The following is a 54803-nucleotide window of genomic DNA, read 5'->3' as shown; positions in this document are numbered from 1 at the left end:
CGGCACAGGGCGTGGACGTGGACCAGGTCCATCCCGAGTACGCGGCCGGGCAGTTCGAGGTCTCGGTGGGCGCACGGGACCCGGTGGCGGCGGCCGACCGCAGCGTGCTGGTGCGGCAGACGATCCGGGCGGTGGCGGGGCGGCACCGGCTGCGGGTCTCCTTCGCGCCCGCGTTCCTTCCCGAGGGCGTCGGCAACGGCGGCCATCTGCACCTGTCCTGCTGGCGCGGCGGGGTGAACCTGCACTCCGGCGGGGAGGGCCGGTACGGCATGACGGCCGAGGCGGAGTCGTTCGCGGCCGGAGTGCTCGCCCACCTGCCGGCGCTGACGGCGGTCACCGCGCCGAGCCCGGCCAGCTATCTGCGGCTCAAACCCTCCCAGTGGGCGGGCGTGTTCACCGCCTGGGGCCGGGAGACCCGCGAGGCCGCGCTGCGGATCGTCACCGGCACGGCGGGCCGCCGGGATCAGGACGCCAACATGGAGATCAAGCCGGTCGACCTGGCCGCCAACCCGTATCTCGCGCTGGGCTGTGTCATCGCCGCCGGCCTCGACGGGATGACGGCGTCCCTGCCGCTGCCCGAGGAGATCACCGGGGACCCGGCCCGGTACGGCCCGGACGAGGCGGCCGCCCTCGGGGTCGAGCGCCTGCCGACCTCGCTGCCGCAGGCCGTCGAGGAGTTCCGTGCCGACCAGGTCCTGCGGGCCGCGCTGGGCCCGGTCCTGGCGGACGCGGTGACCGCCGTACGGCTCGGGGAGGCGGCCGCCGTGGACGGGCTGGACGACGCGCAGGTGGCGGCCGCCTACCGCTGGAAGTACTGACCATGCCCGCCCCTGGCCCCGGCCCCGTCCACGAGGCACTCGCCGCGCTGCCGCTGGTCGACCACCACTGCCACGGCGCCGTCACGGCCGATCTCGCGCCCGGGCAGTTCGAGTCGCTGATCACCGAGGGAGAGGCCTGGCCCGGCAGCTCGACCTTCGACAGCCCGGTCGGCGTGGCCGTACGCCGGCACTGCGCGCCCTTGCTGGACCTGCCCCGGCACGCACCTCCCGCCGACTATCTGGCCCGGCGCGCCGAACTCGGCTGGCGCGAGGTCAACCGCCGGTTCCTGACCGCCGCCGGAGCCGAGGTCTTCTGCGTCGACACCGGCTACGCCCCGCACCCCGTCACCTCCCCCGCCGAACTGGCCGAGGCCGCGGGCGCCGCCGCGCACGAGGTCGTACGGCTCGAACAGGTCGCCGAGGCCGTGGCCGCGCGGGGCGTGGAGGCGGGCGAGTACACGGCCGTGTTCCCGGCGGCGGCCGAGGAGGCCGTACGGCGGCCCGGAGTGGTCGCGGTGAAGTCGGTCGCCGCCTACCGCACCGGGTTCGCGCTCGCCCCCGAGCGCCCCACACAGGCGGAGGTGACGCAGGCCGCCCGGCGCTGGCTCGCGGGCGGCGGGCGGCTGACCGACCCGGTCCTCGTACGGCACCTGCTGTGGACGGCCGTCGACCTCGGCCTGCCCCTCCAGCTGCACACCGGCTTCGGCGACGCCGACCTGCGGCTGCACCGCGCCGACCCCGCCCTGCTCACCGACTGGCTGCACCTGACGGCCGGCACGATCCCGGTCCTGCTGCTGCACTGCTGGCCGTACCACCGCCAGGCGGCCTACCTGGCCACGGTGTTCGAGCAGGTGTACCTGGACGTCGGCCTGGCCCTGCACTACACCGGCCCGGCCCGCTCCCGGGCGGTGCTGGAGGAGGCGCTGGAGATCACCCCGTTCCGCAAACTGCTGTACAGCTCGGACGCCTACGGTGTGGCCGAGTTCCACCACCTGGGCGCGCTGTCCTTCCGGCGGGGACTGGCCGGAATACTCCAGTCCCGGGTGGACGCCGACGAGTTGAGCCTGCCCGATGCCCTGCGCATCGCGACCTGGACGGGCCGTGACAACGCCCGCCGACTGTACGGACTCCCCGCAAACGATCCGGCCCGTGACTGAGCGCGCGCCCCACCCGGAAAGTATGATCAAGCAATGTCTGACATGACCGAAACCACGCCCGGCTGGCTGACCACGGACGAGCTGGAAATGGCCAGGGCCCGGATGCCGATCCTGTACGTCGAGGCCGTGCCCGTGCGCGTGGACGACAGCGGCGAAGTCACGAGCATCGGACTGCTGCTGCGCATCGGCCCGGACGGAACGGTCAGCCGGACCCTGGTCTCCGGCCGCGTCCTGCACCACGAGCGGGTCCGTGACGCGCTGCTGCGCCATCTGGAGAAGGACCTCGGCCCGGTCGCTCTGCCCCGGGTGCCGGCCTCCCTGCAGCCGTTCACGGTCGCCGAGTACTTCCCGACGGCCGGCATCACGCCGTACCACGACCCGCGCCAGCACGCGGTGTCCCTCGCCTACGTCGTCCCGGTGACCGGCGACTGCCGGCCGCGGCAGGACGCGCTGGACCTGGTGTGGTTCAGCCCGCAGGAGGCCCTCTCGCCGGTCGTGCAGAGCGAGATGCCGGGCGGGCACGGGGTGCTGCTGAAGCAGGCCCTCGCCCACGTGGGTGTCGTGTCCTGACGCAGGTCGCCTGGGTGACTGGCCTGCCTATCAGGCCAGTCAGGTCTCTGACCAGGGCCTTCCCGGATGCGTTCAGGTTGTGTTCAGGCCTGTGGCGGCCCGTGGCAACACCTGCACCAGAAGCCCCAAAACTATGGCAAAGGGGTCTGGGGAAGGGGTAGTTGACCATGCGAGGGTGCGGCCATGAGCACAGAGCACGTCCTCGACCAGCGGCCCCACAACCATGCCGGCGCCCGCGCCCGCATCCGTGGGGGCGCGAACAAGGTGCCCGAGGTCACCGTCTACTTCTGGATCATCAAGGTCCTCACCACCGGTATGGGCGAGACCGCGTCCGACCTGCTGGCGCACCTGCTCGGCCCCGTCCCGGCGGTCGGCCTCGGCGGTCTGGCCCTGGCGGCGTCGCTCGCGGTGCAGTTCGCCGTCCGCCGGTACGTGGCCTGGGTCTACTGGACGGCGATCGTCATGGTCAGCGTGTTCGGCACGATGGCGGCCGACGTGCTCCACGTGGGCCTCGGCGTGCCCTACACCCTCTCGACGCCCCTCTTCATGGGCGCCCTGGCCGCCGTCTTCGCCCTCTGGTACGCGAGCGAGCGGACCCTGTCGATCCACAGCATCCGCACCCGCCGCCGCGAGACGTTCTACTGGGCCGCCGTCCTCGCCACGTTCGCGCTCGGCACGGCCGCGGGTGACCTCACCGCGTCCATCGGCTTCGGCTACCTCGGCTCGGCGGTCCTGTTCGCCGTGGCGATCTGCGTCCCGGCCCTAGCCCACGGGGCGGGCATCCTCGGCGCGGTGCCCGCGTTCTGGACGGCGTACGTCATCACCCGCCCCCTCGGCGCCTCGCTCGCCGACTGGATGGCCCTGGAGCCGCACCGGGGCGGCCTCGGGCTGGGCCTCGGCCCGGTGACGCTGTCCTGGACGGTGGCCATCCTCGGGCTGGTCGGGTACCTCGCGCTCTCCCGGCGGGACGTCCGGACCGCCTGATTCCGCTCGCCGATGCCACAATCGAAAGGCAACGCAGCCGCTTGATCGGATCGTGTCAGGAGGCCGGAACGCAATGGCGAGGGAGTGGGAGGGGAGACTGCCGAGGCAGCCGCGCCTGCCCGACCTGCGCGTGCGCCTGCGTTCCGAGCTGGGCCGGATCGACGAGATCCTGCGCGACCTGATGTCCTCCATGGACCGGCTGCAGGGTCTGCTGGAGTCGGTGGTGGCCATCAGCCGGGAGGTGGAACTGCCCGCGGTACTGGACCGTATCGTCACCACCGCCATGGACCTGGTCGGCGCCCGCTACGGAGCACTGGGTGTGCTCAACGAGTCCGGGGAGCGTCTGGAACAGTTCATCACGGCCGGACTGTCCGATCAGGAACGCAACGATCTGGCCGACGTCGGCCTGCCACGGGGGCGGGGTGTCCTCGGCCATCTGATCCGGCACCCCGAACCCCTGCGGGTCGAGAACATCCCGGCCCATCCGTCCTCCGCCGGCTTCCCGCCCGGCCATCCGTGCATGCGCACCCTGCTCGGCGTCGCCATCAGCGTGCGCGGCGAGATCTACGGCGACCTCTACCTCGCCGAGCGGCGCGACGGACAGCCTTTCGACGTGCACGACGAGAACGTCGTCCTCGCCCTGGCGAGCGCCGCCGGAATCGCGATCGAGAACGTCCGCCTGTTCGAACGGGTACGCGTCCGGGAAGAGCAGTTCCAGCGGCTGCTGCTGCCCACCCTGCCCGACCTGCGGCCCTTCACCGCCGCCGCCATCTACCGGCCCGCCGCCGAGCCCAGTCAGCTCGGCGGGGACTGGTACGACGCCATCCCCCTGCCCGACGACGTCGTGGCGGTCGTCATCGGCGACGTCGTCGGGCACGACCTGCATGCCGCGGCCGCCATGGCCTCCACCCGCAACATGCTGCGCGCTCTGCTGTTCGACCAGAGCAATCCGCCCGGCACGGTCCTCGCCCAGCTCGACCGGGCCCTGCAGGCCACCACGGACAATCCCGTCACGACCACCACCCTGGCCCGGATCGAACCCGAGGGATCGGGCTGGCGGCTGCGCTGGAGCACCGCGGGCCACGTCCCGCCCCTGCTGATCACCCCCGAGCATCACGTGGAGTTCCTGTTCGCCGAGCCCGGGCTGCCGCTCGGGGTCGACACCGAGCAGACGCGCCCCGACCACTCCCGCTTCCTGCCTCCGGCCGCCACCGTGGTCTTCTTCACCGACGGACTGGTCGAACATCCCGGCCACGCCATCGACGAGAGCCTGGCCGAGCTGGCGAAGCTCGCCACGGAACATGCCGACCTGCCCCTGCCGGAGTTCGTCCAGGCGCTGGCCGAGCACCATCCCAGCGACGGTCACGACGACATGGCCATCCTCGCCGTGCGCACTCCGGACGCCTGAGCGACGGCGTGGAGGATCCGCGGGATCCGGCGGATGATGGGCTTCGGGGCGATGGACGCGGAGGTCGCCCGATGGCTGTCGTACCGCATGAACGGCTCGGGCGCGCCGGGCTGGCCGTCCTGGAGATCTGTGTCATCGCCGGGCTGTATTTCGGCGCGGCCAAGGTGGGACTGCTCCAGCAGCTGGTGCGCGGCCAGGTCACGCCGCTGTGGCCGCCCAGCGGTATCGCGGTGGCGAGCCTGCTCCTGCGCGGCCCGCGGGTCTGGCCCGGGATCGCGCTCGGCGCGTTCCTGGTCAACTTCCCGCTGGGGCCGTCGCTCCCGGCCGTGCTGGCGATCGTGGCGGGAAACACCCTCGCGCCCCTGTGTTCCTACGGGCTGCTGTACCGTTCCGGGTTCCGCAAAGAGCTGGACAGCTTCCGGGACGCGCTGGCCCTGATCTTTCTCGGCGCGTTCACCGGGATGCTGGTCAGCGCGACGGTGGGCACCGGGACCCTGGTCCTCTCCGGGGTACTGACCTCCGGCGACTTCTGGCCCACCTGGTCGGTCTGGTGGACCGGCGACGCGATGGGTGTCCTGGTGGTCACGCCGGTCCTGCTCGTCCTGAGTTCGGCACGCCGGCCGAGGGAGGCCACATCGTCCCGGTGGGTGGAAGGGCTGCTGCTGGTAGCCGCCACTGCCCTCATCGGTTTCATCGATGCCGGCCCCACGCCGCTGCTGTTCCTCGGCTTCCCGCTGCTGGTCTGGGCGGCCTTCCGCTTCCAGCTGGCCGGGGCCGCGCCCTGCGCACTGGCCGTGTCGACCTTCGCGATCATCGCCGCCGGCCGACACAGCGGCCCGTTCGCCGGTCACGACCTGCTCACCAACATGATCACCTTGCAGGCGTTCAACGGCTCCGCCGCGCTGACCGCGCTGCTGCTCTCGGCGGTCGTCAGCGAGCGGAACACGACCCAGCGGGAGATCGCGCTTGCCTGCCATCAGCTGGCCGGGATGGCGGCCAGGATCGCCACCGGCGGCCACGGCCCGATGCGCCCCGACGGGGAGAGCGAGAGTCCCACGGAAGCGGACACGGAAAAGGCCATCTCCTCACCTCTGAGAAGATGGCCTCCGACCGGCAACAAAGCTGGTCGGGACGACAGGATTTGAACCTGCGACCCCTTGACCCCCAGTCAAGTGCGCTACCAAGCTGCGCCACGTCCCGGTGCCCGTTTGACCTGGGGTTTCCCCGGTCGAAACGTGCAGGGAAACAATACCGCACTCGGGTCGGTGGTCGCGCACTCTTTCCTGTTGACCTCAAGCTTGGTTGAGGTTGCACGATCTTCGACGTGAAGATCGCAGCGGACGACACCCGCACCTACGGCTACGACGACCTGCCCCGGCTCATGGCGCTCATGACGGGCGACGAGAAGCACGGCCCGGCGGCCACCTCCACGCTCGACGCGCTGTGGGTGCTGTACGACCGGGTGCTCCGGGTCACGCCGGAGCGGCGCGAGGATCCGACCCGGGACCGGTTCCTGCTGAGCAAGGGGCACGGGCCGATGGCGTACTACGCGGTGCTGGCGGCGAAGGGCTTCGTGCCCGTCGAGTGGCTGCCGGGGTTCGGGTCGTACGACTCCCCGCTCGGGCACCACCCCGACCGGGTGCTGGTGCCGGGGGCCGAGATCGGCAGCGGGTCGCTGGGGCACGGGTTGCCGATCGCCGTGGGCAGCGCACTGGGGCTGCGCGCGCAGGGGCTGCACGAGCCGGGCGTCTGGGTGCTGATCGGGGACGCCGAGCTGGACGAGGGCAGCAACCACGAGGCGATCGCCTTCGCGGGGCCCGCCGGGCTCGAACGGCTGCACACCATCGTGATCGACAACTCCTCCGCCAGCCATGCCCGGCCCGGCGGGATCGCCGCCCGGTTCGAGGCAGCGGGCTGGTCCGCGGTGACCGTCGACGGGCGGGACCACGAGGCCCTGTACGCCGCGTTCACCACGCCGCACCCGGGGCGCCCGCATGTGGTCGTGGCCCGCGTCGAGCCGAAGAACGCCTGATTCTCCCAGCTCCTCCCGTCCCCCTCCCGTCAGAACTCAGTGGAAAGGGTCCAGCCCTCATGGACACCATGCGTGACCGTTTCGCCCCCGTCGTCTCCCGGCTGCTGGACGAGGATCCGCGGGTCGCGGTCGTCCTCGCCGAGATCGGCAAGGACGGCTTCGCCGAGGCCCTGCGCCGGCATCCGGACCGGGTGATCAACGTCGGCATCCGCGAGCAGCTGCTGGTCGGGGCCGCCGCCGGTCTCGCGCTCACCGGGCTCAGGCCGGTCGTGCACACCTTCGCCAGCTTTCTCGTGGAGCGGCCCTTCGAGCAGGTCAAGCTGGATCTCGGGCACCAGGACGCCGGAGCGGTGCTGGTGAGCGCGGCCGCCTCCTTCGACTGGCCGGCCGGGGGCTACACCCACATGGCGCCCGCCGACGTGGCGCTGCTCGACACCCTGGACGGCTGGACCGTGCACGTGCCCGGACATCCCGACGAGGCCGAGACGCTGCTGCGGCGCGCGGTCGCTGCGGGGGACGACAAGGTCTACGTCCGGCTCTCCGTGCAGGCCAACCGGCAGGGGCTGGCGGTCGACGGGGAGCACTTCGTGACGGTCCGCGAGGGGCGCGCCGGGGTGGTCGTCGCGGTCGGGCCCATGCTGGACGCGGTACTCGCCGCCACGGAGGGCCTGGACATGACCGTGCTGTACGCGACGACGGTACGACCCTTCGACGCGGCCGGGCTGCGCCGGGCCACGGAGTCCGCGGGCACGGACGTCGTCCTCGTCGAGCCGTACCTCGCGGGAACGTCGACGGCAGCGGTGAGCGAGGCGCTGGCGGATGCGCCGCACCGGGTGCTCGGCCTCGGCGTGGGACGCCGTGAGCTGCGGCGGTACGGCACGATCGCGGAGCACGTCACCGCGCACGGGCTCGACGCACGGAGTCTGCGGGAGCGGATCGGGGCGTTCGTGGGGGTGGGACGGCCATCCGTGCGCGCGTGAGACCGACGGCGGCTCGGGGCACAGGCGGGAGGCCATGCGGACCGACCGGGGCGCGGGCGGGAGGTGACGCGGACCCGACCGGGGCGCCTGCTCAGCGCGCGGACGGCAGCCCCGCGAACCCGCCCATCGCACCCCGCTCCCGCACACCCGCGGGAACCCACACCCGCCTGGGCGCGGCGCCTGCTCAGACGCGGACGACAGCCATGCCAACCCGCCATCGCACCCCAGTCCCGAACACCCGCGGGAACCCACACCAGCCCGGCCGCGGCGCCTGCTCAGTGCGTCGGTGTCTGCGTCTCCGCTCGCACCAGGCCCCGTATCGCCGGGACCGAGAGCAGGGCCGCGGCCACCAGCACGCTCATGACGGCGGAGACCAGCAGGACGTGGTCGGTGCCGAGGGCTGCGGCCGCCGGGCCCGCGAGGGCCTGGCCCACGGGCATCATCGCCAGGGAGCCGGCCACGTCGTAGGCGTGGATGCGGTTGAGGACGTCGGACGGGACCTGGGTCTGCACGCTGGTCGCCCACATCACCCCCCAGAACGACATCCCGGCCCCGGCCACCGCCGCCCCGGCCGCCATGGCCGGCACGCCGAGGCCGGCGCCGACGGTCGCCGGGAAGCCGAAGAAGGCGAACAGGGCGAGCGCACCGGCCCGCAGCATGCGGCGGGGCCGCAGTCTGAGGGCGAGCAGGCCGCCGATCACAGTGCCGGCGCCGAGGGCCGAGTTGACCAGGCCGTAGGCGCGGGGACCGTGGTGCTGGACGACCTCGGTGGCGACGAGCGGGACCGTCGGCCCCCATACGGCGATCATGTACACGCACCACACGGCGATCACGCCCCACAGCCAGGTCCGCGACCGGAACTCCCGCCAGCCCTCGACCAGGTCGGCCCGGAAGGCGCGCAGGCCGGGACCGGCGGTGCGGGCGGCCGCGGGGAGCGGAGGCAGCCGGAGGAGGAGCAGGCACAGGGCGCTGGTGGCGTAGGTGGTGGCGTGCACGGCGAACAGGCCACCGGGCGAGACGAAGCCGACCAGGAGGCCGGCGACGGCCGGTCCGGCAAGCTGCGCCGACGACTCGGCGATCCGGATCGCGCCGTTCGCCCCCTGGATGTCGGGGGCGAGACGGGGCACGGTGCTGGCCACCCCCGGCTGGAAGACGGCCGCGGCCACGCCGTTGACGACACCGATGACGCAGATCTGCCACAGGACCACGTGCCCGGTGAAGAAGAGACCGGCGGCGAAGGACTGGGTGACGAGCCGGACCAGGTCGGCGCCGATCATCAGCCTGCGGGTGCTGAACCGGTCGGCGATGACCCCGCCGAGGACGACGAGTCCGGCGAAGGCGGCGACGGAGGAGGCCATGGCGAGACCGACCGCGCCCGCGCCGTACCCGTGCTCCAGCAGACCGGCGGCGAGCGCCACGGGCAGCATGGTGTCGCCGAGGCGGGCGACGGCACGGGCGACGAAGAACAGCGCGAAGTCCCGCGACCAGACGGCCGGTGGCTCGGCACCGGCCTTGCGCCGAACCCCGGTGCCGGCGCCGGTACCGACGATGTCACGCCGTGCGTCCGTACCCGTCATTCGTACGCTCCCCTCCCCACCCCGCATCCCCGCCGCGCGGGATCATGCCACGCCGCCCCTGCCTCCGCCGAGGGATTTTCAGCTGCCGCCGGGCAGGCCCAACTCCGGGTAGGCGTCCAGGAGTCGGGGCGGGGCGGCCTGTCGCCAGGAATCGGCGAGGATGTCGCGCAGCTCCTCCTCGCCCTCCAGCGCGGCGAGTCTCGCTCTCACCCAGGCGAACTGGGCCTCGTGGTCGGCGATCCAGAACTTCCCCGGCTCCGCCATGACCAGTTCGTCGCGCTCCTCCTTGGGGCAGCGCACGGCGATGGACGTCTCGTCCTCGGGCAGCGTGGCGAACATCTTCCCGGCCACCCGGAACGTGGGCATGCTCCAGGCGATCTTCTCCGTGGTGTCCGGCAGGGACAGGGCGATACGGCGTACGTCTTCTGCATCCGGCATGCCACGCACGGTAGCCCCTGCCACTGACAGTCACCCGGTCGGCGGACCCACCCGCTTGTAGTAGAGGGTCGTCGGGCGCAGTTCGCCCGCCGGGTTCGCGGCGTAGTCGGGGAGGCTGCCGGCCTCGCTCCAGCCGGCCGAGCGGTAGAGGTGTTCGGCGGGGCTGCCGGTCTCGGTGTCCAGGTGGAGAAGGGTGAGGCCGGTGGCGGCGGCCGCGTCCTCGGCGGTGGCAAGGAGTCTGCGGCCGAGGCCCTGCCCGCGCGCGGAGCGGTGCACCATCAGCTTCACGAGTTCGGCGCGGTGGCGGCCGTTGGGCTTGTCGGGCAGGGCCAGGCTCACCGTGCCCGCGACACGGTCCGTGTCGTCCACGGCCACCCACACCGCCAGCCGCCCGGTCGCCACCGCGTCGGCCCGCTCCCGCCACCAGGCGGCCGCCTCCGCCCGCCCGAGCGGCGCGAGGAAGCCGACCGAGGCGCCCCCGGCCACGGTGTCGGCCAGCAGTCCGGCCAACTCCTCGCTGCCGTCCCGCACTTGGGCCTCGTTCCAGCGCAGCACCCTCACGGCCGCACCACCGCCAGCACATAGCGGGCCTCTCGCGGCCCGGCGCAGCGGAACCTCGTCGGCCCGAAGACCCGCATCCGCAGGCAGTCGCCCGCGTCGAGACGGTGGCCGGTGTCGCCGACGGTCACCTCCAGCGCACCCTCCAGGACCCACAGGTGCTGTTCCAGCCCGGACACGGGCGGGCGGTCGTACGCGATGTCGGCGCCCGGGGCGAGCCGGCCCTCGACCAGTTCGCCGCGCAGGCCGGCGTGCGGCGGGGACACGGACCGGCGGACGAATCCGGAGGCGCGGTCCTGCCACACCTGCTGCTCGGCCGCCCGCACCAGCGGAGCCGGTTCCGCCTCGACCTCGCCGAGCAGCTGGGACATGGTGCGTCCGTAGACGTGGCAGAGGCGGTTGAGGACGGCTGCGGTGGCGCTGATCTCCGCACGCTCGGCTCGGGACAGGGTCGACCTGCTCACTCCGCTGCGCTCGGCCAACTCCCCCAGGGACCAGCCGTGTTGAGCCCGGAGTTCGGCGAGCCGGGCACCGATCCGGGCGTCGATCCGGGCGTCGACAGGGTCGGGACCTTCGCTTCTCATATCCGGGACGCTATCCCGGATATGAGACGTGCGCGTTACGGAAGGCTCACGCCTGAGTCGCCGCCTCCTCCAGGGCCTGGAGCACCTGACGGATCAGCGGGTGCCCCTCGGCTCCTCGCCGTACGGCCGCGAAGACCCGGCGGGTCGGGGCCACGCCGTCCACGGGGCGGACGACCACACCCGTGAGGTCCATCCCGCGCAGGGCCGAGCGCGGCACGAGGGCCACGCCCGCGTCGGCCGAGGCCAGGGCGACGACGGCACGGAAGTCGTCGGAGGAGTGCTCCAGGCGGGGCTGGAACCCGGCGCTCTCGCAGGCGAGGACCACCACGTCGTGGCAGGGGTTGCCGGGGTACGGGCCGATCCAGGCGTCCTTGGCCAGCTCCGCCAGCGGAACCTCCGGGACGTCGGCGAGGCGGTGGCCGACCGGGACGACCGCGTCGAAGGGCTCGGCGTACAGGGGCACGTGGGTGAGCCGGGGGTCGTCGGCGGGCGGGGCCCCGCGGTACTCGACGGCCACCGCGACGTCCACCTGCCGGTCCAGGACCATGGGCAGACTGGCGTCGCCCTCGGCGTCCTGGACGCGGATGCGTATGCCGGGTGCGGCGGCCGCGAGGCGGGCCACCGCGGGCGCCACCACCTGGGCGATGCCGGTCGCGAAGGCGGCCACGGTGACCGTGCCCGCCTCCCCCGAGCCGTAGGCCGCCAGCTCGGCCTCGGCCCGCTCCAGCTGGGCCAGGACCGCGTTGGTGTGGCCGAGCAGGATCTCGCCGGCCGGGGTGAGCCGTACGCCCTTGGCGCTGCGCTCGACCAGGCGGTGCCCGGTCTCCTGCTCCAGGGCCGCCAGCTGCTGGGAGACGGCGGAGGGGGTGAGATAGAGCGCGGCGGCTGCCGCCGTGACCGTGCGGTGGTCGGCCACCGCACGGAGGATGTGGAGCCGCCGGGCTTCGATCATGGGACCAATTATCTCAGGGTGTCCGCACTGGTCAGGCCGCCAGCTCCGCGCGGGCGGCGACGAAGGCGTCCACGGCCCGGTCGACGTCCTCGGTGGAGTGCGCGGCGGACAGCTGCACGCGGATGCGGGCCTGGCCCTGCGGGACGACCGGGTAGGAGAAGCCGATCACGTACACGCCCCGCTCCAGCAGCAGTTCCGCCATGCGGGCCGCCTCGGCCGCGTCGCCGATCATGACGGGGGCAATGGCGTGGTCGCCGGGGAGGATGTCGAAGCCCTCTTCGGTCATCCGGCGGCGGAACAGCGCGGTGTTCTCGGTGAGCCGGACACGCAGGTCGTCGGCCGACTCCAGCAGGTCGAGGACCTTCAGAGACGCGGCCGCGATCACCGGGGCCAGGGTGTTCGAGAACAGGTACGGGCGGGAGCGCTGGCGCAGCAGGGCGACGATCTCGGCGCGGGCGGCGACATAGCCGCCGGAGGCGCCGCCGAGCGCCTTGCCGAGGGTGCCGGTGATGATGTCGACGCGGTCCATGACGCCGTGCAGCTCGGGGGTGCCGCGGCCGCTGGGGCCGACGAAGCCGACGGCGTGCGAGTCGTCGACCATGACCATCGCGTCGTAGCGGTCGGCGAGGTCGCAGATCTCGCCGAGCGGGGCCACGTAGCCGTCCATGGAGAAGACGCCGTCGGTGACGATCAGCTTGCGCCGCGCGCCGCCCTCGGTCGCCTCCTTGAGCTTGGTCTCCAGGTCCGCGAGGTCGCGGTTGGCGTAGCGGAAGCGGCGGGCCTTGGACAGGCGGATGCCGTCGATGATGGAGGCGTGGTTGAGGGCGTCGGAGATCACCGCGTCCTCCTCGCCGAGCAGGGTCTCGAAGACACCGCCGTTGGCGTCGAAGCAGGAGGAGTACAGGATCGTGTCCTCCTGCCCGAGGAACGCCGACAGGCGCGCCTCCAGCTCCTTGTGCACCTCCTGGGTGCCGCAGATGAAGCGCACGGAGGCCATGCCGTAGCCCCAGCGGTCCAGGGCCTGGTGGGCGGCGCCGATCACCTCGGGGTGGTCGGCGAGGCCGAGGTAGTTGTTGGCGCAGAAGTTGAGGACCTCGCCGGGGCGGCCGCCGGCGCTGACGTTGACGGTCGCGGACTGCGGGCTGTCGATGACCCGCTCGGGCTTGTGCAGGCCGGCGGCACGGATCTCGTCGAGGGTGGCGCGCAGGTCGTCACGGACAGAGCTGAACATGAGGGGGCTCCTCTGAAAGTGCTGGCGGAAGAAGGGGGGTTACGCGGTCCAGTCCAGGATGATCTTGCCGCCGGTGCCGCTCGCCGCGTCGGCGAAGGCCGCCTCGAAGTCGCGGTAGCCGTACCGGCCGGTGATCACCGGGGCGAGGTCCAGGCCGCCCTCCAGCAGGACCGACATCGCGTACCAGGTCTCGAACATCTCCCGGCCGTAGATGCCCTTGATGGTGATCATCGAGGTGACGATCCGGGACCAGTCGACCGGGAACTCCTCGGCGGGCAGGCCGAGCATGGCGATCCGGCCGCCGTGCGTCATGTTGGCGATCATGTCCCGCATGGCCTCGGGGCGGCCGGACATCTCCAGGCCGATGTCGAAGCCCTCGCGCAGGCCCAGCTCCCGCTGCCCGTCGGCGATCGAGGTCCGGGAGACGTTCAGGGCGAGGCTCACGCCGATCTTGCGCGCGAGCTCCAGACGCTCCTCGCTGACGTCGGTGATGACGACGTTGCGGGCACCGGCGTGGCGGGCCACCGCCGCCGCCATGAGGCCGATCGGTCCGGCGCCGGTGATCAGGACGTCCTCGCCGACCAGCGGGAAGGACAGCGCGGTGTGCACGGCGTTGCCGAACGGGTCGAAGATCGCGGCGACGTCGAGGTCGACGGGGACGCGGTGCACCCAGACGTTGGACGCGGGCAGCGCGACGTACTCGGCGAACGCGCCGTCGCGGCCGACACCGAGGCCGATGGTGGCCCGGCACAGATGACGGCGGCCGGCCAGGCAGTTACGGCACTTGCCGCACACCAGGTGGCCCTCGCCGCTGACCCGGTCGCCGACCCGGATGTCGGTGACGTCGCGGCCGGTCTCGACGACCTGCCCGACGAACTCGTGTCCGAGCACGAGCGGAGTACTGATGGCCTGCTGCGCCCAGCCGTCCCAGGCCCGGATGTGCAGGTCGGTGCCGCAGATACCGGTCCGCATGACCTTGATCAGTACGTCCCCGGGACCGATTTCGGGCTCGGGTACGTCCGCGAGCCAGAGCCCGGGCTCCGCCTTCTCCTTGACCAGCGCCTTCAACGCTACGACTCCTGTGGGTGAGGTCCCGGTCGAGGGCATGCCGAAGGAGCCCGCACCGGGTCAGAGGGGTGGAATCACCCTGCAATCTGCCGTATGCGAGGGCCGGGGTCCATCGAGCTTTTCTTAACCGCCGCCTCAGCTTTCCTTCATGCCTCCCGGATCCCCAGGGTCGTGTCCGTCCCCGCGGGCACCTCAGATCGTCAGCCCGTCGTCCGCGGACCGTTCGATGCGTACGACGAGTTCGGCGGCCAGCGCCTTGATGGTCTCCAGCCCGGCTTTCCCCCAGGCCCGGGGTGCGATGTCGAAGGCGCACACGGTGCCGAGAGCCATGCCGTAGCTGTCGATGAGCGGGGCACCGAGGTAGGAGCGGATGCCGTACTCGTCGACGACCGGGTTCCCGGCGAAGCGGGGATAGTCGCAGACGTCCTCCAGCACCAGGGCCTTGCGGCGGACCACCACATGGGGGCAGAAGCCATGGTCGCGCGGCAGGACACGGCCGACCTCGGGCCTGCTGCCGTCCTCCCGGACCATCGGCGCGGCGACCGGGGTGCGCAGGCCCGCGAAGTACTGGTGGTTCTCGCCGACGAAGTTGACCATGGCGTACGGCGCGCCGGTGAGCTGGGCGAGATGGTGCGCGAAGGCGTCGAGAGCGGGTTCGGGCCGCTCCCCCAGGCCGAGTCGGCGCAGTCGGGAGATGCGGGCGGGCGCCTCCCTGTCCTCGGGGGTGAGCAGCAGACCCCGGACCGGTCGGGGCGGCTCGTAGCTCATGGCCGGGCTCCGGCGCTGTGGGCGTGTCTCATAGGGCGGCTCCGTGGGCGGTATGGCGGGATCACATGTGGGCGCCGTGGCTCGGCGCGGGCGCCGGGGCGTGGGCGATGAGGTGGCGTACGAGGGTGAGCAGGGTCTGCACGCCGGAGCTGGAGATGCGGGCGTCGCAGCAGACGACCGGGATCTCGGGGTCGAGGTCGAGGGCCACACGCACCTCCTCCGGGTCGTAGCGGTAGCCGCCGTCGAACTCGTTGATGGCGACGATGAAGGCGAGGCCGCGCTCCTCGAAGAAGTCCACGGCCGCGAAGCACTCCTCCAGACGGCGCGTGTCGGCGAGGATGACCGCGCCGAGCGCCCCTTCCGACAGCTCGTCCCACATGAACCAGAACCGCTCCTGCCCCGGCGTGCCGAACAGGTACAGGACGTGCTCCGGATCGAGGGTGATCCGGCCGAAGTCCATGGCGACCGTCGTCTCGACCTTGTTCTCGATGCCGTCGAGGTTGTCCGTGGCGGCGCTGACCGTGGTGAGCAGCTCCTCGGTGCTGAGCGGGGCGATCTCGCTGACCGCTCCCACGAAGGTGGTCTTACCGACCCCGAACCCGCCCGCCACCAGGATCTTGAGGGCGGTCGGAAACGGGTCAGAGCTGTCGTCGTAGTCCATCGAGCACTGCCTCCAGCAGAGACCGGTCAGTGGGGTTGTGGTGGAACGCGGGGGGCTTGGTGGTCAGCGCCCCGCAGTCGACGAGGTCCGAGAGGAGCACCTTGGTGACCACGGCGGGCAGTTTCAGATGCGCGGCCACCTCGGCCACCGAGACGGGCGCGCGGCTCAGGTCGAGCGCCTGGGCGTGCTCGGGGCCGAGATAGCCGAGCGGGGTGACACCGGTGGCCATCACCTGCGACATCAGGTCGAGGGCGATACTGGGCTCGGTGCGGCCGTTGCTGACCGTGAACGGGCGCACCAGCCGTCCGGCCGCGTCGTCGAGCCAGGGCCCGTCGCCGGCTGCGGCCACGTTCAAGGCCTCATCGCCGTGGATTCGACGGCGTGCTGCCGGGGCGCGGTCACCAGGTACGGGCGGACGCTCTTGACCAGCATCGCCATCTCGTAGCCGAGCACGGCGGCGTCGGCCTCGCGGCCTGCGAGCACGGCCAGGCAGGTGCCGGAACCGGCGGTGGTGACGAACAGCAGCGTCGAGTCGAGTTCGACGACGACCTGGCGGACGTCCCCGCCGTCGCCGAACCGGACCCCCGCGCTGCGGCCGAGGGAGTAGAGGCCGGAGGCCAGGGCCGCCATGTGGTCGGCACTGTCCGGGTCCAGGCCGTGGACGGACTTCACCAGTCCGTCGCACGACAGGAGCACCGCGCTGCTGGTGTGCGGTACGCGCTGCACTAGGCCGCTCAGCAGCCAGTCGAGGTCGGATGCCTGGGCGGTGGGCGCGTCGCTCGCCATGGTGGATCGACTCCTTGGGGTACGAAGGTCAGCGGGAGCGCTGGGGGTGGGGGGTGGTGCGGGACTGACGAGGGTGGTCATCCGGCTGGTGCGCTCCCGTCGGACCGGCCGGGGCCCTCGGATACCGGCGCGTGCGTGCGCCTCTGGGTTATGGGCGTCTGGGCCAGGGGGTTGGCCGCGTCCATGGGGTGGGCAGCCATGGAGTTGGCGCCCAGTGGGCTTGCGTCGACGTGTGCGGGGTGCACATGGGGCGACACCGTGGCCGGTGCCCTGTGGGCCGGGCCCGCGTCCAGGTGTCCGGGCACCGCGGGTGCGGTCTCCACACGGGGTGAATCCCCGTGTGCCGACTCCATGTTCTGCTGTGCCTCGGCGAGTCCGATCCCCCGCTGGAAGGCCGCCATCAGGCCGGGGTCGTGGCCCGGGACGACGTCGCCGTCCTGGCGGGGAACCGGGCCGCCGCGCAGTTGGGGAACGATGTGCTCCTGGGCGCGCCGGCGGGGCAGTTGGGGCTTGTCCATGGTGCCGCGGACCGCACCGGTGCGCGGGGTGGGCAGGGTGCCCGCGTGGGTCTCGAGCACCGACCGGTCCTCGGCGTTGATGCCGGGCACGGCTTCGGCGATGTTGGGTCGCTGCTCATGGGCGCCGCGCACGGGCAGCGGGGGCGGTGAGCCGGCAGCCTGTGAACCCCCGTTCTGGGCACCCCCGTTGTGCATGCCCCCGCTTCCGGGGGTGCCGCTGTGCCCGGATCCGTACTGCGCGTGCCGCCGCCGTTCGGCCGCCGGGTCCGATCCGGTCCCGACCTGCCCTCCGGCCCGCGCGCTGCCCGGGTCACTCGTGCCCGGTCCGCCGGCCGGGCCCGCCCCGGCCGCGGCTCCCGGCAGGTGCTCGACGGATGCCGCACGCCCCTGCCGCGGCACCTGGGGGGTCACCACCGGATCCTGGGGCTGCGGTGCGGCCCCCGGTACACCCTGCGTCGTGCCCAACAACGCCTGCGGGACCACGAGTACGGCCTGCACACCGCCGTAGATGTTGGTCTGCAGACGCACGCCGATGCCGTGGCGCCGGGCGAGCTGGGAAACGACGTAGAGGCCGATCCGGCCGTCGGCCAACAGGCTCGCGACATTGACCTGGTCGGGGTCGGCGAGCAGGGCGTTCATCTTGTTCTGTTCGCCGACCGGCATGCCGAGCCCGCGGTCCTCGACCTCCACGGCGAGCCCGGAGGTGACGAGGTTGGCGCGGAGCAGCACCTGGGTGTGCGGGGCGGAGAACACCGTGGCGTTCTCGACGAGTTCGGCGAGCAGGTGGATGACGTCGGCGACGGCGTGGCCGCGCAGTTCGCCGTCGATGGGTGGCACCAGCTTGACCCGGGAGTACTGCTCGACCTCGGCGATGGCGGAGCGCAGCACCTCGGTCATGCTCACCGGGTTGCTCCACTGCCGGCGGGAGACGGCGCCGCCGAGCACGGCGAGGTTCTCGGCGTGCCGCCGGATCCGGGTGGCCAGGTGATCGACGTGGAACAGGCCCTTGAGGAGTGTGGGGTCCTCGATCTCGTGTTCCAGGTCGTCGAGGATCGAGATCTCCCGGTGCACCAGGGACTGGAGCCGCCGCGCGAGGTTGACGAAGACCTCGAGCTTCTGCTCGCTGCCCGCCTGGCTGGAGAGCCGGCTGGCCTGCACGACGGCGGTGACGGCGCCGTCGTACGCGTGGGCCAGGTCGGCGGCGAGCAGCTCGAAGTCGTCGGCGCCCTGCGGCGGGCGGCGGCGCGGCCCCTGCTGCGGCGGGGTCTCGCCGTGGCGCAGTGCCTCGACGAGGGCACGCAGATCGGCCTCGCCACGCGCGGCGCTGCGGCGCAGGGCGATAACACGGTCGCTGACCGAGCGGGCGGCCCGGTCCGCGGCGACGGCGGCGATCATGATGCCCGCGACGGTCACCGCGACCGCTCCGGCGAGCACGACCCACAGGGTGGGCGCGGGGCGTGCGCCGGTGGAGCGGATGCTGAACAGGACCGCCGCGCTGGCGCTGAGCGCGACCGCGACGGGCGGCAGCACGGCGAGCCGCATGAGCTGAGGCCGTATGTGCGTCTCGGGCAGTGCGGGAGCGGGTCGGGCGACCGGTCGTCCGTGGCGACCGCCCTCACGGCGGTCGGCACGGGCGGCCGGTGCACGGAGGTGAGACATCTGCGTCCTCGTACTGGTCCGTCGGGCTGCCATCCGGACACTCACAGTAGTCGCATGAGCATCAAGTGCGGTGGGCAGTTGACAAAGTCACCCGCAGAGGATCCCGCTCTGGTATGAGGCCTCGTACGACAGACCGATAACCGTGACGCGCCCATCGATCCAACTCGAAAGAGACCGAAACAACCTGCTCAAAAGCGGTCATGGGAACGAGGGGAGATCCGCGCTCCGGAACCCCCTCTACATCACCTCGATCCCGGCATGAGGCACGAGACCCCAGCCGCAGCGCTCCGGCCACCCCTCCACCCGCTTCGAGAAATTGTCACGGAGAGTATCAGCGATGGCCTTGGCTCAAGGTCGGACAGACGCCGCACGCGGGCCATCGATCACCCGTGGTCGAGCCCCTTGCGCACGCCGGGCTCGGCGGCCAGCGCCCCGAGCGCCCGCCAGGTGCGGCGGACGGTTCCGGAGACGCCTCGCCACCAGGGCTCGGCGGGGAGCTTGCCGGCGGGCTCGAAGGGCTCGCCGGGTCGGGGCAGCGCCACCGCCTGGCCGGCCTCCTCGGCGGCTTCCTTGGTCCACTCGCCGGGTTCGGCCCACGGGTGCGGGGCCAGGTTGAAGGTGCCCCAGTGGATCGGCAGCAGCACTCCGTGCGGGTCACCGCCCTGGAGGTCGAGGTGGGCGCGCAGGCCCTCCTCGGGGGTCATGTGGATGTCCGGCCAGAACTCGCTGTACGCACCGATCTGGATCATCGTGGCGTCGAACGGGCCGTGGGCCGCGCCGATGTCCTTGAAGCCCTCGAAGTAGCCGGTGTCACCGCTGTGGTAGACCCGGTGCTCCTCGCCCGCCACGGCCCAGGACGCCCACAGGGTGTGCTGGGTGTTGCGCAGGCCGCGGCCGCAGAAGTGGCGGGCCGGGGTGGCGGTGAGGGTGAGTCCGCCGACCTTGGTGGCCTCGTGCCAGTCGAGTTCGCGCAGCCGGTCCGCGGACACGCCCCAGTGTTCGAGATGGGCACCGACGCCCAGCGGCACGGCGAACACGGTGTCCGTGCCGGCCAGCGCCTTGATCGTGGGCATGTCCAGGTGGTCGTAGTGGTCGTGCGAGACGACCACCACGTCGACCGGGCCGAGCGCGGCCAGCGGCAGCGGCACCGGGTGCAGCCGCTTGGGCCCGGCGAAGGGGAACGGGGAGCAGCGCTCGCCCCAGACGGGGTCGAACAGGATCCGGTGGCCGTCGATCTCCACGAGCACACTGGAGTGGCCCATCCACGTCACCCGCAGCCCCGTGGCCGGCGGCTTGGCGAGGTCGGCCAGGGTGGTGGCGTGCACCGGGACGGTGCCGCGGGGGGCGCGCAGCGGCCGGGTGTCCTTGTCCAGGAACACCTTGGCGAAGTCGAGCATGGAACCGGAGGGCCGGGTGCGAGCGGTGCCGCCGGGGTTCTGGAAGACGCCGTCCTTGAAGTGGGGGGAGCGGCGGATGCGGGCCATGCGCTCACCGCTCGGTTCCGCGCCGAAGGCCTCGGGCTGAAGCATGCCGAGCCCGAAGCTCTGGGAACGCAAACCGGTCACGGTACCTCCTGGTGGAGTCGCTGAGGTCCTCCATTATGGTCGGCGCCCCCGACAGGCCGGGGTGGCCGGGGTCACAGTCCGGCGTCCTGCGCGCACAGCTGAGGATCCGTCGCACGTTGACAGGCCGTCCACCGGCTCCGAATACTGACTCGCGATTCAGTAACCCTCATCCGGGAGACCCCCATGACCGCCCCTCTGATGTCGCTCGTCTGGACCGACCACATCACCGGCCGCCGGGGTTTCCTGGTGGTGGACCGGCTGGTGCGGGGCGTGGCCAGCGGCGGGCTGCGGATGCGGCCCGGCTGCACCCTGGAGGAGGTCGCCGGACTCGCCCGCGGCATGACGATGAAGGAGGCCCTGCACTACAACCCCGAGGGCCGTTACGTCCCGCTCGGCGGCGCCAAGGGCGGCATCGACTGCGATCCGCAGGACCCCGGGGCGTACGGGCTGCTCGTGCGCTACCTGCGCGCCATGCGGCCGTACATCGAGAGCTTCTGGACCACCGGCGAGGATCTGGGCCTCACCCAGGACCTGGTGGACCGTGCGGCGGCGGAGGCGGGCCTGGTCTCCTCGGTGCAGGCCGTGTACCCGCTGCTGGACGACGAGGCGGCGGCCCGCAAGCGGCTCGCGGACGCCTTCGCGGTCGAGGTGGACGGCATCGGCCTGGACGAGCTGGCGGGCGGCTGCGGGGTCGCCGAGTCGGTGCTGGCCGCCCTGGACCGGGCGTCGGTGCCGTGCCGGGGCACCCGGGTGGCCGTGCAGGGCCTGGGCACGATGGGCGGGGCCACGGCCCGCTTCCTCGCGCGCGCGGGCCTCGCGGTGGTGGCCGTTGCCGACATCAAGGGGACCGTCGCCAACCCGGACGGTCTCGACGTGGAGGCGCTGCTGGCCGCGCGGGACGCGTACGGCACGGTCGACCGCTCGGTGCTGCGCCCCGGCGACCGTGAACTGCCCGGCGACGCGTGGCTGTCCGCGGACGCGGAGGTGCTGGCGCCGGCCGCGGTGTCGTACGCGATCGGCACCGCCGAACAGGAGCGGATCACCGCCCGCTGGATCGTCGAGGCGGCCAACATGCCCGTCCTGCCCGAGGCGGAGGCTCTGCTGGCCGCGCGCGGGGTGACCGTGCTGCCGGACGTGGTCGTCAACTCCGCCACGAACGCCTGGTGGTGGTGGACCCTGTTCGGCGACATCGGCCCGGACGCCGACGAGGCGTTCGCGCACATCCGCCGTTCGATGCGTGCCCTGGTCGACCTGATGCTCACGCGCGCGGAGGCCGACGGTACGACGCCGCGAGCCGCCGCCCACGCCCTGGTGACCGACCGGCTGCCGGTGATCGCGGAGCGCTTCGGGTGGTACCGCTGACACAGGCCGGGCGCCCACGGGACCGTGGCACGCGAAGTGGCCGCGGGAGCCAGGCCCTTTCGGTGCTGCCCTGGGCGACGGATTAGGGTGACCGCGTGGCGAGAGTGCGGTTGAGTGTGGCCGAGCGGCGGGAGGAGTTGCTGCGGGCCGCCATCGAGCAGATCGAGGCGCGGGGCGTGGCGGCGGTGAGGATCGCCGACGTGGCCTCTGCGCTCGGTGTGAGCAACGCGCTGGTGCTGTACCACTTCTCGACCAAGGAGAAGCTGGTCGCCGAGGCGTTCACGTACGCGGCCGCGGACGACCTCGCGCATCTGCGGGGGCTGCTGGAACGGCGGACCTCCGCGCTGCGCCGGCTGCGGGCCGCCGTGCGCTGGTACGCGCCCACGGGCCAGGCCAAGGGCTGGCGGCTGTGGATCGAGGGCTGGGCGGTGGCACTGCGCGAGCCCGCCCTGAGGCAGGTCACCCGCGGTCTGGACCAGCAGTGGAAGGCGGCGATCACCGCGGTCATCGCGGAGGGCGTGGCGGGGGGCGAGTTCGAGTGCGCCGACCCGGCGGGAGCGGCGCTGCGGCTCACCGCGCTGCTCGACGGTCTCGCGGTGCAGCTCACGTCGTACCCGGGCTCGGTGCCGCGGTCCCGGGCGCGGCAGTGGGCGGACGAGGCCCTGGCCCGGGAACTCGGGCTGGGCCGGGAGGCGTTGACCGAGCCGGAGCGGTGAGCGTCCGGTCGGTGGGGTGGTACGGATGTGCCCCGCACCGCCGGGCTCGCGGTGCGGGGCACGGACGCCGGCCGTCAGGCCACCGACGCGATCCGCATCTTGATGTCGTCCGGCGAGAGGGTGCCCTTCGCCGTCACGTGGTCGCCGGAGGACTCGCCGCGCAGCCGGCGGCCGATCCACGGGACGAGGTACTCGCGGGCCCAGTGGACGTCGTCGCGGCGGACCTCCAGGGTGCCCCGGGGCGGGAGCGGCGGCCAGGGCTGCTCCGGGTCGGCCGGGATCTGCAGGCCGAGGGCCTGGCCTGCGCGCAGCGCCACGCGCGTGTGCCCCTCGGGTGAGAGGTGGAGCCGGTCGTCGTCCCACGCCCTGCGGTCCTGGACGGACTTCAGGGACCACAGGTCGAGCACGGGGCACCCGTACCGGTCGGCGATGGCGCGGACGTGCCCGTTGTAGGTGGCGATCTTGCCGCGCAGATGCTTGAGCAGCGGGACGCCACGGGTGTCGAAGCCGGTCGTCACGAGCACGGTGCCCGCGACCTCGGTGAGCTGGGACACGGCCCGCTCGAAACGCTCGGCCACCTCGTCCGGGTCGGTGCCGGGCCGGATGATGTCGTTGCCGCCCGCGCAGAAGGACACGAGGTCCGGGGCGAGTTCGACGGCCTTCGGGAGCTGGTCCGCCATGATCTGGTCGAGCAGCTTTCCGCGCACGGCCAGGTTGGTGTACGCGAAGTCGCCCTCGGGACGCCGGTCCGCGAGCAGTACCGCGAACCGGTCGGCCCAGCCCACGAACGCCCCGTCGGGGCCGGGGTCGCCCACGCCCTCGGTGAAGCTGTCCCCCACCGCCACGTACGACCCGATCAGTGATCTGTTGTCATTCTTCGAATCGTCTGCCACGTCGGACCATGATTCACCTTCGGATGTGACCTACGCGACCGTAGGCAGGGGTTGACGAACGGTGAGATGAGACACCCTTAAATGATGTGTCAATCCTGGAATAACGCCACGGTCAGGCGTGTTGACGGTGCGCACGCGCTCAGACGGCGACGCCGTGCGAGCGGAGGTAGCCGAGCGGGTCGATGTCCGAGCCGTAGTTCGGCGTGGTGCGGATCTCGAAGTGCAGGTGCGGGCCGGTCACGTTGCCGGTCGCGCCGGAGAGGCCGATCTGCTGGCCCGCGGTCACGGTCTGGCCGGCCGAGACGGAGAGCTGCGAGAGGTGGGCGTACTGGGCGTAGTAGCCGTCGTTCAGCTTGATGACGACCTGGTTGCCGTACGCGCCGCCCCACCCGGCGGAGACGACGGTTCCGGCGGCGACGGCCTTGAGCGGGGTACCGGTCGGCACGACGAAGTCGACGCCGGTGTGGTGGCCGCTGGACCACATGCTGCCGGCCACGTGGTAGGCGGTGCCGATGGTGGCGCCGACGACCGGGAGGGTGTAGCCGGTGGAAGACACGGAGGGCACCGAGGGGGCCGAGGGGGCGGCGGCGGCACCGGAGGCCTGGCCCGACTGGGACCGGGCCGGGGATGCCGGCGCCGGGGCGGAGGGCTCGGTGTGCGTCCGGGCCGCCTTCGCGCCGAGCGACAGCTTCAGGCCCGGGTGGATCAGCGAGGGGTCCTGGCCGACGGCCTGCCGGTTGGCGTCGTAGAGCCGCTGCCAGCCGCCGCTGACGTGCTGCGCGTCGGCGATCTTCGCCAGCCAGTCGCCGGACTGCACCGTGTAGGTGCGCACGCCCGAATTCAGCTGCGCGGCCGCCTTCTTCACGGTCGTCTTTTCCACGGCCGGAAGGGACTGCACGGCCTTTCCGGAAACGGACTGCGTGGTGGCGGCGTGCGCTCCGGTGGCCCCGAGGAGCGGCAGGGCCAGCGCGGCACCGCCGGTTCCGGCGACGGCGATCTTGCGGGTGAAACGCGGGGTCTTGGGACGGCGGTGCTTACCCTTCGCGGGCATGGCGCTTTCCTCTCCGGCGCCTGCGAGGTGAGCTGACGGGTTCGGGCTGGAGCTGCCCGGCCGCGCGGTGCGTGGCTGCACCCCAGCCTGTTCCGGAGACCGGGACAGGCAGTCGTACCTGGCGGGTCCCCCGCTCCTGCCGAACACGGGTGAAGTGTGTGGGGACTCCGGGCGGCGGCAGGATTCGGCGTTCCGTCCGGATTGGTGGCGAACGTAAGCGAGCAAGACGCAACCGGACAAGAAGCAGTTTCCCGGCGTCGGCTTTTCAAGTGATCGAATTCGGGAATTCACGGTCACTCTCCGTGAATTCCCGAATCCTCCCCCTTTTCAATTGCCTTCGCTTTTATGGGGATTACGTGGACATGCCGCGCGACACACGGTCACGAATATGACGCTCCTCACGCGCCGACTTCCCATGCCCCCTTACTCCAGACCGAGTTGGACTGAAGGCTCCAATTCGGACAGAACACTCAGATACGGCGTAGCTGGAGAACCGTCGCATCCAGGTCGCCCTTCAGTCCGGTGCGCAGCCCGTGGTGCAGCAGGACGGCCCCGCGGTGCACTTCGCCCGTTTCGCGGCATTCGTACGATGCCTTCGGGTCGAGTCCGCGCAGCCGCAGCGCCGGCACCGGCTCGCCGTAGTGCTGCGTCTGGAGGCAGGCGAGGACCACGGCCTCGTCCCCGAGGACGTACTGGACGGCGCTCAGACCGCCCGTCGGGGGCCGCAGCCGGTACTGGTCGCCACGCTGGACGACCGGTCGGATCTCCTTGTAGAGGTCCACCCAGCGACGAGCCTCGGCCAGTTCCTCCCCGGTCCACTCGTTGAGGTCGCCGCCGACGCCGAGGACCCCGGCCATCGAGCTGACGAAGCGGAACCGCAGCGAACTCTCCCGCCCGTTGAGCTGGGTGTTGGGGCTGTCGGTGACCCAGGCGGCCATGACCCGCGCCGGATGGATCTGGCTGAAGCCGTGCTGGATGGCGAGCCGGTCGAGCGGGTCGGTGTTGTCGGAGGTCCACACCTGGTCGGTACGGCTCATCACGCCGAGGTCGATCCGCCCGCCGCCGCCCGAGCAGGACTCGAAGGCGACCGAGGGATGGGCTGCGCGCAGCCGGTCCAGCAGGGCGTACAGGGCGCGGACGTGGTCGACCCACAGACGCTGCGGGTACGGCTCCCCGGGCCAGCCGGCGTCGGTGAAGCAGCGGTTGAAGTCCCACTTCACGTAGTCGATCGGGGCGCTCGACAGGAGGGTGTCCAGCTGCTCCCAGAGGTACTCCTGGACGTCCTCGCGGGCGAGGTTGAGGACGAGCTGGTTGCGTAGTTCCGTCCGCTTACGTCCCGGTTGGTACTGCACCCAGTCGGGGTGGGCGCGGTAGAGGTCGCTGTCGGGGTTGACCATCTCCGGCTCGACCCAGATGCCGAACTGCATGCCGAGGCCGTGCACCTGGTCGGCGAGGGGCTTGAGGCCGTTCGGGAAGCGGTCGGGGTTGGGCGTCCAGTCGCCGAGGCCGGCCCGGTCACTGGTGCGGGCACCGAACCAGCCGTCGTCCACGACGAACAGCTCGACGCCGATCTCGGCGGCCCGCCGGGCGAGGGCGGTCTGCTGCTCCTCGGAGATGTCGAAGGTGGTCGCCTCCCAGGAGTTGAACAGCACCGGCCGGTCCTGCTCCGCGCCCGGGATGACGTACGCCCGCTGGTAGGCGTGCCAGGTGCGGCTGGCCCCGCCGAAGCCGCCGTCGCTCCACAGGCCGGCGAAGACGGGGGTGGTGTACGACTCCCCCGGCTGGAGCAGCAGCAGGCCCGAGTCGTCGTATCCGGCGCCGCCGGTGATCTGCACGCGCGCGTCCGGGAGTTGGGCGACGGCGATCCGCCAGGAGCCGGACCAGCCGAGCGCGCAGCCGTAGACCTCGCCGCGCTCCTCGGTCGCGTCGGTGTCCAGCGCGACCCAGGGCAGGTGCTGGTGGCCGGTGTGGCCGCGGCGGCTGCCGATGACCTTCTCGCCGTAGGTGAGGGGGGCGGTGGTCAGCAGCGACTCGGCGGCCCAGCGGCCGTGCAGCTGGGACAGCCGCCAGCCCTCACGGTCGGGCAGGGTCCAGGTGGCGGCGTCGGCACGCAGCAGCTCCACGCGCGCGTGCGAGCCGTTTTCCACGGCCACCCAGCGCTCCACGACGTCCCCGCGCATCCGGTAGTGCAGGGTGACGGCGAGCCCGTCGTCGTCGAAGCGCAGCCGCAGCTGGTCGCCGTCGGTACCGCCCTCTGTGTCGTACGACACGAAGCGCCACTCGGTGCCGCGCCGCTCCTCGGTGCGCACGGACAGAGCCGGACGGACGAAGCGGGGGCCGCCCTCGACGGGGTACTCCTCGCGGCCGTCGAGCGGGGACTCGAAGGGCCAGTAGGCGGGCAGCGGGCTCAGCGCCAGAGCCTCGGCGTCGGCGAGTGCGATCCGTGGCCCCCAGTGCAGGTGCAGCAGTTCGTCCGCCTCGGTCAGGTGCAGCGCGTAGCTGCTGCCGGGGCCCGACAGGAGCCAGGTACGACCGTCTTCGGCGATGTCCACCATCGAGACCTCACAGGTGCCAACAGATCCGCTCAAGTGCGAACATCATTAGGCCCAGCACCCCCTGCTGGCAACGCCTGTGGACAACTCATTGCCCGAGGTAATCGATGTCGTATCGTCGACGGAGCGCCCGTCGACGAGCCGCGCCGGCGGGGCCGACCGTGAGGAGCCCCCGTGACGCAGCAGGTCCCCTCGACCGAGCCCGAGCTGGCCGGAGTGCGCAATTTCCGCGATGTGGGCGGACTGCCGACCGTGGACGGACGGCGGGTGCGCCCCGGGGCGCTGTTCCGCAGCGGCCACCTCGCGCACGCCACCGAGGAGGACGCGGCCTTCCTCGCGTCCCTGGGCCTGCACACGATCTTCGACTTCCGCAACGCGGCCGACCAGAAGCTGGAGGGCCCGGACGTCGAGCTGCCCGGCGTGCGGAACGTGAACCTGCCGCTGAGCGACCCGGCGGACGGCGCCGAGTTCTGGAAGATGGTCCGCGACGGCAACATCGAGCAGCTGCGCGGCATCCTCGCGGACGGCAAGGCGGCGGCCCGGATGGTCGCCTCGTACCGGAGGATCGTCAAGGAGCGCACCGCCGAGCACTCCCGGGTGCTGCACGCGATCGCCGAGGACAGCGTGCCCGCGCTGATGCACTGCGCGGCGGGCAAGGACCGCGCGGGCATCTCCATAGCCGTCACGCTCCTGGCCGTGGGCGTGGAGCGCGACGCCGTCATCGCCGACTACCTGGAGTCCAACGCCAAGCACCGGCGCTACAAGGTCCGTCGCAACGGCAGCCCGGACACCGCGTACACGCCCGAGGTGATGGAGCTTCTCAGCCCGCTCTTCGACGCCCGCGCCGAGTATCTCGAGGCGGCCTTCGCGAGCATCGAGGAGACGTGGGGCGGCACCGACGCCTACTTCACGCAGGGCCTGGGGCTCGCCCCCGAGACCCGGGAGCGGCTGCGGGAGCGGCTGCTGGACTGAGGGCGCGGTCAGCCCTTGGCGCCCACCGCGAACAACAGATAGAGGAAAGCGGCGAACAGGTGGCCGACGGCGATGTAGATGATCAGCCGGATCCACAGCGAGCGGGGGAACTTTTCCTCGAAGTTGCTCATGGCAGCTCTCCAGTGAGGGGGCCCAGGCACAGCGTGGCCGTGGGGCTCTGCAGCAGGGTGTGGACGAACAGCAGCTCCACGCCGTCGTGGTCCTCGGCGGCGAGGCGGTGCGGGGTGAGCGAGTCGAAGTGCGCGCTGTCGCCGGGCGTCAGCAGGTGCTCGGTGTCCCCCAGGCGCAGCCTGAGCCGCCCCTTGAGGACATGGAGCCACTCCTCGCCGGGATGGACGCGCACGATGTCGCCCTGGGTGCCGTACGGCACCCGGACGCGCAGCGCCTGCATGCCGCGACCGGGGGCTCCGGCCTGGAAGTAGGTCCAGCCGCCCGCGTGGGTCGGCTCCATGTCGGCGGCGCGCACGACGGCGTCCCGGTCGGCGACGGTCTCGCCGAGCAGCTCCGAGACGGTCGTACCGTAGATACGGGCGAGCGCGAGCAGCATCGGCAGCGAGGGCTGGCGCTGGCCGGTCTCCAGCCGGGACAGGTGGGCAGCCGAGAGCCCGGCGGACCGGGCCGCGGCCTCCAGGGTGAGGCCGCTGCGCCGGCGCAGGGCGCGCAGCTGCGGCGCCACGGCGGGCAGGTCGTCGCCGTGGCCCGCCGGTGGCGCGGCTTCTGAGGCGTTCATGCCTCCATTCAGCCGGATCCTTGCCTCATCGGCAAATTACTTGCCTCAGAGGCAAAAGGCCGGCTTCAGCGGTTGGCCACTGCCTGCTTGACCAGGGTCTTCCCGAAGTCCCACATCAGACCGCCGCCGCTGTGCGCGTCATCCATCACCGCCGTGAAGGCGTCCACGAACCGGTCCGCATCGGCCTCGTTCACGACCAGCGGCGGGATGAGCTTGATGACCTCCAGGTGGTCGCCGGAGACCTGGGTGAGGATCCGGTGTCGTTGCAGCAGCGGTACGACCACCATCTGCGCGAACAGGCCCTTGCGCGCGGCCTGGAGCATGGTCCAGCGGCTGCGCAGCTTCAGCGAGCCGGGCTTCCCGAACTCGATGCCGATCATCAGGCCCCGGCCGCGGACGTCGGCGAGCAGCTCGTACTTGTCGATCAGCGCGGTGAGCCGGGACTTCAGGCGATCGCCCGTTCTGCGGACCCCGGCGACGATCTGCTCGTCCTCCATCACCGACAGCACGGCGAGGCCGGCCGCCATCGCCTGCGCGTTGGACCCGAAGCTCGCCGAGTGGACCAGGACGCGGTCCATGGACGAGTAGACCTTCCTGAAGATCCAGTCCTTGCCCAGGGTCGCGCCGACCGGGACGTAGCCGCCGGACAGCGCCTTGGCCACGCACACCAGATCCGGTTCGACGCCCTCCTCGTGCTGGTAGGCGTAGAAGTCGCCGGTGCGGCCGAGGCCGGTCTGCACCTCGTCGGCGATGAGCAGCGCCTTGTGCCGGTGCAGCAGGTCCTGCGCGGCGCGCAGATAGCCGGGCGGGGCCTCGTGGACACCCTTGCCCTGGATCGGCTCCACGATCAGTGCGGCCACGTCGCCCTTCTTCAGCTCCCGCGCGAGCGCGTCGAGATCGCCGAGGGGTACGGCGGTGTCGGGCAGCAGCGGGGCGAAGCCGTCGCGGAAGCCGTCCTCGCCGTTGACCGACAGGGAGCCGGTGGTCAGACCGTGGAAGGCGTGGTCGCAGTAGAGGACGCGCGGCCTGCCGGTGGCGTACCGGGCGAACTTCAGGGCGGTCTCGACCGCTTCGGTGCCGCTGTTGCCGAAGAACACCCGGTCCAGGTGCGGGCTGTGGGTGAGCAGCCGCTCCGCGAGCAGGCCGGGCAGCGGCTGGCAGTCGAAGCGGGTGAGGTCGGCGAGGTTGAGGTCCAGGACGTCGTGCAGCGCCTTGCGGACGACCGGGTGGTGGCGGCCGAGGCCCATCACCCCGAACCCGGCGAGCATGTCCAGGTAGTCGTTGCCGTCCGCGTCGTAGAAGTGGGCGCCCTCGGCGCGCTCGTAGACCTTGTCGAAGCCGATGGTGTGCAGCATGCGCGGGAGCTGCGGGTTCAGGTACTTCGCGTGCAGCTCGTAGCGCTCGGCTCCGCGGTCGGCGAGGAGGGCGCCGAGGTCGAACTCCTTGGTCATTCAGCTTTCTCCTTGACTGTGCCCCCCGCGTTCTTGACGGCCTGACGCGTCTCCTTGACGGCGAGACCCGGGTCCCTGACGGCCAGGCTCGCGCCGATCCGGCCGGCGATCTCGACGGGCGTCAGGCCGATGTCGGCCAGCACCTCGCTGCGCTTGGCGTGCGCGAGGAACTGCTCCGGGATGCCGAACCGCCGTACCGGCACGTCCACGTCGGCGTCGCCGAGGGCGAGCGCCACGGCCGAACCGACCCCGGAGGCCCGGCTGTTGTCCTCCACGACGGCCACCAGCCGGTGTGCGGCGGCCAGCCCCGGCAGCTCCGCGTCGACGGGCTTGACCCAACGGGGGTCGACCACCGTGCAGCCGATGCCCCGCGCCGCCAGCAGCTCGGCGGCCTGCAGGCACACCGGCGCCATCACGCCGACGGCCACCAGCAGGACCTCGGGTTGGCCGCGGTGCAGGACGTCCATGCCGCCGACGTGGTCGATCGCCGGGATCCGCGGGCCGACGGACTCCTTCGGGAAGCGGACCAGAGTGGGCGCGTCGTCCACGGCGACGGCCTCGCGCAGCTGGGCGCGCAGCTGGTCGGCGTCGCGCGGCGCGGCGATCCTGAGGCCGGGGACGACCTGGAGCACGGACATGTCCCACATGCCGTTGTGCGAGGCCCCGTCCACGCCGGTGACGCCGGCCCGGTCCAGCACGAAGGTCACCCCGCACCGGTGCAGGGCGACGTCCATCAGCAGCTGGTCGAAGGCGCGGTTGAGGAAGGTGGCGTAGACGGCGACGACCGGGTGCAGTCCGCCGGTGGCGAGACCGGCGGCGGAGACGGCCGCGTGCTGCTCGGCGATGCCCACGTCCCACACCCGGTCCGGGAAGCGCTCGGCGAACTTGCCGAGGCCCACCGGGTGCAGCATGGCCGCCGTGATCGCCACGACGTCCTCCCGCTCCTCACCGATCCTGACGATCTCGTCGCCGAACACCGAGGTCCAGGAGGGCCCGTTGGACGGCACGAGCGGTGCGCAGGTGAGCGGGTCCATCACGCCGACGGTGTGGAAGTGGTCCTCCTCGTGGGCGAGGGCGGGTTCGTAGCCGCGGCCCTTCTCCGTGAGGCAGTGGACCAGGACGGGCCCGTGGAAGCGTTTGGCCCGGCGCAGCGCCGACTCGACGGCCTTGATGTCGTGCCCGTCGATCGGACCGACGTACTTCAGGCCCAGGTCCTCGAACATGCCCTGCGGGGCGAAGGCGTCCTTGAAGCCCTTCTTCGCGCCGTGCAGGGACTCGTAGACGGTGTGGCCGACGACCGGGGTCCGCAGCAGCACGTCCTTGCCCCAGGCGAGGACCTTCTCGTAGCCGTCGGTGGTGCGCAGGGTGGCCAGGTGGTTGGCCAGGCCCCCGATGGTCGGGGAGTACGACCGCTCGTTGTCGTTGACGACGATGATCAGCGGCCGGTCCTTGGCGGCCGCGATGTTGTTCAGCGCCTCCCAGGCCATGCCGCCGGTCAGCGCGCCGTCGCCGATGACCGCGACCACGTGGCCCTTCTCCCCCTGCACCTGGTTGGCCTTGGCCAGGCCGTCGGCCCAGCCGAGCGCGGTCGAGGCGTGGCTGTTCTCGATGACGTCGTGCTCGGACTCCTCGCGCGAGGGATAGCCGGACAGGCCGCCCTTGCCGCGCAGCTTCGAAAAATCCTGACGCCCCGTCAGCAGCTTGTGGACATAGCTCTGGTGGCCGGTGTCCCACAGGATGCGGTCGACCGGCGACTCGAAGACCCGGTGGAGCGCGATGGAGAGTTCCACCACCCCCAGGTTGGGCCCCAGGTGGCCGCCGGTTCTCGCCACCGCGTGCACCAGGAACTCACGGATTTCTTCGGACAGTTCACCGAGTTCCGCCTCGGACAGCGCCTTCAGGTCGCGTGGTCCCCTGATGCTCTCCAGAATCGTCACGCTGGGCCCCCTCTCGGTCCGTGCCGTGCTTAACCCCAACTCACTTCATCTGTTCCGCGAGCTTCATGGCCTCCTCGATAAGGGTCTCCACGATCCTGGACTCGGGGACGGTCTTGACGACCTCGCCCCTGACGAAGATCTGGCCCTTGCCGTTGCCCGAGGCAACCCCGAGATCTGCCTCGCGGGCCTCGCCGGGACCGTTGACGACACACCCCATCACCGCGACCCGCAGTGGCACCTCCATGCCGTCCAGCCCCGCCGTGACCTCGTCGGCCAGCTTGTACACGTCGACCTGGGCCCGCCCGCAGGACGGACAGGAGACGATCTCCAGGCGCCGCTGCCGCAGCCCCAGGGACTCCAGGATCTGGATGCCGACCTTGACCTCCTCGGCGGGCGGCGCGCTCAGCGAGACCCGGACGGTGTCGCCGATCCCCCGCGACAGCAGCGCCCCGAAGGCCACCGCAGACTTGATCGTGCCCTGGAAGGCCGGGCCGGCCTCGGTGACCCCCAGGTGCAGCGGGTAGTCGCAGCTCTCGGCGAGCAGCCGGTAGGCCTCGATCATCACGACCGGGTCGTTGTGCTTGACCGAGATCTTGATGTCCCTGAAGTCGTGCTCCTCGAAGAGCGACGCCTCCCACAGCGCGCTTTCGACGAGCGCCTCGGGTGTCGCCTTGCCGTACTTCTGGAGCAGGCGGCGGTCCAGGGAGCCCGCGTTGACGCCGATCCGGATCGGCGTGCCGTGGTCCCTCGCCGCCCGCGCGATCTCCTTCACCTGGTCGTCGAACTTCTTGATGTTGCCCGGGTTCACCCGGACCGCCGCGCAGCCCGCCTCGATCGCCGCGAACACGTACTTCGGCTGGAAGTGGATGTCCGCGATCACCGGGATCTGCGACTTCCTGGCGATGGTCGCGAGAGCGTCCGCGTCGTCCTGCGTGGGGCAGGCGACGCGGACGATCTGGCAGCCGGACGCGGTGAGTTCGGCTATCTGCTGCAGGGTTGCGCCGATGTCCGACGTACGGGTCGTCGTCATCGACTGCACCGACACCGGGGCTCCGCCCCCGACCGCCACCGGACCGACACGGATCTGCCGCGACACGCGCCGCGGTGCGACCGGCCGGGCCGGTACCTCGGGAACGCCCAAGGGGACGGCGGTCATGGCGTCACTCCCGGTTTCCGGCGACGGTCTCGCGCATGGCCCGCAGCGACTCCTTCAGGGAGCCCATGGTGGCGAGGACGGCGGTGGGCTCGTAGCCGCAGTGCGCCATGCAGTTGGCGCAGCGCGGGTCCTTGCCGCGGCCGTACTTGTCCCAGTCGGTCTCCTCGACGAGTTCGCGGTACGTCGGCACGTACCCGTCGCTCATCAGGTAGCAGGGGCGCTGCCAGCCGAAGAGCGAGTAGTTCGGGATCGCCCACGCGGTGCACGGGAAGTCGACCTTGCCCTCCAGGAAGTCCAGGAAGAGCGGGGAGTGGTTGAGCCGCCAGCGCCTGCGGTTGCCGCCCGCGAAAGCCTTCTTGAACAGCTCGCGGGTCTGCTCGACACCGAGGAAGTGCTCCTGGTCGGGCGCCTTCTCGTAGGCGTAGGCGGGCGAGATCATCATCTCGTCCACCTGCAGGTCGTCATTGAGGAAGTTGAGCACCTCGACGATGGTCTGCGGGGTGTCGGTGTTGAAGAAGGTCGAGTTGGTGGTCACCCGGAAGCCGCGCCGCTTGGCCTCCTTGATGGCCTCCACCGCCTCGTCGAACACGCCCTCCTTCGCAACCGACTCGTCGTGCCGCTCACGCAGCCCGTCGATGTGCACCGCGAAGGCGAAGTAGGGCGAGGGCGTGAACTTGTCCATCTTCTTGCGCAGCAGCAGGGCGTTGGTGCACAGGAAGACGTACTTCCGCCTGGCCACCAACTGACGTACGATCTCGTCGATCTGAGGGTGCATCAGCGGCTCGCCGCCGGCGATGGACACCATCGGCGCACCGGACTCCAGCACCGCGCCCACGGCCTGGGCCACCGGCATGCGCTGCTTGAGCACACCCGCCGGGTGCTGGATCTTGCCGCAGCCCTCGCACTTGAGGTTGCAGGCGAACAGCGGTTCCAGCTCGACGATGAGCGGAAACTTGTCCCGCCTGCGGATCTTCTGTTCAGCCAGGTAAGTAGCGACCTTGATGGACTGACGCAGCGGCATGGCCATCTGGCTCACCTCCGGGGGAGCAACAAAGAACGGTGCCATTCGAAAAAAGCAGGAAGGACGGTACGAAGAACGCGGAAGGCTGATATTCCACCGCGCACCGTGCTGATCCGGACGAGTTCATGTTCTGGAGCGTCCACGACCACCCGTACGGCCGCAACCGGGCGCTCGCCGGCGCGGACGGCGCTCAGGAGCGTGGCCGCGGACTCCATGTCGACCGCGATCGCGCCGGTCGCGAGCAGGGCGGACCGCTCATGGCCGCGCACGACATGGTCGGAGCCGGTGACGGGCCCGGTGTGCACGGTGCGCCCGGGCAGGATGCGCACGAGTTCCTTGACGAGCAGGTCGGTGCCCACGCACGGGACGGTCCCGTGCGGGTCCCGGGTCTCCTCGGCGACGACCAGGTCGCCGGGGTGCATCCCGGGTGCGAGCCCGGCGCAGAAACCGGTGGCCAGGACGGCCGCGTCGGCCAGCGCCGGGTCCGCGAGGAGCCGGGTGACGGAGCGTTCCGCCGCCCTGGGACCCATGCCCGTACGGACGACGGTGAACGGCCCACCCGCACCGCTCAGATCACCGGTGCGCAGGGCGAGGTGCTCGATGCCGAGCGCGCAGGCGATCAGCAGCGGGGCCGGGGCGGGCTGGGCGCTCATTCAGCTCCCCTTGGCCTCGGAGAGCGGCTTCTTGACCTCGGAGAGCGACTTCTCGGTCTTGGCGAGCAGTTGCCGCTCGAACGGGTCGCCGTGCAGGTACCGGCCGAGCGCGGTGAGCGGGAAGACCTGCCGATAGAGGTGGTAGTTGATGGAGAAGTCCCAGGGGAAGCCGGTGCCGGTGAAGTACGGCTCGTCCCAGGACCCGTCCTCCTGCTGGGTCTCGGCCAGCCACCGGACACCGCGCTCGACGGCCTTGGAGTCCTGCTCCCCCGCCGCGAGCAGGGCCATCAGCGCCCAGGCGGTCTGCGAGGCGGTGGAGGCGCCGCGGCCGCTCCACTCCTTGACGTACTTGTAGGAGCGCAGGTCCTCGCCCCAGCCGCCGTCGTCGTTCTGGACGCTCTCCAGCCAGCTCACGGCCCGCCGGATCGCCGGGTGCGAACCGGGCAGCCCGGCCGCGGTCAGCGCGGGCACCACCGAGCCGGTGCCGTAGACGTAGTTGACGCCCCAGCGCCCGAACCACGAGCCGTCCGGCTCCTGTGCGGCGAGCAGCCACTGGATGCCGCGCCGGGTACGCGGGTCGTGGGTGAGGCCCTCGGCGGCCAGCATCTCGACCACGTGCGCGGTGACGTCCGCGGACGGCGGGTCGATGACCTCGCCGAAGTCGCAGAACGGCAGCCGGTTCGGGAACGGGCTGGTGTTGTCGACGTCGAAGGCGCCCCAGGCGCCGTTCCTCGACTGCATCCCGAGGTTCCAGCGCACCGCGCGTCCGATCGCCCCGTCCACCCGGTCGGGGTCGTGGTGCCTGACCCGGCGCAGCGCGAGGGCGACCTCGGCGGTGTCGTCGATGTCCGGGTAGTTGTCGTTGTGGAACTCGAACGCCCAGCCGCCGGGCGGCAGTCCGGGTCGCTTCACGGACCAGTCGCCGGGCCGGACGATCTCCTCGCCGAGCATCCAGTCGGCGGCCTTGACCAGTTGGGGGTGGTCGACGGGCAGGCCGGCGTCGACGAGCGCGATGGTGGCGAGGCAGGTGTCCCACACCGGGGACTGGCAGGCCTCGATCATCCGGGCGCCGTCCTCGCGCCACACGGCGAAACGGTCCAGCGACGCGAGGCCCTCGCGCATCACCGGGTGCTGGAGGTCGTAGCCGAGCAGGTGCAGGGCGATGACCGAGTACACGGCCGGAGGCTGGATGCCGCCCCAGCAGCCGTCGTTCTCCTGGCGCTCGATGATCCAGCGGGCGGCGGAGTTCATCGCGGCCCTGCGCAGGCGGCGCGGCGCGACCTTGCGCAGCTGGTGCAGCGCCTTGTCCAGGCGCTGGAACGCGCCGTCCCAACTGGCCACCGGGGCCAGCGGCTTGGCCGGGTTGGGGTCTGCCGGGTCGGTGTGCAGCTCGTCCAGCGGGAAGGGCGCCGGGCGGACCGGGCGCTTGGCCGAGACGATGGTCAGCGGCACGATGGTCTGCCGGGCCCAGCAGCCGAAGTCGTAGATGTTGAGCGGCATCCAGCTGGGGAAGTAGATCAGCTCCGGCGGGAGTTCGGGCAGGTCCTCCCACTTCCACCAGCCGAACAGGGCCAGCCAGATCCGGGTGAAGACCCGGGCGGCGGCGATCCCGCCTCGCTCGCGGATCCAGGCGGAGGCCTTCGCCATGTGCGGGGCGTCGGGCGCATCGCCGGCCAGACGGAGGGCGACGTACGCCTCTACGGTGGTGGACAGTTCGCCGGGCCCTCCGTAGAACGTGGCCCAGGTGCCGTCCGCGCGCTGCTCGCCGCGGATGAACAGGGCGGCTGCCTGTGTCGTCGCCTCGTCACGGATCCCCAGGAACTGACGGAGCAGCAGGTCCTCGGCGTCCATGGTGACGTTCGTCTCGAGGTCGCCCTTCCACCAGCCCTGGGCGTCCTGCCGTGCCAGCAGGAAGTCGGTGGCGCGCCGTGCGGCGCGTTCGGCGGCTTCTTGTACCCCGGCCGCCGCGGGGGTGGCGATGTCGGTTTCGCTGGCCGCGGCAGCGCGGGGCGGGATGGTCGCCCCGGTGCTTCCGTCGGTCGTCGCTGTCATGGCTTCCCCTTAGTGCAGTCGTGCGAGTCGTGCTGCTGTGGGTCCGCCGTCGGCCGGTGTCCGTCGTCCCTCGACACCGGCCGGCGACTACGCGAGGGCTATTCGACCGATAATGATCATCTCTTTCGTACGACGACGAAGTCGGCGAGTGCCGTGAAGGCGGCCCGCACCTGTTCGGGCATGTCGACGGCGTCGAGGGCTTCGATGGCGATGGTGTGCTGACGGCGTGCTTCCTCGGCCGTCCACTCGCGGCCGCCGGCCTCCTCGATGAGGACGGCGCGGGCCGCGAACTCCTCCTCGGAGAAGTTCTCGAAGTCGCTGCTCTTGGCGTCGGCAGCGAGGATCTCGCCGAGCTGCTCGGAGGCGGAGCCGCCGGCGGCGAGCGCGGCCACGACCGGCAGGGACTTCTTGCGCTGGCGCAGGTCGCTCCAGGTCTGCTTGCCGGTGGAGTCCGGGTCGCCCCAGATGCCGAGCAGGTCGTCGACGGCCTGGAAGGCCAGGCCCAGGTGGTAGCCGTACTTCTCCAGGGTGTCGGCGGTGCGGTCGTCGGCGCCGCCGAGCACCGCGCCGATGGAGCTGGAGGCGGCGAGCAGGGCGCCGGTCTTGTTGCCCTCCATCTCCAGGCACTCCTCGACGCTGACGCGGTCGCGGTGCTCGTAGGAGATGTCCTGCGCCTGACCGTCGATCAGGGCGCGGCTGGCGGCGGTCAGGCGGCGGGTGGCGCGGCCGGCCTCGACGGTGCCGAGCTCCAGCAGGATCTCGTTGGCGAGGGCGAACAGGGCGTCGCCGACCAGGATGGCCTGGGCGGGGCCGTGCACCTTCCAGACCGTGTCGCGGTGCCGGCGCTGCTCGTCGCCGTCCATCAGGTCGTCGTGCAACAGCGAGAAGTTGTGGACGAGTTCGACGGCGACGGCCCCGGGGATGCCCACCTCGGGTGCGGCGCCGGTGACCTCGGCGGAGAGGACGGCCAGGGCGGGGCGCACGGCCTTGCCGCCGTCGCCGTCGGCCGGGTTGCCGGCCGCGTCGATCCAGCCGAAGTGGTAGGCGGCGACGGTGTCCATCGGAGGCGCCAGGCGGTCGACGGCCGCACGCAGGACCGGGGTGGCCAGGGTCCGGCCGCGCTCCAGAAGCGCGGCTACGTCCACCGCGGTCCTCCGAGCGGGCGTCGAGGCCGGGGGAACAGTGGGCACAGTCTCTCCTCTTGTTGCGGTACCGGGGGTGCGGGGGCCTGCCGCGTGCTGATCGAGCGTCACGCCGCCTCCTCGAACTCGAAGAGGCGGCGGGGGCGGGGCCGGCCCAGGGCGCTCAGCGCGGCGTCGGCCGCGCTCACTCCACTGCGGACCGCACTTTCCATGGTCGCGGGCCACCCGGTGGCGGTCCACGCTCCGGCCAGGTACAGGCCGGGGGCCTTGGTGCGGGCGCCGGGCCGCAGTCGCCCGACGCCGGGGGTGGGGGCGAACGTCGCCGTGCGCTCCCGGGTCACGAAGAAGTCCTTCACCGCCGCGCCGCGTGTGCCCGGGATGAGGCGCTCCAGCTCGGGCAGGTAGCGCTCGCGCAGCTCGGCGACCGGTGCGTCGATCTCGTCCTGGGCGGCCGACTGGGAGAGGGCCAGGTACTGCCCCTCGGCGAGCCCGGACGCGTCCGTGCGGTCGAAGACCCACTGCACGGGGGTGCCGAGGGCGGCGAAGAAGGGCCGGGCGAGCACCTTGCGGTCGTAGACGACATGCACGTTGAGGATCGGCGCGGTGCCGATCCTCAGCAGCTGTTCGGGGGCGTCGAGGGCGCCGGGTGGCAGCAGGTCGTACGTCTCGCGCTGGGGTACGGCGAGGACGACCGTGTCGGCCCGGAGCGTCTCGCCGGGAACCTGAACGCTCCAGGTCCCGTTTTCGTTGTTGGAGACGGAGGTGACGCGTGTACGGACCTCGGTACGGACGCCCGCGGAGTCGAGCGCCTTGCGGGCCAGCCGGTCGTGCAGTTCGCCCAGCGGGACATGGGCCCAGCCGATGTCGGCCGCGCCCGGGTCGGACAGCAGACCGGTCTTGAACACCATCGCGGCGAGCCCCAGCGAGGCGTCGCCCGCGACCGCGTTGAGGGTGGCGACCCCGACCAGGTCCCACAGGGCCTCGACGGCACGCGCCGACTGGCCGTGGGCGGCCAGCCAGCTGCCGAAGTCCTGGGTGTCCAGGGTCGGATCGGCGAGGTCGAGCCCCTTGAGCGCGAGCGCGGCACGCCCGACCGCGGCACGCTCGGCGAGCGACAGGTGCGGATAGGTGGCCAGGCTCCGGCCCAGATGCAGGGGTACGGGCAGGGCGTCGCGCCGCAGCCTGCCGAGCCGGCGTCCCTCGGGCCGGTTCACGTCCAATACGGGCACGTCGAGACGATCCTGCAGCGGTGCCAGCGCCGCGCCCTCGATGCGGTCGAGGAACCAGCGGTAGGCGGTGCAGCAGCGCAGGTACACGTGCTGGCCGTTGTCGACGGTCAGGTCGCCGCGCTGGAAGGAGAAGGCGAGGCCGCCCAGTCTCGGCCTGCCTTCGAGCAGGGTGACCCGGACGCCCGCGTCGGCGAGCGCGAGCGCAGCGGTGATCCCGGCGAGGCCGCCGCCGACCACGACGGCGCTGCGTCCTGCCGGTGCCGGGGTGTCGGCGTGCGCCTGCGAGTGGTGTGCGCCGTCGCTCATCGTGCGTCCTTCCATGCCACGCGCTCCGCGGGCAGGGCCGTGCTTCGCTTGCGGCTTCGTCGTGGCTGGTTGCGCCCACGCGGCGGTAGCCGCACGTCCGGCACAGCCCCGCGCCCCTTCGGGGCGCTGCAGACCGGCTCGGCGTACAGAGTGAACGGTGCACGCCCTGCCGTCGCAAGCAGGGACGCCACGCCGCAGCGGAAGGTTGCCCGCCGCATCGGGCCGTCGGAGTCCGCCTCGTCAACAGAGTCCATCAGGCGCGCCTCCTGAGGGTCCGCCGGGACACGTGCCGGGTGTCGAGGCCCGACAGTCCGCGTACGGCAACGTATGCCTTCTCGCGTCCGGGCAGCGAGACACGGCCGCGCAGCACGGCCTCCGGGTCGCGCTCGATGCGGTCGAGCAGGCGGCGGTAGATGCCGGCCATGGCGGCGACGCAGGCGCCGCTGCGCCGGTCGAGCATGGGCAGGAGCCGGTAGCCCTCGGCGAAAAGGGCGCGGGCCCGCCGCACTTCGAAGTGCACGAGGCCCGCGAAGTCGGATCCCTCCGGTGGGGTCGGGCCGTTGAAACCGGCCGAGCACCCGAATTTCGCGAGGTCGTCGGCGGGCAGATAGGTACGGCCGCCCTCGGCGTCCTCGCGGACGTCCCTGAGGATGTTGGTGAGCTGCAGTGCGAGACCGAGCGTGTCGGCGTACTCGGACGCGCGCTCGGCGCCGCGCGCCCCCGGTTCCGTGCCGAACACGCCGAGCGAGAGGCGGCCGATGGCGCCGGCCACGCAGCGGCAGTAGACCTTCAGGTCGTCCCAGGTCTCGTAGTTCTCCCCGCGCACGTCCATCTGGACGCCGTCGATCAGCTCGTCAAGGCCGCCGAGCGGGATCGGGAAGGCGTGGGAGGCATGGGTGAGGGCGACGGCCACCGGGTCGGTGTCGTCCTCCTCGACCCGGCCCGAGCGGACCCGGTCGAGCAGCGCCCGGGTGTCCTCCAGGCGCGCGACCTTGACCTCGCCGGGCAGGTCGCCGTCGCCGATGTCGTCGACACGCCGGGAGAAGGCGTACAGCGCGGACATGGCGCGGCGCTTGGGCGTCGGCAGCAAGCGGATGCCGTACGCGAAGTTGCGGGCCTGCTGCCCGGTGACGGCCTCGCAGTAGCTGTAGGCGGCGAGTACCGGTGCGGACACGTGTGGCACGGTCTCCACGGTCCGGATCACCCCTCTCCTCGCAGGGTCACGCCCACCTCACGCAGCAACTGGACCTTGCCGGGTCTGGGCGGGCCGGGAAGTACGTCGTATTCGGCGGCGGCGATCGCCCGGATCGCCGCCCTCCCCCCTGCCACGAACCCCGCGAGCAGCAGCTTCAACCTGCCGTGGACGCTACCCACCAAGGGGGCGCCTTCATTCAGCAGATCGCGGGCGCGTTGCGCTTCGTATGCAACCAGAGCGCGCAACGATGCGCCCGTGGTTTTCGCGGCAAGATCCGTTTCCTGGACGTGGAACCGCTTCATGTCCTCGGCGGGCAGATAGATCCGGTCACGGCCGAAGTCCTCGGCCACGTCCTGGAGGTGTTCCACGACCTGCAGTGCGGTGCAGACGGCGTCGGAGAGGCGGATCCGCTCGGGGGTCGAGGTACCGGTGACGGCGAGGACGAGGCGGCCGACAGGGTTGGCGGACAGTTCGCAGTAGGCGAGGAGGTCGTCGTAGGTCTCGTACCGCGCGACCAGCTGGTCCTGGCGGTTGGCGGCGATCAGGCCGAGGAAGGGCTCGGGGGTGAGGGCGCGGCGGCGGACGGTGGGCTGCAGGCGGCGGAGCAGCGGGTGGCGGGGCGTGCCGTCGAAGACACGCCGCAGGTCGGCCTCGAAGGCGTCGAGGAGGGCCAGCCGGTCCTCGGCCTCGGCGGCCGTCACGCCGAGCGCGCGCGCGTCGGCTCCGCCGGGGGCCAGGTCGCCGTCGCCGATGTCGTCCACCAGGCGGGCGAAGCCGTACACCGCCATGAGGTCGGCACGCCAGGCCCGGGGCAGGAAAAAGGGGGCCACGGGAAAGTTCTCGCTCGCAGCCTTGTCCAGCGTGGCGCGCTCCAGTTCCGGCGCCGTTTCGGTTCCCGTCACCGTGCGCTGCCCGGGGCGGGGACGGCACATGCTGCGTTGAGCTGGGGAGTTTCCGTAGCCATTGCCGTCACATCTCCCGTTCTACACTGCCGATCCGATACACACTATTTCGGACACGCCGCCCGGCCCTCCGGGGGGTTGCCGCTGGGAGGGTGTCGCGCATTATGGCCCTACTTGCCGCTTTCCGGCACTCGTACAGCTTACGTTGTACAACGCGGCAAGGTCCGTCGGGGTGTCCTGCACATCACAACAACACACCGATTGGCGTCAAGATTCCTAAGGCCGCCGGGAGTTGACGTTTCCTTTGCAGACGCAGGGCCCCACCGGACGGTTGCCGACGGGGCCCTGGCCGAAACGGCTCAACGGGTCACTTGCCCGTGAACTTCTCGTACTCCTTGAGGACCTCTTCGGTCGGCCCGTCCATGCGTAGTTCGCCGCGCTCCAGCCACAGGACACGGTTGCAGGTGTCGCGAATGGACTTGTTGTTGTGACTGACCAGAAACACCGTGCCGGCCTCCTTGCGCAGTTCCCGGATGCGCTCCTCGGAGCGCTTCTGGAACTTGCGGTCACCGGTGGCCAGCGCCTCGTCGATCATGAGGACGTCGTGGTCCTTGGCGGCGGCGATGGAGAAGCGCAGCCGGGCCGCCATGCCGGAGGAGTAGGTGCGCATCGGCAGGGTGATGAAGTCGCCCTTCTCGTTGATGCCCGAGAAGTCGACGATCTCCTGGTAGCGCTCCTTGACCTGCTCACGCGACATGCCCATGGCGAGACCGCCGAGGATCACGTTGCGCTCGCCGGTGAGGTCGTTCATCAGGGCCGCGTTCACCCCGAGCAGCGAGGGCTGGCCGTCGGTGTAGACCTTGCCCTTCTCGGCGGGCAGCAGACCGGCGATGGCGCGCAGCAGGGTGGACTTGCCCGAGCCGTTGGAGCCGATCAGGCCGATGGCCTCACCGCGGTAGGCGACGAAGGAGACTCCGCGCACGGCGTGCACCTTGCGTACGCCCCGCGCCGCCTCGTCGGAGCCTCGCTTGATGATGCGGCTCAGGGCGGCCGTCGCACTCCCCTTGCCCGTCTTCGCGCCGTTGACCCGGTAGACGATGTGCAGGTCGTCGGCGATGACCGTCGGGCGCCGCTCGGCGCTGTCAGCGTTGTCATGGGGATTCTGCTCAGCCACGGCCGTACCTCTCCTCCGCCTTCCAGAAGTACACGAACCCGCCGGCGAAGGCGGCCACGGCCCAGAGCAGGGCGATGGCCCACACGTGCGGCGGCAGGTTCGAGGCGCCGTACCCGTCGATCAGCGCGAAGCGCATCAGGTCCATGTAGACGGCGGCCGGGTTCACCTGCAGCAGGCGGACCACCCACTCGGGACGGCCCTCCATCATCTTGCTGATGGAGAACATGACTCCGGAGGCGTACATCCAGGTCCGCAGGATGAACGGCATCAGCTGGGCGAGGTCCGGCGTCTTGGCGCCCATGCGCGCCACGATCAGCGCGAGCCCGGTGTTGAACAGGAACTGCAGCACCAGGACCGGCACGATCAGCAGCCAGGACAGGCTCGGCCAGCTGCCGAAGCCGATCGCCACGATGAACATCACGATCATCGAGAAGAGCAGCTGCTGCAGCTGCTGCAGCGAGAAGGAGACGGGCAGCGAGGCGCGCGGGAAGTGCAGGGCGCGCACCAGGCCCAGGTTGCCGGAGATCGCGCGGACGCCCGACATGATCGAGCTCTGCGTGAAGGTGAAGACGAACACGCCCGTGACGAGGAACGGGATGTACACATCCTTGGACATGCCCCGGCTCGCGTGCAGGATGACGCCGAAGATGAAGTAGTAGACCGCCGCGTTCAGCAGCGGGGTCGCCACCTGCCACAGCTGGCCGAGCTTGGCCTGGCTGTACTGCGCGGTCAGCTTCGCCTGCGAGAAGGCGAGGATGAAGTGGCGCCGCCCCCACAGCTGCCGGACGTACTCGGTGAGCGAGGGCCGGGCACCGCTCACGGCGAGCCCGTACTTGGCGGCGAGCTGGGCCGCCGTCAGTCCCTCGTCGGGCGACGGGGCCGCGGTCACCGCGACACCGCCGTCGGTCGTTGTCTCACTCACAGGTGGAAGCTTTCGTCTTCGAGTGCGTCGGGTTCGTCGTGGTCGGCGTGGTTCGTCGTGCGTGCGCCGTCCCGCTGCGTCGGATCCGGCTTCGGGCCCGCCCTCAGGGCGCGGCCCGCACGGTCGAGCTTCTCAGATGACGGGGGGCCGGCCCAGTCGTGTGAGCCGCCACACAGTGCGCCACCGCATCGGGCGGCGGGGGCCGCACGGGGAGGTCCAGCCCTCCTTGAAGCCGCCGAACCAGGCCTTCAGGGCCGGTCCCGAGGGGCGGCGCAGCAGGGTGAGCAGCAGCCAGACCCCGAGGTAGACGGGGACGAGGAGCGCGGGGAGGTTGCGCCGGGCCAGCCAGACCCGGTTGCGGGCGACCATGCGGTGGTACACCGCGTGCCGCGAGGGCGCGGTCGTCGGGTGGTACAGCACCATGTCGGACCGGTAGTCGATCATCCAGCCCGCGTCGAGGGCCCGCCAGGCGAGGTCGGTCTCCTCGTGGGCGTAGAAGAACTCGTCCGGGAGCACGCCGGCCTCGGCGAAGACCCGGGTGCGGACCGCGTTGGCGCCGCCGAGGAAGGTGGTGACCCGGGAGGAGCGCATCGGGTCGGAGGCGCGCAGCCGCGGGACGTGCCGGCGCTGGGTCTCGCCCGTGTCCGGGTCGGCGATGCGGAAGCTGACGATGCCGAGCTTCGGGTCGGCGTCGAACGCCTCGCGGCACAGCTCGGCGGTGTCGTGGCGGGCGAGCAGGCCGTCGTCGTCGAGGAAGAGGAGTATGTCGACGTCGCGGCCGCCGGGGCCGAAGGCCTCTATGCCGACGTTGCGGCCGCCGGGGATGCCCAGGTTCTCGGGCAGCTCTATGGTCCGTACGCCCTCGGGGACGTCCGGGACGGGCGAGCCGTTGCCGACGACGACCACCTCGACCGGGTCGCCGTCCTGCTTGGCGACCGAGTCGAGCAGCGCACGCAGTTCCTCGGGCCGGTTGCCCATGGTGATGATGACCGCGCCGACCTTCATGCCGCTCACCTCAGCCTGCTGGAGGCGAGGATGGACACCAGGTGCAGCACGGTCTGCAGCACGGCGATGCCGGCGAGCACGGCGGTGCCGAGCCGGGTGAAGAACAGGTCGCCGTGGATCTGGTCCAGGATCGCGAGGACCAGGATCAGCAGCGAGGCCTCGATGCCGAGGATCAGCCGGTGGAACTTGAGCGCCGAGGCGGCCCGGCGGGCCAGCGCCATGCCGGAGGAGCGCGGCTCGGACGCCGCCTCCTTGACCGGCGCCATACCGGCCTGGTGCCGGGCGACACCGACGAGGTCGGTCTCGGCCTTGATCAGGATCGCGCCGAGCGCGGCGAGGGTGCCGAGGAAGGCCCACAGCCAGTCGATACGGCCCGTGCCCCACAGGTCGGCGGCGCGCAGGCCGAGGCCGACCAGGACGGCCGCGTCGGTCAGGTACGCGCCGACGCGGTCCAGGTAGACCCCGCCGAGCGAGTACTGCTTCTTCCAGCGGGCGATCTCGCCGTCGACGCAGTCCAGCAGGAGGTACAGCTGGGTGGCGACCACGCCGAGCACGGCGCCCGCGATCCCCGGCACCAGCAGGGCCGGGGCCGCGAGCACACCGCAGACGGTCATCAGGTACGTGAGCTGGTTGGGCGTGACCCTGGTGTTCACCAGGTAGCGGTCGACGCGCAGGGACACCTCTCGCATGTAGAGGCGTCCCGCCCAGTGCTCACCGCTGCGCCGGTCCTTCACCCCTGCGGGGTGGACGACCGGTCGGAGTTCAGCTACCGATGGCCTTGACATAGTCGGCGTAGATGTCCTTGATCTGGTTCGTCTTGAGGTCGAGGTGCTCGAGGATCGTGTAGCGGCCGGGTCTGGTCTCCGGAGCGAACTCCACGGCGCGGACGAACTCGTCCAGCGTGAAGCCGATCTCCTCCGGCAGCACCGGAAGCCCGTGCCGACGCAGCACCTCGGCCATGTACGCCGACTCCTCGTGCGCTCCGCGCAGGTACATCGCGAAGGCGGCACCGAGCCCGCACTGCTCGCCGTGGCTCGCGGCGCGCTTGGGGAAGAGCAGGTCGAAGGCGTGGTTGATCTCGTGGCAGGAGCCCGAGGCGGGCCGGGAGTCACCCGAGATCGACATGGAGATACCGGTGAGGACCAGCGCCTCGGCGAGTACCTGGAGGAAGTCGTTGTCGCCGATGCCGCCGGGGTGCCGGAGCACCGCCTCGCCGGCCTGGCGGGCCATGGCTGCGGCCAGACCGTCGATCTTCTCGCCGTTGACGCGGTGGGACAGCTCCCAGTCCGCGACCGAGTTGATGTTGGAGATGGCGTCGCCGATGCCGGAGCGCACGAAGCGCGCCGGTGCCTCGCGGATCACGTCCAGGTCGATCAGGACGGCGATCGGGTTCGGCACACCGTAGGAGCCGCGCCCTGCGTCGTTGTCGAGGGTGGCGACCGGCGAGCACAGGCCGTCGTGCGCGAGGTTCGTCGGCACGGCGACCAGTGGCAGGCCGACGCGCGCCGCGGCGAACTTGGCGCAGTCGATGATCTTGCCGCCGCCGAGGCCCACGACCGCGTCGAAGTGGCCGGCCTTGATGTCGCCGGCCAGCCGGATCGCGTCGTCGAGGGTGCCGCCGCCGACCTCGTACCAGGTGGCGCCGGGCAGCGAGGGGGCGATGCGCTCGCGCAGCTTGGCGCCGGATCCGCCGCTGACGGCGACGGCGAGCCGGCCCGACTGCGAGATCCGCTCGTCGGCGAGCACTCCGGCCAGGTCGTCGAGGGCACCCGGGCGGATGTCCACGACGACCGGCGACGGAATGAGCCGTGTCAGTACTGGCACGCGATCTCCCGTCCGCGGGCGAGGTCGTCGTGGTTGTCGATCTCGACCCACTGGACGTCACCGATCGGCGCGACGTCGATCTTGAAGCCGCGGTTCACCAGCTCCTGGTACCCGTGCTCGTAGAACTGCTGCGGGTCGGTCTCCCAGACCGTCTTCAGCGCGTCGGCCAGGTCGGGAGCGGCGTCGCCCTCGATCAGGGTGACGCCGATGTACTCGCCGGTCGCCTCGGCGGGGTCCATCAGCTTGGTGATCTTCTGGACGCCCTTGGCGGGGTCGACGACGACCTTCATCTCCTCGTCGGCGAGGGACTTCACGGTGTCCAGCGCGAGGATGATCTTCTTACCGTCGCCGCGGGCGGCGAGCAGCGTCTTCTCGACGGAGACCGGGTGCACGGTGTCGCCGTTGGCGAGGATCACACCGTCCTTGAGGGCGTCACGGCCGCACCACAGGGAGTAGGCGTTGTTCCACTCCTCGGCCTTGTCGTTGTCGATGAGGGTCAGCTTGAGGCCGTACTTCGCCTCCAGGGCCGCCTTGCGCTCGTACACGGCCTCCTTGCGGTAGCCGACGATGATCGCGACCTCGGTCAGGCCGATCTCGGCGAAGTTGCCGAGCGTGAGGTCGAGCACCGTGATCGAGTCCTCTATGCCCGCGGGGCCCACCGGCACGAGTGCCTTGGGGAGGCTGTCGGTGTAGGGGCGAAGACGCCGTCCGGCGCCGGCCGCCAGCACGAGGCCGATCATGCGGGTTCTCCTTCATCGTGTACGGCGGGTGCCCCTGCGGACACCCAGAAGCGGATGCTCTCGATGAGCACCACCAGGGCGACGACCACGGCGAGGACCGTGAGCGCGACCTTGAACTGGGAGGCGGTGAGCACCGCCGCGAGGACGGTGACGAGCACCGTCCGCCCCTCCTGGCCCCCGATGGCACGGACCAGCCAGGCCGGGGGCGCTCCGGCGTTGCCGCGGATGCGGTACACCGTGTCGTAGTGATGGTAGGCGACGGCGGCCACCAGGCCGAAAGCCGCAGGGAGGGCTCCGTTCACCCCTGCGTCACTCGCCAGGACGAGCACCGTGCCGTACTCGGCGGCCCGGAACAGCGGCGGGATCAGCCAGTCCAGGGCGCCCTTGAGGGGGCGGGACAGGGCCCAGCCGGAGGTGACCGCGTAGACGGCGGCACCCAGGACGGGCCACCCGACGAAGAGGTTCACGGTGAGAACCGCCACACCCGCGAGCGCCACCAGGAGCGGGGCGCCGGGGCGCAGGCGCGTCAGGCGGAGCACGAGGGCGGCGAGCGGTCCGTTGTCGGCGAGGTCCGCCAGGGCCTGGGCGGCCCGGTCCGTCCGCTTCGCCTTGCGGGTCACCGAGCGCAGCACGCGGCCGGCCGTGGTGTACGTCGCGGCGAGGGCGCACCCGACGAGGAGCACGTAGAAGGTGATGCGGGGGGTGGTGGCCGCGGTGAGGACGGCGATCATGGCCCAGCGTTCGCCGATGGGCAGGACGATCATCCGGCGCAGCCAGACCGTCCAGCCGACGCTGTCCAGCTTGTCGGAGAGGGCGGCGGTGGGGCTGGTGTTGGCGGTGGCGTCGTGGTTGGCCTCGTTGAAGGAGAAGTCCACGACGTGCCGGCAGGTCTGCAGGATCATCGCGCCGAGGGCGAGGGCCCACACGTCGTCGCCGCCGCGCGCCGCGCCGAGGGCGAGTCCCGCGTAGTAGGCGTACTCCTTGGCCCGGTCGAAGGTGGCGTCCAGCCAGGCGCCGAGCGTGGAGTACTTCAGGGCGTAGCGGGCGAGCTGGCCGTCGGTGCAGTCCAGGACGAACGAGGCGATCAGCAGCACGCCGGCCGCGACGAACCCGGCGCGGGTGCCGGTCGCCGCACAGCCCGCCGCTATCAGCGCGGTGAGCAGCGAGGCGGTGGTGACCTGGTTGGGGGTCAGGCCCCGGCGGGCGCACCAGCGGGCGATGTAGCGCGAGTACGGGCTGATGAAGAACGTGGTGAAGAAGCCGTCGCGGGACTTCACGGCCGACTTCAGGCGTACGGCCTCGTCGTCGACGGCGGCGACGGCCTGCCGGACCTCGTTGCGGGCCTGCGGGTCCTCGGGCACGGCGGCGACGAGGCTGCCCAGCTCGGGACGGTGGACCGCGCTGCCGTCGGCGTCGAGGGCGCTGACGACGCGGTCGGCGACGCTGTCGACGACCACGGCCGTACCGCCGCCGGCGGAGGTCTCGCGGGCCAGGGCCCGGGTCAGCGCCTGCCGGGCGGCGGGCTGGGCGGTGACGGCTCCGGGGACGGCGGCGAGCGGGAAGCGCGGGTCGGTGAGGCCGAGGCGCAGGGCGTGCAGGTGGCCGACGAAGCGGGCGTCGACCAGGGCCACGCGCCGGTCGGCCGGGACGGCTGCGAGGAGGCTCTCCGCCTCAAGGGCGTCGGTGGCCGCGCGCACGTCGAAGCCGAGGGACCGCAGATCGTTCTCGAGCGACGATCCGGGCACCGGCTGACCGGTGACGATGGCGGTCGACAACCGAACTCACTCCCTGGGTGCCGGCGTGGCGGCGCCGGTCTTCTGCGTGGTTGGGGCGCCCCGGCCAGCGGCTCCCGGGCGGCATGTCGGCGAAGGGTATCCGATGGACTCGATCCCTTGTTCACCGGCCGTTCACGGTCCGGCCCACGGGGGCTGCCCCGGCCTTTGCCGCGATCATCATCGGTGATCCGGGGCCCGCCCCACAAACCGTGGCCCCAGACCCGGGCATCAGGGACGTGCGGACGGGTCGGCATAGGGTGGGCGACCATGACGTGGCTGATCACCGGCGGAGCCGGATACATCGGGGCGCATGTGGCACGGGCCATGACGGGCGCCGGAGAGAGCGTCGTGGCGCTCGACGACCTGTCGGCCGCCGTGCCCTCGCGCCTTCCCCCGGACGTCCCGCTCGTCGAGGGTTCGACGATGGACGGCGACCTGCTGAAGCGGGTCTTCGCGGACTACGGCGTGACGGGTGTCGTCCATCTCGCGGCGCGCAAGCAGGTGGCCGAGTCCGTGGCCCAGCCCACCCGCTACTACCGGGAGAACGTGGGCGGCCTGGCCACCCTCCTGGACGCGATGGCCGAGGCCGCCGTCGGCCGGCTGCTGTTCTCCTCGTCGGCGGCCGTCTACGGCAACCCGGACGTGGACCTCATCACCGAGGACACCCCGTGCGCGCCCGTGAACCCGTACGGCGAGACCAAGCTCACCGGGGAGTGGCTGGTGCGGTCGGCGGGAGCCGCGCACGGAATCTCCACGGTGTGCCTGCGCTATTTCAACGTGGCGGGCGCGGCCGCGCCGGAACTGTCGGACACGGGTGTGTTCAACATCGTGCCCATGGTCTTCGACCGGCTCACCCGCGACGAGGCCCCGCGGATCTTCGGCGCCGACTATCCGACGCCGGACGGCACCTGCATCCGTGACTACATTCACGTGGCCGACCTCGCCGAGGCGCATCTCGCGGCGGCCCGGCGGCTGGCCGACGGGAACCTGTCCGGCGATCTGACGCTGAACATCGGCCGCGGCGAGGGCGTCTCGGTGCGCGAGCTGATCACGGTCATCGGTGAGGTCACCGGCGACCGGCGGGCGCCGCTGGTGGAGGGGCGCCGCCCGGGGGACGCGCCGCGCGCGGTCGCGTCGGCCGAGCGGGCCGCCGAGACGCTGGGCTGGCGGGCCCGGCGCGGGGTGCGCGAGATGGTGGAGTCGGCCTGGCAGGGCTGGCAGCTGCACCACGGCAAGTAGGCCGGCAACGCCCTGACCAGCGGTTCGTTTGCGCAGGTCAGGGCACATGACAACGGTGTTCAGTGCCGCGTTGCCCGATACCCCCCACCCGTAGTTGACTGTCAGCTCGGGAGCAACGCGGAAGGGTGGACTTCTCATGGGGGCAGGGCACGACCACGGGCATACGCACAGCCATGTGCCGCCCACGGGCACGGCCGCGGCCGCCTACCGTGGCCGGCTGCGCGTGGCGCTGGGCATCACGCTCATGGTCATGGTGGTCGAGATCGCCGGCGGTCTGCTCGCGGACTCGCTCGCCCTGATCGCGGACGCGGCCCATATGGCGACCGACGCGGTGGGTCTGGGCATGGCGCTGCTCGCCATCCACTTCGCGAACCGCCCGCCGAGCACCAACCGCACCTTCGGCTACGCCCGTGCCGAGATCCTCGCCGCCCTGGCCAACTGTCTGCTGCTGCTCTGCGTCGGCGGCTACGTCCTGTACGAGGCGATCCAGCGGTTCGTCACGCCCGCGGAGACCCGGGGCGGCCTGATGATCGTGTTCGGCTTCGTCGGCCTGGTCGCGAACACCGTGTCGCTCACCCTGCTGATGCGCGGGCAGAAGGAGAGCCTGAACGTGCGCGGCGCCTTCCTGGAGGTGGCCGCGGACGCGCTGGGCTCGCTGGCGGTGCTGATCTCCGCGACCGTGATCCTCACCACGGGCTGGCAGGCGGCCGACCCGATCGCCTCGCTCGTCATCGGGCTGATGATCGTGCCGAGGACGCTGAAGCTGCTGCGCGAGACGCTGGACGTGCTGCTGGAGGCGGCCCCCAAGGACGTCGACATGGCGGAGGTGCGGGCGCACATCCTGGCCCTGGACGGCGTCGAGGACGTACACGATCTGCACGCCTGGACGATCACCTCGGGCCTGCCCGTGCTGTCCGCGCACGTGGTGGTCAGCTCGGAGGTGCTGAACGCCATCGGGAACGAGAAGATGCTGCACGAGCTGCAGGGCTGCCTGGGCGGCCACTTCGACGTGGAGCACTGCACCTTCCAGCTGGAGCCGGGCGGGCACGCGGAGCACGAGGCACGTCTGTGCCACTGACCGCACACACATTCGTTCGATATTCCGTGACGGTTCCCGGCCGGGCCCGCCGGGCACGATGACCTACCGGGCCCCGCCTCGGTGCCGCCCCCGCGCGGGACATGCGGACGTGCCGGGAAGTGCCGGGAGTGCCGGATTCGTACGGCAGACTTGGGGTGCGAAGACCGAGGCGAAGGATGGGTATGCCGATCACACCTGCCACCGAGACGCACAGCTCGTCGAACGGCACCGCAGAGGCGATTTTGCTGGAACTGGTCGACGAGAAGGGCGTGACGATCGGCACCGCGGAGAAGCTCGCCGCCCATCAGCCACCGGGACAGCTGCACCGGGCGTTCTCGGTGTTCCTCTTCGACGAGCAGGGCCGGCTGCTGCTCCAGCAGCGGGCGCTCGGCAAGTACCACTCCCCCGGTGTGTGGTCCAACACCTGCTGCGGCCACCCCTACCCCGGCGAGGCCCCCTTCGCGGCCGCGGCCCGGCGGACGTACGAGGAGCTGGGCGTGTCGCCGTCGCTGCTGGCGGAGGCGGGCACGGTCCGCTACAACCACCCGGACCCGGCCTCGGGCCTGGTCGAGCAGGAGTTCAACCACCTGTTCGTCGGCCTGGTGCAGGCGCCGCTCGCGCCGGACCCGGAGGAGGTCGGTCAGACCGCCTTCGTGACGGCGGCCGAGCTGGCGGAGCGGCACGCCCGGGACCCGTTCTCGGCGTGGTTCATGACCGTGCTGGACGCGGCCCGTCCGGCGGTCAGGGAACTGACGGGCGAGTCCGCGGGCTGGTAGTCCGCCCTCAGGCGAGGGTCACGGGCTTGAGCGGCAGGGCGGCCCAGATCACCTTGCCGCCGCTCGCCGTGTGCTCCACGTCGACCACTCCGCCCGCCTCCTGGGCCACCTCACGGACCAGGAGCAGCCCGCGGCCGCCGGTCTGGCCGTGATCGGCCTCCAGGGCGGTGGGGCGGTAGGGGTGGTTGTCCTCCACCGACACCCGCACCCACTCGGCCCCGACGGCCACCTCCACGGCGAGCACCGGCGACAGCAGCGCCGCGTGCCGGACCGCGTTCGTGACCAGCTCGGAGACGATCAGCAGCAGTCCGTAGACCAGGTCGTCGGAGACCGGCACGCCCTGGCGCAGCAGCAGGTCCCGTACGGCGTGTCGCGCCTGCGGGACCGACGCGTCCACGGCGGCCGCGGTGAACCGCCACACTCCCTCGTACGGCAGTGGATCAGGCGGACGCTCGGCGCCCCCAGCTGGGCGCGGGTCGTCCCCGCGCCCGTGGTTGTCCATCGTCCGGTCGCCACCCTCGCGCTCGATTGTCACCACACGTCGAGTGTTGGTAACGATCCGCTCCGCACCGAAGGACTGAACACAAGTCAGCGCTTATCGAACGGTTCTGACCGCGTGCGTATGACAACGGCAGTTGTGGGACCGCTCCTGTCCCCCTGACGCCGGTTCACGAACTATTCGTGTTGTGGGAAAACTCCCAAAGAGCCCGACGGAGTGTCCGGATAGCATCCACCGCATGGATCCCCAGCTGTCGCACCAGGTCGTCGACGCCGTCGCCACGGTCGTCATCCGTCACCCGGCCAAGCGCAACGCCATGACGGCCGCGATGTGGCGAGCCCTGCCGCCGTTGCTGGCCCGGCTGGCCGCAGACCCGGACGTGCGGGCACTGGTGCTCACCGGGGAGGGCACGACCTTCTGCGCGGGCGCGGACATCTCCACGCTCCAGGGCTCGCCCGCCGAGGCACAGGGGCTGGCCGTGGAGGCCGAGGAGGCCCTCGCCGCGTTTCCCAAGCCGACGCTCGCCGCGATCCGCGGCCACTGCGTGGGCGGCGGGGCCCAGCTCGCCGCGGCCTGCGATCTGCGGCTGGCGGAGGAGGGCGCGCTGTTCGGGGTGACGCCGGCGAAGCTCGGGATCGTGTACGCGGCCTCGTCCACCCGGCGGCTGGTCTCGCTGGTGGGACCGGCCACCGCCAAGTACCTACTGTTCTCGGCCGAGTTGATCGACACCCAGCGGGCGCTGCGCACCGGGCTCGTGGACGAGGTGCTGCCCGAGGGCGAACTGGACAAGCGGGTCGCCGAGTTGACCCGGATCCTGGTGTCGCGATCCCAGCTCACCCAGGCCGCCGCGAAGGAGTTCGCGAACGGCCGCACCGACCGGGACGCCCACTGGGCGAAACAAACGCGCGGCAGCGGCGACACCGCGGAGGGGGTCGCCGCGTTCCTGGAGCGCAGGCAGCCGCGCTTCACCTGGACTACGACAGGATGAAGCGGCTCCGCGCGCGCAGCAGCTCGACGAGGTGCGCGGGTGCCTTCTGCGGCGAGCCCGCGTCGTAGGGCGGCTGCGGGTCGTACTCGGTCCCCAGCTGGACGGTCTGGGCGTGCTCGTCGCCCGCGATCCGGCCGAGCAGGGCGAGCCCCATGTCGATGCCGGAGGACACACCGGCCGCGGTGACGTATTTTCCGTCGAAGACGACGCGTTCGCCCGTGGGTTCGGCCCCGAACCGGGTCAGCTGATCGAGGGCCAGCCAGTGGGAGGTTGCGCGGCGCCCCTTGAGGAGCCCTGCGGCGGCCAGGAGCAAAGAGCCGGTGCACACGGAGGTCGTCCAGGTGCTGGTGGCGTCGGCGGCGCGCAGCCAGTCCAGCAGGGGCTCGTGGTCCATCAGCGCGCTTTGGCCAGGGCCGCCGGACACCAGCACGATGTCGGGGTCGGGCACCTCTGCCAGCGCCTTGTCGGCGCTGATCGCGAGAAATCCGGTCTCCGTGCGCACGAGGCCGGGCTCCTCGGCGACGAACACCGTCTCCGCGTCCGGGAGCCGGGAGAGGATCTCGTACGGGCCGACGACGTCGAGGGCGGTGAAGCGGTCGTAGACGACGATGGCGATCTGCATCGGTTTCCTTTCAGTGGGCGGATGCGGGCCGGAAGCGGCGGCGGTACTCGGCCGGGGCCGTTCCGAGGGCCCTGACGAAGGCGCGGCGCATGGCCTCGGGGGTGCCGTAGCCGCTGGCACGGGAGATCTCCTCGATCCCGTCGCCCGTGTCCTCCAGGAGGCGGCGGGCGTGTTCGAGACGGACCCGGCCGACGAAGCGTCCGGGCGTCATGCCCGTCTCGGCCTGGAACGCGCGGGCGAAGTGGCGCGGTGAGAGGGCCGCCCGGGCTGCGAGCGCCTCCACGGTGAGGTCACCGGCCGGGTGCTCGGTGATCCACTGCTGGACCTCCCGCAGCGGGTCGCGCTGCGCGGTCTGGGCGGCGAGCTGGGCGCTGAACTGGGCCTGGTTTCCGGGCCGCCGCAGGAACACGACCAGGTGGCGGGCGATGGCCAGCGCAGCCTGACGGCCCAGGTCCTCCTCCACCAGGGCGAGGGCGAGGTCGATGCCCGAGGTGACGCCGGCCGAG

Annotated in this window: 54 protein-coding genes, 1 tRNA gene and 1 riboswitch (2 of these 56 running past the window's edge); of the genes, 15 read left to right on the top strand and 40 right to left on the bottom strand. The window is 71.6% G+C overall.

Annotated features, from left to right (window positions below; all coding sequences use genetic code 11):
• The 6 genes from ACFYZZ_RS34620 to ACFYZZ_RS34595 all read left to right on the top strand — a co-directional run.
• Positions 1–818: the 3' portion of a glutamine synthetase gene (locus ACFYZZ_RS34620; protein WP_389184655.1), read on the top strand. The gene continues 586 nt to the left of window position 1, outside the view; the window shows 818 of its 1404 coding nt (coding positions 587–1404); its start codon lies beyond the left edge, outside the window; the stop codon is at positions 816–818.
• Positions 819–820: 2 nt separating this feature from the next.
• Positions 821–1975 carry an amidohydrolase family protein gene (locus ACFYZZ_RS34615; RefSeq protein ID WP_389184652.1) on the top strand — a complete coding sequence of 385 codons (1155 nt, stop codon included), beginning with the start codon at positions 821–823 and terminating at the stop codon, positions 1973–1975.
• Positions 1976–2017: 42 nt separating this feature from the next.
• Positions 2018–2545 carry an NUDIX hydrolase family protein gene (locus tag ACFYZZ_RS34610; protein ID WP_389185043.1) on the top strand — a complete coding sequence of 176 codons (528 nt, stop codon included), beginning with the start codon at positions 2018–2020 and terminating at the stop codon, positions 2543–2545.
• Positions 2546–2728: 183 nt separating this feature from the next.
• Positions 2729–3529 (top strand): hypothetical protein, encoded by an 801-nt coding sequence (locus ACFYZZ_RS34605; protein ID WP_389184649.1) that lies wholly within the window; start codon positions 2729–2731, stop codon positions 3527–3529.
• Between the two features lie 73 nt (positions 3530–3602).
• Positions 3603–4937 (top strand): PP2C family protein-serine/threonine phosphatase, encoded by a 1335-nt coding sequence (locus ACFYZZ_RS34600; protein ID WP_389184646.1) that lies wholly within the window; start codon positions 3603–3605, stop codon positions 4935–4937.
• A gap of 71 nt (positions 4938–5008) precedes the next feature.
• Entirely contained in the window at positions 5009–6082 is a 1074-nt protein-coding gene (locus ACFYZZ_RS34595) for an MASE1 domain-containing protein (RefSeq protein WP_389184643.1), read from the top strand.
• Here ACFYZZ_RS34595 and ACFYZZ_RS34590 read toward each other — a convergent pair.
• A tRNA-Pro gene (locus tag ACFYZZ_RS34590) sits at positions 6061–6137 on the bottom strand. The two genes, ACFYZZ_RS34595 and ACFYZZ_RS34590, sit on opposite strands and share 22 nt — an antisense overlap.
• Positions 6138–6318: 181 nt before the next feature.
• Here ACFYZZ_RS34590 and ACFYZZ_RS34585 point away from each other — a divergent pair.
• On the top strand, positions 6319–6969 hold the full coding sequence (locus ACFYZZ_RS34585; protein ID WP_389185040.1) for a transketolase: 651 nt from the start codon (positions 6319–6321) through the stop codon (positions 6967–6969).
• A gap of 59 nt (positions 6970–7028) precedes the next feature.
• Positions 7029–7949, top strand: coding sequence for a transketolase family protein (locus ACFYZZ_RS34580; RefSeq protein WP_389184641.1), 921 nt, complete (start codon positions 7029–7031; stop codon positions 7947–7949).
• 275 nt (positions 7950–8224) lie between these two features.
• Here the strand turns inward: ACFYZZ_RS34580 and ACFYZZ_RS34575 are convergent, their stop codons facing one another.
• The 13 genes from ACFYZZ_RS34575 to ACFYZZ_RS34515 form a co-directional block, all read right to left on the bottom strand.
• Complete coding sequence (locus tag ACFYZZ_RS34575; protein ID WP_389184639.1) at positions 8225–9526, bottom strand: MFS transporter; 1302 nt, start codon at positions 9524–9526, stop codon at positions 8225–8227.
• 78 nt (positions 9527–9604) lie between these two features.
• A complete protein-coding gene (locus tag ACFYZZ_RS34570) occupies positions 9605–9964 on the bottom strand; it encodes an MmcQ/YjbR family DNA-binding protein (RefSeq protein WP_389184637.1) in 360 nt (119 codons plus the stop codon).
• A 30-nt stretch (positions 9965–9994) separates the two neighbouring features.
• Entirely contained in the window at positions 9995–10525 is a 531-nt protein-coding gene (locus tag ACFYZZ_RS34565; protein WP_389184634.1) for a GNAT family N-acetyltransferase, read from the bottom strand.
• Positions 10522–11106, bottom strand: a complete 585-nt coding sequence (locus ACFYZZ_RS34560; RefSeq protein ID WP_389184631.1) for a helix-turn-helix domain-containing protein — start codon at positions 11104–11106, stop codon at positions 10522–10524. Before ACFYZZ_RS34560 ends, ACFYZZ_RS34565 begins: the two co-directional genes overlap by 4 nt.
• Positions 11107–11152: 46 nt before the next feature.
• Positions 11153–12058 (bottom strand): LysR family transcriptional regulator, encoded by a 906-nt coding sequence (locus tag ACFYZZ_RS34555; protein WP_386577828.1) that lies wholly within the window; start codon positions 12056–12058, stop codon positions 11153–11155.
• A 31-nt stretch (positions 12059–12089) separates the two neighbouring features.
• Positions 12090–13289 carry a glycine C-acetyltransferase gene (locus tag ACFYZZ_RS34550; RefSeq protein WP_389184628.1) on the bottom strand — a complete coding sequence of 400 codons (1200 nt, stop codon included), beginning with the start codon at positions 13287–13289 and terminating at the stop codon, positions 12090–12092.
• Between the two features lie 39 nt (positions 13290–13328).
• Positions 13329–14357, bottom strand: coding sequence for an L-threonine 3-dehydrogenase (tdh, locus tag ACFYZZ_RS34545; RefSeq protein WP_389184625.1), 1029 nt, complete (start codon positions 14355–14357; stop codon positions 13329–13331).
• A gap of 192 nt (positions 14358–14549) precedes the next feature.
• Positions 14550–15125 carry a GAF domain-containing protein gene (locus ACFYZZ_RS34540; protein WP_389184622.1) on the bottom strand — a complete coding sequence of 192 codons (576 nt, stop codon included), beginning with the start codon at positions 15123–15125 and terminating at the stop codon, positions 14550–14552.
• Between the two features lie 61 nt (positions 15126–15186).
• Positions 15187–15786 carry an ATP/GTP-binding protein gene (locus ACFYZZ_RS34535; RefSeq protein WP_386577824.1) on the bottom strand — a complete coding sequence of 200 codons (600 nt, stop codon included), beginning with the start codon at positions 15784–15786 and terminating at the stop codon, positions 15187–15189.
• On the bottom strand, positions 15764–16135 hold the full coding sequence (locus ACFYZZ_RS34530; RefSeq protein WP_389184619.1) for a DUF742 domain-containing protein: 372 nt from the start codon (positions 16133–16135) through the stop codon (positions 15764–15766). The genes ACFYZZ_RS34535 and ACFYZZ_RS34530 overlap by 23 nt, the downstream gene beginning before the upstream one ends.
• A gap of 2 nt (positions 16136–16137) precedes the next feature.
• Positions 16138–16572, bottom strand: a complete 435-nt coding sequence (locus tag ACFYZZ_RS34525) for a roadblock/LC7 domain-containing protein (RefSeq protein ID WP_389184616.1) — start codon at positions 16570–16572, stop codon at positions 16138–16140.
• A 77-nt stretch (positions 16573–16649) separates the two neighbouring features.
• Positions 16650–18749: an ATP-binding protein gene (locus ACFYZZ_RS34520; RefSeq protein WP_389184613.1), complete on the bottom strand. Its 2100-nt coding sequence runs from the start codon at positions 18747–18749 to the stop codon at positions 16650–16652.
• A 383-nt stretch (positions 18750–19132) separates the two neighbouring features.
• On the bottom strand, positions 19133–20314 hold the full coding sequence (locus tag ACFYZZ_RS34515) for an MBL fold metallo-hydrolase (RefSeq protein ID WP_389184610.1): 1182 nt from the start codon (positions 20312–20314) through the stop codon (positions 19133–19135).
• A 183-nt stretch (positions 20315–20497) separates the two neighbouring features.
• Here ACFYZZ_RS34515 and ACFYZZ_RS34510 point away from each other — a divergent pair, with 183 nt between their 5' ends.
• Positions 20498–21676: a Glu/Leu/Phe/Val dehydrogenase dimerization domain-containing protein gene (locus ACFYZZ_RS34510; protein WP_389184608.1), complete on the top strand. Its 1179-nt coding sequence runs from the start codon at positions 20498–20500 to the stop codon at positions 21674–21676.
• 95 nt (positions 21677–21771) lie between these two features.
• Positions 21772–22392, top strand: coding sequence for a TetR/AcrR family transcriptional regulator (locus ACFYZZ_RS34505; RefSeq protein WP_389184605.1), 621 nt, complete (start codon positions 21772–21774; stop codon positions 22390–22392).
• A gap of 74 nt (positions 22393–22466) precedes the next feature.
• Here ACFYZZ_RS34505 and ACFYZZ_RS34500 read toward each other — a convergent pair whose 3' ends face one another.
• From ACFYZZ_RS34500 to ACFYZZ_RS34490, 3 genes are all read right to left on the bottom strand, one after another.
• The gene (locus tag ACFYZZ_RS34500) at positions 22467–23252 is read right to left on the bottom strand and encodes an SGNH/GDSL hydrolase family protein (protein ID WP_389185038.1); all 786 of its coding nucleotides are present in this window, start codon (positions 23250–23252) and stop codon (positions 22467–22469) included.
• Between the two features lie 172 nt (positions 23253–23424).
• The gene (locus tag ACFYZZ_RS34495) at positions 23425–24336 is read right to left on the bottom strand and encodes a peptidoglycan DD-metalloendopeptidase family protein (RefSeq protein ID WP_389184602.1); all 912 of its coding nucleotides are present in this window, start codon (positions 24334–24336) and stop codon (positions 23425–23427) included.
• A gap of 4 nt (positions 24337–24340) precedes the next feature.
• A riboswitch (cyclic di-AMP (ydaO/yuaA leader) is annotated at positions 24341–24503 on the bottom strand.
• Between the two features lie 303 nt (positions 24504–24806).
• Entirely contained in the window at positions 24807–26891 is a 2085-nt protein-coding gene (locus ACFYZZ_RS34490) for an alpha-galactosidase (protein ID WP_389185035.1), read from the bottom strand.
• Positions 26892–27062: 171 nt separating this feature from the next.
• Here ACFYZZ_RS34490 and ACFYZZ_RS34485 point away from each other — a divergent pair, with 171 nt between their 5' ends.
• Positions 27063–27860 carry a tyrosine-protein phosphatase gene (locus tag ACFYZZ_RS34485; RefSeq protein ID WP_389184599.1) on the top strand — a complete coding sequence of 266 codons (798 nt, stop codon included), beginning with the start codon at positions 27063–27065 and terminating at the stop codon, positions 27858–27860.
• A gap of 8 nt (positions 27861–27868) precedes the next feature.
• Here the strand turns inward: ACFYZZ_RS34485 and ACFYZZ_RS34480 are convergent, their stop codons facing one another.
• The 20 genes from ACFYZZ_RS34480 to ACFYZZ_RS34385 form a co-directional block, all read right to left on the bottom strand.
• Positions 27869–27991 carry a DUF6126 family protein gene (locus tag ACFYZZ_RS34480; protein WP_386577815.1) on the bottom strand — a complete coding sequence of 41 codons (123 nt, stop codon included), beginning with the start codon at positions 27989–27991 and terminating at the stop codon, positions 27869–27871.
• Complete coding sequence (locus ACFYZZ_RS34475) at positions 27988–28611, bottom strand: helix-turn-helix domain-containing protein (RefSeq protein ID WP_389184596.1); 624 nt, start codon at positions 28609–28611, stop codon at positions 27988–27990. Before ACFYZZ_RS34475 ends, ACFYZZ_RS34480 begins: the two co-directional genes overlap by 4 nt.
• Before the next feature lie 65 nt (positions 28612–28676).
• Complete coding sequence (locus ACFYZZ_RS34470; RefSeq protein WP_389184593.1) at positions 28677–30062, bottom strand: aspartate aminotransferase family protein; 1386 nt, start codon at positions 30060–30062, stop codon at positions 28677–28679.
• Positions 30059–31999 carry a 1-deoxy-D-xylulose-5-phosphate synthase gene (gene dxs / locus ACFYZZ_RS34465; RefSeq protein WP_389184591.1) on the bottom strand — a complete coding sequence of 647 codons (1941 nt, stop codon included), beginning with the start codon at positions 31997–31999 and terminating at the stop codon, positions 30059–30061. The genes ACFYZZ_RS34470 and dxs overlap by 4 nt, the downstream gene beginning before the upstream one ends.
• A gap of 40 nt (positions 32000–32039) precedes the next feature.
• Positions 32040–33155 carry a flavodoxin-dependent (E)-4-hydroxy-3-methylbut-2-enyl-diphosphate synthase gene (ispG, locus tag ACFYZZ_RS34460; RefSeq protein WP_389184588.1) on the bottom strand — a complete coding sequence of 372 codons (1116 nt, stop codon included), beginning with the start codon at positions 33153–33155 and terminating at the stop codon, positions 32040–32042.
• 4 nt (positions 33156–33159) lie between these two features.
• Positions 33160–34182: an adenosyl-hopene transferase HpnH gene (hpnH, locus tag ACFYZZ_RS34455; RefSeq protein WP_389184586.1), complete on the bottom strand. Its 1023-nt coding sequence runs from the start codon at positions 34180–34182 to the stop codon at positions 33160–33162.
• 5 nt (positions 34183–34187) lie between these two features.
• On the bottom strand, positions 34188–34829 hold the full coding sequence (locus ACFYZZ_RS34450) for a 1-hydroxy-2-methyl-2-butenyl 4-diphosphate reductase (RefSeq protein ID WP_389184584.1): 642 nt from the start codon (positions 34827–34829) through the stop codon (positions 34188–34190).
• On the bottom strand, positions 34830–36881 hold the full coding sequence (shc, locus tag ACFYZZ_RS34445) for a squalene--hopene cyclase (RefSeq protein ID WP_389184581.1): 2052 nt from the start codon (positions 36879–36881) through the stop codon (positions 34830–34832).
• 116 nt (positions 36882–36997) lie between these two features.
• Entirely contained in the window at positions 36998–38071 is a 1074-nt protein-coding gene (locus ACFYZZ_RS34440; RefSeq protein WP_389184578.1) for a polyprenyl synthetase family protein, read from the bottom strand.
• A gap of 59 nt (positions 38072–38130) precedes the next feature.
• Complete coding sequence (gene hpnE / locus ACFYZZ_RS34435; protein ID WP_389184575.1) at positions 38131–39558, bottom strand: hydroxysqualene dehydroxylase HpnE; 1428 nt, start codon at positions 39556–39558, stop codon at positions 38131–38133.
• Positions 39555–39812, bottom strand: a complete 258-nt coding sequence (locus tag ACFYZZ_RS34430; RefSeq protein WP_389184572.1) for a DUF6380 family protein — start codon at positions 39810–39812, stop codon at positions 39555–39557. The genes hpnE and ACFYZZ_RS34430 overlap by 4 nt, the downstream gene beginning before the upstream one ends.
• On the bottom strand, positions 39812–40762 hold the full coding sequence (hpnD, locus tag ACFYZZ_RS34425) for a presqualene diphosphate synthase HpnD (RefSeq protein ID WP_389184569.1): 951 nt from the start codon (positions 40760–40762) through the stop codon (positions 39812–39814). Before hpnD ends, ACFYZZ_RS34430 begins: the two co-directional genes overlap by 1 nt.
• Entirely contained in the window at positions 40759–41685 is a 927-nt protein-coding gene (gene hpnC / locus ACFYZZ_RS34420; protein WP_389184566.1) for a squalene synthase HpnC, read from the bottom strand. Before hpnC ends, hpnD begins: the two co-directional genes overlap by 4 nt.
• A gap of 337 nt (positions 41686–42022) precedes the next feature.
• Entirely contained in the window at positions 42023–42829 is an 807-nt protein-coding gene (locus ACFYZZ_RS34415; protein ID WP_389184563.1) for an ABC transporter ATP-binding protein, read from the bottom strand.
• Entirely contained in the window at positions 42822–43751 is a 930-nt protein-coding gene (locus ACFYZZ_RS34410; RefSeq protein WP_389184560.1) for an ABC transporter permease, read from the bottom strand. The genes ACFYZZ_RS34415 and ACFYZZ_RS34410 overlap by 8 nt, the downstream gene beginning before the upstream one ends.
• Before the next feature lie 132 nt (positions 43752–43883).
• Positions 43884–44756, bottom strand: coding sequence for a glycosyltransferase family 2 protein (locus ACFYZZ_RS34405; RefSeq protein WP_389184557.1), 873 nt, complete (start codon positions 44754–44756; stop codon positions 43884–43886).
• A 5-nt stretch (positions 44757–44761) separates the two neighbouring features.
• Entirely contained in the window at positions 44762–45541 is a 780-nt protein-coding gene (locus ACFYZZ_RS34400) for a CDP-alcohol phosphatidyltransferase family protein (protein WP_386577800.1), read from the bottom strand.
• On the bottom strand, positions 45519–46580 hold the full coding sequence (locus tag ACFYZZ_RS34395; protein WP_386577799.1) for an iron-containing alcohol dehydrogenase family protein: 1062 nt from the start codon (positions 46578–46580) through the stop codon (positions 45519–45521). Before ACFYZZ_RS34395 ends, ACFYZZ_RS34400 begins: the two co-directional genes overlap by 23 nt.
• Positions 46568–47320 (bottom strand): sugar phosphate nucleotidyltransferase, encoded by a 753-nt coding sequence (locus ACFYZZ_RS34390; protein ID WP_145877662.1) that lies wholly within the window; start codon positions 47318–47320, stop codon positions 46568–46570. Before ACFYZZ_RS34390 ends, ACFYZZ_RS34395 begins: the two co-directional genes overlap by 13 nt.
• Positions 47317–49095, bottom strand: coding sequence for a DUF5941 domain-containing protein (locus tag ACFYZZ_RS34385; RefSeq protein WP_389184552.1), 1779 nt, complete (start codon positions 49093–49095; stop codon positions 47317–47319). Before ACFYZZ_RS34385 ends, ACFYZZ_RS34390 begins: the two co-directional genes overlap by 4 nt.
• A 267-nt stretch (positions 49096–49362) precedes the next feature.
• On the opposite strand from ACFYZZ_RS34385, the gene galE reads away from it, so the two are divergent.
• The 3 genes from galE (at position 49363) to idi (ending at position 52188) form a co-directional block, all read left to right on the top strand.
• A complete protein-coding gene (gene galE, locus ACFYZZ_RS34380; RefSeq protein WP_389184549.1) occupies positions 49363–50334 on the top strand; it encodes a UDP-glucose 4-epimerase GalE in 972 nt (323 codons plus the stop codon).
• Positions 50335–50470: 136 nt separating this feature from the next.
• On the top strand, positions 50471–51412 hold the full coding sequence (locus ACFYZZ_RS34375) for a cation diffusion facilitator family transporter (RefSeq protein WP_389184546.1): 942 nt from the start codon (positions 50471–50473) through the stop codon (positions 51410–51412).
• Positions 51413–51594: 182 nt separating this feature from the next.
• The gene (idi, locus tag ACFYZZ_RS34370) at positions 51595–52188 is read left to right on the top strand and encodes an isopentenyl-diphosphate Delta-isomerase (protein WP_386577794.1); all 594 of its coding nucleotides are present in this window, start codon (positions 51595–51597) and stop codon (positions 52186–52188) included.
• A 7-nt stretch (positions 52189–52195) separates the two neighbouring features.
• Here idi and ACFYZZ_RS34365 read toward each other — a convergent pair whose 3' ends face one another.
• A complete protein-coding gene (locus ACFYZZ_RS34365) occupies positions 52196–52690 on the bottom strand; it encodes an ATP-binding protein (protein WP_389185032.1) in 495 nt (164 codons plus the stop codon).
• Positions 52691–52925: 235 nt separating this feature from the next.
• On the opposite strand from ACFYZZ_RS34365, the gene ACFYZZ_RS34360 reads away from it, so the two are divergent.
• The gene (locus ACFYZZ_RS34360) at positions 52926–53675 is read left to right on the top strand and encodes an enoyl-CoA hydratase/isomerase family protein (RefSeq protein ID WP_389184543.1); all 750 of its coding nucleotides are present in this window, start codon (positions 52926–52928) and stop codon (positions 53673–53675) included.
• Here the strand turns inward: ACFYZZ_RS34360 and ACFYZZ_RS34355 are convergent.
• The gene (locus ACFYZZ_RS34355; protein ID WP_389184540.1) at positions 53662–54297 is read right to left on the bottom strand and encodes a DJ-1/PfpI family protein; all 636 of its coding nucleotides are present in this window, start codon (positions 54295–54297) and stop codon (positions 53662–53664) included. The genes ACFYZZ_RS34360 and ACFYZZ_RS34355 overlap by 14 nt on opposite strands.
• Positions 54298–54307: 10 nt before the next feature.
• Positions 54308–54803, bottom strand: partial view of a GlxA family transcriptional regulator gene (locus ACFYZZ_RS34350; protein ID WP_389184537.1) — the 3' portion only. 464 nt of this gene lie beyond the right edge of the window; the window shows 496 of its 960 coding nt (coding positions 465–960); its start codon lies off the right edge, out of view; its stop codon occupies positions 54308–54310.

The organism is Streptomyces sp. NPDC001816 (genome assembly GCF_042892235.1).
GTDB lineage: Bacteria > Actinomycetota > Actinomycetes > Streptomycetales > Streptomycetaceae > Streptomyces.
Note: the sequence above shows the minus strand (reverse complement) of the source record. Positions and strands in the feature narration are given on the sequence as shown.

What these genes read in the sequence shown, in the direction of transcription:
- ACFYZZ_RS34510 (WP_389184608.1), top strand. Translation starts at nt 20,498, where the DNA reads ATGACCGCCCCTCTGATGTCGCTCGTCTGGACCGACCACATCACCGGC.
- ACFYZZ_RS34480 (WP_386577815.1), bottom strand. Translation starts at nt 27,991, where the DNA reads ATGAGCAACTTCGAGGAAAAGTTCCCCCGCTCGCTGTGGATCCGGCTG.
- ACFYZZ_RS34525 (WP_389184616.1), bottom strand. Translation starts at nt 16,572, where the DNA reads ATGGCGAGCGACGCGCCCACCGCCCAGGCATCCGACCTCGACTGGCTG.
- ACFYZZ_RS34535 (WP_386577824.1), bottom strand. Translation starts at nt 15,786, where the DNA reads ATGGACTACGACGACAGCTCTGACCCGTTTCCGACCGCCCTCAAGATC.
- ACFYZZ_RS34550 (WP_389184628.1), bottom strand. Translation starts at nt 13,289, where the DNA reads ATGTTCAGCTCTGTCCGTGACGACCTGCGCGCCACCCTCGACGAGATC.
- ACFYZZ_RS34375 (WP_389184546.1), top strand. Translation starts at nt 50,471, where the DNA reads ATGGGGGCAGGGCACGACCACGGGCATACGCACAGCCATGTGCCGCCC.
- ACFYZZ_RS34575 (WP_389184639.1), bottom strand. Translation starts at nt 9,526, where the DNA reads ATGACGGGTACGGACGCACGGCGTGACATCGTCGGTACCGGCGCCGGC.
- ispG (WP_389184588.1), bottom strand. Translation starts at nt 33,155, where the DNA reads ATGACCGCCGTCCCCTTGGGCGTTCCCGAGGTACCGGCCCGGCCGGTC.
- ACFYZZ_RS34610 (WP_389185043.1), top strand. Translation starts at nt 2,018, where the DNA reads ATGACCGAAACCACGCCCGGCTGGCTGACCACGGACGAGCTGGAAATG.
- ACFYZZ_RS34605 (WP_389184649.1), top strand. Translation starts at nt 2,729, where the DNA reads ATGAGCACAGAGCACGTCCTCGACCAGCGGCCCCACAACCATGCCGGC.
- ACFYZZ_RS34450 (WP_389184584.1), bottom strand. Translation starts at nt 34,829, where the DNA reads ATGAGCGCCCAGCCCGCCCCGGCCCCGCTGCTGATCGCCTGCGCGCTC.
- ACFYZZ_RS34520 (WP_389184613.1), bottom strand. Translation starts at nt 18,749, where the DNA reads ATGTCTCACCTCCGTGCACCGGCCGCCCGTGCCGACCGCCGTGAGGGC.
- ACFYZZ_RS34390 (WP_145877662.1), bottom strand. Translation starts at nt 47,320, where the DNA reads ATGATCGGCCTCGTGCTGGCGGCCGGCGCCGGACGGCGTCTTCGCCCC.
- ACFYZZ_RS34400 (WP_386577800.1), bottom strand. Translation starts at nt 45,541, where the DNA reads ATGTCAAGGCCATCGGTAGCTGAACTCCGACCGGTCGTCCACCCCGCA.
- ACFYZZ_RS34405 (WP_389184557.1), bottom strand. Translation starts at nt 44,756, where the DNA reads ATGAAGGTCGGCGCGGTCATCATCACCATGGGCAACCGGCCCGAGGAA.
- ACFYZZ_RS34555 (WP_386577828.1), bottom strand. Translation starts at nt 12,058, where the DNA reads ATGATCGAAGCCCGGCGGCTCCACATCCTCCGTGCGGTGGCCGACCAC.
- hpnC (WP_389184566.1), bottom strand. Translation starts at nt 41,685, where the DNA reads ATGTGCCGTCCCCGCCCCGGGCAGCGCACGGTGACGGGAACCGAAACG.
- hpnE (WP_389184575.1), bottom strand. Translation starts at nt 39,558, where the DNA reads ATGAGCGACGGCGCACACCACTCGCAGGCGCACGCCGACACCCCGGCA.
- galE (WP_389184549.1), top strand. Translation starts at nt 49,363, where the DNA reads ATGACGTGGCTGATCACCGGCGGAGCCGGATACATCGGGGCGCATGTG.
- ACFYZZ_RS34475 (WP_389184596.1), bottom strand. Translation starts at nt 28,611, where the DNA reads ATGAACGCCTCAGAAGCCGCGCCACCGGCGGGCCACGGCGACGACCTG.
- idi (WP_386577794.1), top strand. Translation starts at nt 51,595, where the DNA reads ATGCCGATCACACCTGCCACCGAGACGCACAGCTCGTCGAACGGCACC.
- ACFYZZ_RS34365 (WP_389185032.1), bottom strand. Translation starts at nt 52,690, where the DNA reads ATGGACAACCACGGGCGCGGGGACGACCCGCGCCCAGCTGGGGGCGCC.
- ACFYZZ_RS34585 (WP_389185040.1), top strand. Translation starts at nt 6,319, where the DNA reads ATGGCGCTCATGACGGGCGACGAGAAGCACGGCCCGGCGGCCACCTCC.
- ACFYZZ_RS34560 (WP_389184631.1), bottom strand. Translation starts at nt 11,106, where the DNA reads ATGAGAAGCGAAGGTCCCGACCCTGTCGACGCCCGGATCGACGCCCGG.
- shc (WP_389184581.1), bottom strand. Translation starts at nt 36,881, where the DNA reads ATGACAGCGACGACCGACGGAAGCACCGGGGCGACCATCCCGCCCCGC.
- hpnH (WP_389184586.1), bottom strand. Translation starts at nt 34,182, where the DNA reads ATGGCCATGCCGCTGCGTCAGTCCATCAAGGTCGCTACTTACCTGGCT.
- ACFYZZ_RS34580 (WP_389184641.1), top strand. Translation starts at nt 7,029, where the DNA reads ATGGACACCATGCGTGACCGTTTCGCCCCCGTCGTCTCCCGGCTGCTG.
- ACFYZZ_RS34600 (WP_389184646.1), top strand. Translation starts at nt 3,603, where the DNA reads ATGGCGAGGGAGTGGGAGGGGAGACTGCCGAGGCAGCCGCGCCTGCCC.
- ACFYZZ_RS34495 (WP_389184602.1), bottom strand. Translation starts at nt 24,336, where the DNA reads ATGCCCGCGAAGGGTAAGCACCGCCGTCCCAAGACCCCGCGTTTCACC.
- ACFYZZ_RS34540 (WP_389184622.1), bottom strand. Translation starts at nt 15,125, where the DNA reads ATGAGCTACGAGCCGCCCCGACCGGTCCGGGGTCTGCTGCTCACCCCC.
- ACFYZZ_RS34360 (WP_389184543.1), top strand. Translation starts at nt 52,926, where the DNA reads ATGGATCCCCAGCTGTCGCACCAGGTCGTCGACGCCGTCGCCACGGTC.
- ACFYZZ_RS34355 (WP_389184540.1), bottom strand. Translation starts at nt 54,297, where the DNA reads ATGCAGATCGCCATCGTCGTCTACGACCGCTTCACCGCCCTCGACGTC.
- ACFYZZ_RS34570 (WP_389184637.1), bottom strand. Translation starts at nt 9,964, where the DNA reads ATGCCGGATGCAGAAGACGTACGCCGTATCGCCCTGTCCCTGCCGGAC.
- ACFYZZ_RS34615 (WP_389184652.1), top strand. Translation starts at nt 821, where the DNA reads ATGCCCGCCCCTGGCCCCGGCCCCGTCCACGAGGCACTCGCCGCGCTG.
- ACFYZZ_RS34470 (WP_389184593.1), bottom strand. Translation starts at nt 30,062, where the DNA reads ATGACCAAGGAGTTCGACCTCGGCGCCCTCCTCGCCGACCGCGGAGCC.
- ACFYZZ_RS34490 (WP_389185035.1), bottom strand. Translation starts at nt 26,891, where the DNA reads ATGGTGGACATCGCCGAAGACGGTCGTACCTGGCTCCTGTCGGGCCCC.
- ACFYZZ_RS34430 (WP_389184572.1), bottom strand. Translation starts at nt 39,812, where the DNA reads ATGGACTCTGTTGACGAGGCGGACTCCGACGGCCCGATGCGGCGGGCA.
- ACFYZZ_RS34595 (WP_389184643.1), top strand. Translation starts at nt 5,009, where the DNA reads ATGGCTGTCGTACCGCATGAACGGCTCGGGCGCGCCGGGCTGGCCGTC.